Raw genomic sequence first — 56,676 nt, 5'->3', positions numbered from 1 at the left:
CTAGAGCGCAATGGCTTCGGCTGAACTCGCCTGGGTGATGGCGGTTGGTGCCGGTTCTCTCGCGGTAAGGTCGTATACAGAGTTCGATGAAAAACCTTGCCGGCGACGCTGGCGACCTTACCAATCAAGCGCCGGCACACGCAGCGATCCGACAAATGGGCGCGTGCCATGCAACGGCGTTCCAATTCGACGGAGTACAGCTTGCGGGCGATCAGGCTTCCGGCGCTTTCGATAGCGTCCAGCTTCGGCGCGAGTGCGGCGACGTGGGTGCTGCTTCAGCAGTTCGCGGTGCGTGGACTCGTGGCGATCAAGTTTCTTGCAATTGGGCGGATGCTGGGGCCGGCGGCGATCGGCAGCGTGAGCGTGGCGTTGCTGGCGGTCGCGATTGCCGAGGCGTTGTCCGATACGGGGCTCGCGCAGGCGGTCATTCAGGGCGAACACGCGCCCACGCGTTCGCAACTCGGCGCGGTCTGGACGACGCTCACCGCGCGTGGCGTGCTGATCTCGCTGCTGCTGGTGGCGCTCGCGCCGCTCTTGAGCAGCCAGTTCCATCTCGACGGTTCGCTCGTGCTGATCCAGCTCGCTGCGACGCTGCCGCTGTTGCGCGGACTCGCGTCGCCGACTTATTACCTCGTGCAACGCGACCGGCGCTTTCAGCATATTGCCGGTGTGGAAGTGGCGGCGGCTTTCGTCGACTGCTCGGTGGGACTTGCGCTCGCGTATGGCGGTGTCGGCGCGATGTCGGTGCTGATCGGGCTGGTGGCCGGTGAATCGCTGAAGAGTTCGCTCACGTGGCTCACGATGAAGCCGCGCCCGCCGCTGCGCCTCGTGTGGAGCGGCATCGGCCAGTACGTCGGCTTCAGCCGCTGGATCTGGGCCAGCAGCGTGATCAATCTGCTGCTCAACCAGTTCGACAAGGTGGTGGTCGGCAAGCTGCTCGGACCGGCGCAACTGGGCAGCTATCAGATGTCGTCGCGGCTCGCGCAGATGCTGCTCGCCGACGCGGCGATCGCAATGTCGCAATACCTTTTCCCGACTTTCGCCGCGCATCATCGGCGCAGTCCGCAGGCTGCCGCGCGGCTGATCAAGATCTATCTGCTTGCGGTCGCGGTAGGGCTCGCGGTGTTCGTCGAAGTGCTCAGGCTGGTCGCCGAGCCGCTGTTCTCGCTGATCCTCGGCGCGGCGTGGCTGCCCGCGGTGCCGCTCTTCAGGATTCTGGTGATCAATATGGCGATCGGCGCGCTGATTGCGGTACTCGTCGCTTATCTGCGCGCGGTCGGCGACGCGAAGGCGACCGTGCACGCGTCGCTGATCCAGGTGGTGGTGCTGGTGATCAGCGTGCCCGCCGCCGTTCACTGGTGGGGCGTGACGGGGATCGCATGGTCGATGACGTTGGGACTCGGCTGCGCCGCGGCGTGGATGCTGTTCCGGACGCTGACTGCGAGGGCCGCCCCGTGATGCGAGTCTTCCATCTGGTGCTGGCGCCGCGCCTGTCCGGCGCCGAGGTTCTCGCAAAAGATCTCGCGATCGATCAATGCGCGGACGGCATGGCCGTGTGCATGGCGTCGCTGATGCCTGTGCACGATGAATTCATGCCGCTGCAGCAGGAGTTGCAGCAGCATGGCGTCGAGTGTCTGTTCCCGTCGCGGCGGCGCCGTCCGGCCGGCAAATTGTGGAACCTGTTCGCGGCGGTCAGGCAGTTCCGGCCCGACGTGATCTTCGCGCACGCGACCATTCCGTCGTTCTATGCGCGCGCGTTGCCGGTGCGCGTGCCGGTCGTCTACGTGATGCATTCCGCGACCAACGACTTCGAGCGGCCGCTGTTCCGGCGCGTCGAGCACATTCTGTCGGGACGCGCGCGCGCGGTGATCGGCGTGTCGCAACAGGGCGTGACCGATTACGCGCGAGCGATCGGGCCGCATCCGTCGATGACCGTGGTGCCGAACGGCGTCGACCTCGCGCGCTTTGCGTTCACCGACGGCGTCGCGCGCAGCGGCGGCGCGCCGCAGGTCGTGCAGATCGGACGCTACGCGTTGGTGAAAAATCAGTTGCTCACGGTGCGCGCGTTCAGCAAGGTGCTCGCGCGCGTGAAGGATGCGCGTCTCACGTTGTATGGCGTGGTCGAGGATCCGGACTATCAGCGCGCGGTGATTGCGCTCGTCGACGAACTCGGGATCGCGGAGCGTGTGGTCGTGGCCGGCCCGCGCACCGATGTCGCGAGCGTGCTGTCGGAGTCGAACGTGTTCGTGATGCCGTCGCGCTCCGAAGCGCATAGCGTGGCGTTTCTCGAAGCGCTCGCTTCCGGTATTCCGATCGTCGCGAGCAGGATTCCGTCGTTTGCGTTTGCGAACGGATTTCCAGGCGTGCAACTCGTCGATACCGACGACGTTCAGAGCTATGCCGATGCGGTGCTCGTCGCGCTCGGTCAGGCGCGCGCGCAACGCTCGCTCGCCGGGCTCACGCTCAGCGATACGGCCGCGCGTTATCGGGCGATCGCGCAGCAGGTGTGCATGGCGGTGCCGGCGCGGTAGGTGGGCGGCGGTCTTGTTCCTGTTCGGTGCTGCCTGTGTTGCCTGTGCTGCCTGTGTTGCCGTTCAGTGGTGAGTCGCCGACGGATGCTCGTCCGGCGTCGCCGCCGCTGTTTCCGGTTCCTGCGTCCACGCGTTCGCGAGTTCCGATTCACGCACGGCTAGCGTAAGGAGCCGTTGCGCTTCCTTGCTGCTCGCGTCGATTTGCAGCGCATTGCCGGCGTTCTGCCACATGCAGGTCCAGCGTGCGATATAGCCGCAACCGCGCGCGACGCTCAACAACCCGTCGCGTTGCTGTTCTCGCTGCGCGAGCGTCGTGCGCAGATTGAGCGCGTCGCGATTGTCCGGTTGCGCGGCGATTGCGGCGAGCACTCGCGCTCTCGTCGCCGACAGATTGTTCTGCTGCAGGTTGGCGCGCGCGGCGCGCAGTTGCCGCGACGCATCGGCGCGCGCTTTGTCGGTGGGATTGTCGGCCGGGGTGGCGGGATTGTGCTTCGCTTCCTGTGCGCGGGATGCGGTGGATGTTGTCGATACCGTGGGCCTCACCGGCGCCGCGCGGCGTGCCGGCGGCGCGGTGGCCGCCGTTACCGTCGCGGTGGGTGTGGGTGCCTGCCGTGTGGGCGCGGACGATGGCGACGACGACAGCGACGGCGCCGGCCGTACCGGCGCGGGCCGCGCGGCGGGCGCAACCGGACGCACGGCCGCGAGCGGCCGCGCCGGTGCGGCCGGGGTCTGTTGCGCAACGACGAGCGGCGACTTCACCGGCTGGGTTTGTACTTTGCCGGACACGGCGATCGGCGTGCCGACGGCGGCGTCGTTGCTATGGATGAAGCCGAGATACACAGCCGACACGACCACCACCAGCGACGCGCCGAGCGCCACCGGCCGGCGCAGTTTCTGCGAACGCGGCAGTGTCTCGAGATCGAGCTCGGGTTCCGGCGTGACGTAGTAAGGATCGGTCAGCGCTCGCGACGACGAGCCCCAGATTTTTGGCGCGGGCAGCCGGGCGGCGAGGATCGGCGGCGTGTGACTCAGTGGCGTGTGACTCAGCGGGACTTTCAATTGCGAGCCCGGCGGATGACGCATGCCGAAGGTTTCAGCCGGCCGCGCGTGACACGCGGCACAGGGCGTGAAGCGGCCGACTAGCGGGGCACCGCAGTGCCTGCATCGGAAGGGATCATGCCGATCGGTATCGAAGTCGCTAAGCATCGCCGTGTCGCAAACGGGGCGTCGAATGCCGGCGCCACAATCAGGAAAAACACGCGCGGCAACGAGGCTTGCAACCGGGGTTACTGTGTGACGACGTAACCCCGCGCTTGCATGCACGCGCCATACGCGGCCCAGTACTGTGTCATTGGCGGCTCGGGAGCCGGCAGCGGAGGCAGCTTCACGTTCGACGCCGAGGTCGTCGGTGCATCGCTGGCCGCCACCGTTTCCGAGGCGCTGGTCGTTGCGGTGGTTGCTGTTGCCGCTGCTGTGGTCGCCGTGGAGCTAACCGCAGTGGCGGCGCTCGTCGTCGTGCCCGGCTTGCCCGCCGCTTTGCCAGCGGCGGCACCCGATGCGGCGCTCACCGTGGGCGCACTTGCGCCGGCGCCGGCCGTGGCGGCAGGCATGCTCGCGCTGCCCGGCGGGGTCGCTGAAAAGCTGCTGGGGGGCAAAGGCGGCCGTGACGGCGCGCCGGTCGACGAAGTCTTCAGCGCCGCCGGTTTGCGCGGCGGCAACTGCGATTCATGGACGATGTTGACCTTGGTCTGCTTGTTCGCGGCCGCATAACACAGGCCGGTGTCGACGCTTTGCTGATACGCGCTCTGGCTGCGGACCGGATAGGTCACGGGCTGCCACGCGACGGCGGCGCTGCTGAACACCCACAAGCTCAATGCTATATATGTTTTCAATCCCATCGCAGTCGCTCCCGCAGCGATGTTTAGCCATTTACAGGCAGGCAGTGGCACTTTCGCGGCAGGTTCTGCTGGCTGCTGACTCTGCCGCTGAAACGGCGGCTCATTTCCGCGAAGGCTGCCTCTTTAGCGTAACACCGCGCTTTGTCGATCGAATGCTTCGGATAGCGCACGAAAACGCCATCCTGCAGTCGAATCACGACACATCGTTCGGAAAGCTGATTAAAACTCGCAAAAGGCCAGGGGATTCCCTGGCCGAAGTGTTGCTATTGCGCGAGGGACGAGATCGATGGCTACGCTTCGCGAATACGCGCGACCGCCGCGATCGCGAGCTCGATGTGCGCGTCTTCGATATGCCGATGCGTGACCAGACGCAGCATGCCGGTGCCGCTCGCGCGTGTCTGCACGCCGTGCTGTTCGAGCGCGCGTGCCCAGGCGCTTGCATCGGTAGTGCGCTGTTCGCTTACCCGCAGGCGCACGATGTTGCTGCCCGACGGTTGCGGATCGACCAGTGTCGGGTCGAGGTCGGCGAGACCTTGCCAGAGACGCCGTGCGCGCCGGTGATCTTCCGCGAGCCGCTCGACCATCGTGTCCAGCGCCACCTTGCCCGCCGCAGCCATGATGCCGGCTTGCCGCAAGCCGCCGCCGACCATGCGCCGGAACGTGCGGGCCTGCGCGATGAACTCGCGCGAGCCGGCCAGTATCGATCCCATCGGCGCGCTCAGGCCTTTCGACAGGCAGAACGTGACGCTGTCGCAATAGGCGGCAACGCGCGCAAGGTGAGTGCCGAGCGAGACCGCGGCGTTGAACGCACGCGCGCCGTCCATGTGGACCGCGATGCCCGCGTGCGCCGCGAGTCCGCGAACGTCGGCGAGGTACGCGAGGGACGGCACGTAGCCGCCCGAATGATTGTGGGTGGTTTCGACGCACACCATTGCAGTCGGCTGGCCGTAGCGCGAAAAGCCGGGCCGTAGCGAATCCGCGAGAACGTTCAGATCCATTTCGCCACGCGTCGAGGGCACGGACACCGGATACAGATGCGCGATGCGCGCGAGCCCGCCGGCTTCGGACTTCGCCATATGCGCGTGCGCATCGAGCACGACCTCGCCGCCGCGCACGGCATGGCAGAGCGATGCAATCAGGTTGCCCATCGTGCCGGACACGACGAACAGCGCCTCCTCCTTGCCGGCGAGCGAGGCGCCCAGTGTTTCCAGCGCGTGCACGGTTGCGTCGCCCTCCAGCGTGTCGTCGCCGAGCGACGCTGCGCGCATCGCATCCCACATCTCGGCCGTGGGTTGGGTCACCGTGTCGCTGCGCAGATCGATCATGCGCCCCCCTGGCCGTGTGCGGCGTGGGCCGGAGTTGTCGCGCTCTCCACATTGGCGAGCGCCGTCGGTGTTTGCATTTCAGTTTGCATTTGCATCTGCTCCGGCGATTCATAAGGAATGCCGGCAAACTTCATCACCAGCTTGATCGCCACCGTGTTGCTGAATACGTTGATGGCGGTGCGGCCCATGTCGAGGAACGCGTCCACGCCGGCGATGATCGCCAGTGCCTCCACCGGTACGCCGATCGTCGTCAGCACCATCGCGATGGCCACGAGTCCGCCCGACGGTACATTGGCGCTGCCTTTGCTGGCGAGCGCGGTGACGATGATGATGGACACCATGGTCGGCAGCGTGAGCGGCACGTGGTACGCGTCCGCGAGAAAGCCGACGGCCAGCGCGAAGTACATGATCGAGCCGTCGCGATTGAACGCGTAGCCGAGCGGCAGCACGACCGACACAATGGCTTTGGGCACGCCCATGCCGATCAGCTTTTCCATGTGCAGCGGCAACGTCGCCTCGGACGAACGCGTCGCGAATGCAAGGATCACCGGTTCGCTGATTTCGCGCGTGACCTTGAGCGGCTTTTCGCCGACGGCCTTGAGCAGCACCCAGAACAGCACGAGCAGCACGCCGAGGCCCAGATACATCGTCCCCACGAGTTTCACGAGCGCGAGGATCGTGCCGCCGCCCTGAGTGGCGAACAGCCACGCGATGATCGCGAAGATGGCGATCGGCGACACCGCGATGATCCAGTCGGTCACCTTGAAGACGGCGCCCATCAGCGCGTCGAGCACGGCCACGAGCGGGCGGGCGCGTTCGCCGGTGGCGGCGAGCGCGAGGCCCAGCAACACGGCGAAGAACAGCACCGGCAACAGATTCGAACCGGCCATCGCGGCGACGATGTTCGACGGGATCATGTCGAGGAAGAAGTGAGTCCAGTCGACCGACGTGGCGACGACCTTCATCTTCGGATCGGCGCCGGCGAGATGCGCGCCGAGTCCCGGGTGGAACAGTTCGTTGATGCCGAGTCCGATCACCGCCGACACGATGGTGGCCGCGAAGAAGTACAGCAGGCTGATGGCCGACACGCGTCCGAGCGCGCGAGCGTTGTGGCCCATCTGATAGATGCCGAGCGCGATTGCGGTGAAGACGAGCGGCACGACGATCATCTTGATCGCCTGCACGAACGCGGTTCCGACCGGCATGAGTTTGCTGGCCGCGCCCGGCGCGACAAAACCGCAGACGATGCCGAGCATCAGACCTAGCAGCATCTGGACGGGCAGCGGGATGAGACGTTTCCTGGCAGTACGGGACATGGCTGGACCTTTCTTGGAGATCGTGGGCCGGCGCTCAGACTGCCGACACGGGGATGAGCGCCTTCAGGCGCACCTGCATTGCGTGATTCAGGTGATCCCAGACGGCGCGCTGCGCGTCGTCCGGTCGCCCTGCGGCAATCGCCTCGAAGATTGCGAGGTGCTCGCAAACCGCTTCGCGCGTGCGCTTGACGTCGTAATTGGGGATGCGTTGCAGCGCGAGTCCGCTCTGCACGCGCAACGCGTGGTACATGTCGAGCAGCCGCGCATTGCCGGCTGCGGCGAACATCGCTTCGTGAAACTGCCAGCCGATCTGCTGTGCTTCGTCGACATCGATATTCGCGTGAGGGGCGCTCATTGCGCGCAGCCGGTCGGCGCAATCGCGCAGGGCCGGGGGGACGCCGCGCTGCGCGGCGAGCCACGCCGCCATGCCTTCGAACGCGAGGCGCAACTCATGAATCTCGCGCAGATCGTCGACGCTCAGCTGCCTTACGAAGGTGCCGCGCATCGGCACGATTTCGAGCAGGCCGTCGTTCGCCAGCGTACGGATCGCCTCGCGTACCGGTGTGCGGCTCACGCCGAAACGCTCGGACAGCGCGCGTTCCGACAGCGCTTCGCCTGGCCCCAGCTCGCCCGACAGCAGCAGGTTCTTGATGGCCTTGTAGGTGGTCTCGCGATCGAGCGCGACGATGGGAGGTTTCTGGTTCATGACTGGTATACCAGCAAAAAACAATTTTGCTGTCAACTTTTCTGTCATGACGGACGAGGGCGAGCGGCTGAGGGTTTTCCCTTGAATTTCGCGGGAGTCACGAGAAGTTCAAAGTTGAATGAGGCTCGGCAGAGGGATTTTTACCGATCCCGCCGCCATCCCTTCTTGAATTTGTCACCACCCGTCCATATAATTAGCACTCGCTGCACGAGAGTGCTAACAACATCGCCGGTTGGCCTGGCCAGCCGGGTTTTCTCAGCGTTCTTCAGTCTCAATCAAGAGAGGAGTATGTATGAACCTTCGTCCTTTGCATGATCGCGTGATCGTCAAACGTCTGGATCAAGAAACCAAGACTGCGTCGGGCATCGTGATCCCCGAAGCCGCAGCAGAAAAGCCGGATCAAGGCGAAATTCTGGCAGTCGGCCCGGGCAAGCGTGACGACAAGGGTGCACAAATCGCGCTCGACGTGAAGGTGGGCGACCGCGTCCTGTTCGGCAAGTACGCAGGCCAGACCGTCAAGGTCGACGGCAACGAACTGCTCGTGATGCGCGAAGAAGACATCATGGCCGTGGTGCAGAAGTAAGCGAGCAAATCGCTACTTACCCGGTTATATCCCAAGTATTCAAGGAGTTAGAAGATGGCAGCTAAAGACGTCGTATTCGGTGATTCCGCCCGTGCCAAGATGGTTGAAGGCGTGAACATCCTCGCGAACGCTGTGAAGGTCACGCTGGGCCCGAAGGGTCGCAACGTGGTGCTGGAACGCAGCTTCGGCGGCCCGACGGTCACGAAGGATGGTGTTTCGGTCGCGAAAGAGATCGAACTGAAAGACAAGCTCCAGAACATGGGCGCGCAAATGGTCAAGGAAGTGGCTTCCAAGACCAGCGACAACGCAGGCGACGGCACCACGACCGCAACGGTTCTGGCTCAGTCGATCGTTCGCGAAGGCATGAAGTACGTCGCATCGGGCATGAACCCGATGGACCTGAAGCGCGGTATCGACAAGGCTGTGTTCGCAGCGATCGAAGAACTGCGCAAGATCAGCAAGCCGTGCACGACCAACAAGGAAATTGCTCAAGTCGGTTCGATCTCGGCAAACAGCGATTCGTCGATCGGCGATCGTATCGCTGAAGCGATGGACAAGGTCGGCAAGGAAGGCGTGATCACCGTTGAAGACGGCAAGTCGCTGCAAGACGAGCTGGACGTTGTCGAAGGTATGCAATTCGACCGCGGCTATCTGTCGCCGTACTTCATCAACAATCCGGACAAGCAAGTTGCCGTGCTCGACAACCCGTTCGTGCTGCTGCACGACAAGAAGGTTTCGAACATTCGCGACCTCCTGCCGGTACTGGAACAAGTCGCCAAGGCTGGCCGTCCGCTGCTGATCATCGCAGAAGACGTCGAAGGCGAAGCACTGGCAACGCTGGTGGTGAACAACATCCGCGGCATCCTGAAGACGGTTGCCGTCAAGGCTCCGGGCTTCGGCGATCGTCGTAAGGCCATGCTGGAAGACATCGCGATCCTGACCGGCGGTCAAGTCATCGCTGAAGAAACCGGCCTGACGCTCGAAAAGGCAACGCTGGCTGAACTGGGTCAAGCGAAGCGTATCGAAGTGGGCAAGGAAAACACGACGATCATCGACGGCGCTGGCGAAGCTGCAACGATCGAAGCACGTGTGAAGCAAGTGCGCACGCAAATCGAAGAAGCAACGTCGGACTACGACCGTGAAAAGCTGCAGGAACGCGTGGCCAAGCTGGCAGGCGGCGTTGCAGTGATCAAGGTCGGTGCTGCGACCGAAGTCGAAATGAAGGAAAAGAAGGCACGTGTCGAAGACGCACTGCACGCAACGCGCGCAGCTGTGGAAGAAGGCATCGTGGCTGGCGGCGGCGTCGCGCTGATCCGTGCACGTACGGCAATCGCCGGCCTGAAGGGCGCTAACGCCGATCAGGACGCAGGTATCAAGATCGTGCTGCGCGCGATGGAAGAGCCGCTGCGCCAGATCGTCACGAACGGTGGCGAAGAAGCCAGCGTCGTGGTGGCGGCTGTTGCTGCTGGCACGGGCAACTACGGCTACAACGCGGCAACCGGCGAGTACGTCGACCTGGTCGACGCAGGTGTCGTGGACCCGACGAAGGTGACGCGCACGGCGCTGCAAAACGCAGCTTCGGTCGCTGGCCTGCTGTTGACCACCGACGCAGCTGTGTGCGAACTGCCGAAGGAAGACGCTCCGCTGGGCGGCGGCGGAATGCCGGGCGGCATGGGCGGCATGGGCATGGACATGTAATTTCGATTGGGCCTCTCTCGCGGGAGGTCCGCTTCGAAACGCATGGGGAAGCGTGCCGCGAGGCATGCTTCCCAAAACGAAAAAACCCGCAGAAATGCGGGTTTTTTTATGGGCGCGAGGTGGGTTTCAGTGCCGTGCTTCGCCCGGTGTCGCATCCTTGCCGGCGGCCGGCGGCGTTTCGTCGTCGCTGCTGCGGGCCCAGAAAAAGCGGTCCGGCATATAAGCGCCCATACCCGGCCGAAACGCGTTGCGCACGGCCTGGTACAGATACTCCTGCGCTTCGCGCACGGCTTCTGCGGGTTCCTGACCGTTGGCCAGCAACGCGGCAATCGCGGAGCCCAGCGTATCGGTAATGCCCATGATCCGATGGCTGCCGCGGTCCCATGTGTCCTGGCGCAACTGGCCGTCTTCGCTGAACAGCGTGTTGACGAGCCGGTGCGTGCCGGTTTCCGTCGACAAAATGTATTCGCAGCCTTGCGACAGCAAATGCGAGATCGCCGCGTCGAGGCTCGGCGCTTCGGCGTCGCCGTCCGGTTGAGCCAGCGCCAGCAGCGTGGTCGCGTCGGCAACCAGCAGCGTGGTTTGCGGCGCGAGCAGATCGGCGATGGCTTCGCGCAATTCGTCGGCGGCGAGCACGTGTTCGTCGTCGAGGGTGAAATCGGGCGCGAGGATCAGTGGGATGTCGTCGTAATCGGCGACCACTTCGGCGATCGCGCTGACCACTTCGGCGCGCGTGCATGCGCCGACCTTGAACGCCGCGATCGGCATGTCTTCGAGCAGCATCCGCGCTTGCGTTGCGACCACTTCGGGGTCGAGTCCGGTGACTTCGTCGCAGCTTGCCGAGTCGCGCACGGTGTAGCCGGTGAGCACGGAAACGCCATGGCAGCCCATGCTGGCAAGGGTCATCAGGTCGGCTTGCAGGCCGGAGCCGCCGGTGGGATCGGAAAGGCCGAAGGTGAGGACGATCGGAGGCGTGTCGCTGGGCATGAAGATTGACAGAAAGGAGCTAAATTTAGGCGCAGAGAGTGCGCAATCGACTCAATTATGCGGCCTAAACCGTTACGGGGGCGTTTTTTCGCATCCTTCGGCGCATCGCCGCGAATGGCCGATGCTCCGCTCGCGTCGCCGGTACGAAGCGCTGGGCGTGCGCATTGCAGGCAAGCGGCGAGCGCGCTTCGTCACCGCTTCGCCACCATCAGGAAAACCGCGGCGAACCGGGGCCAACCGCCGCGGCACAAGGCCGCCGCATGCGACGATAGCCCGTTTCTGATTGCTAGGCATTGGGGCGGCAACACGGTACCATCATGGCTCCCGTTCCCACGGACTTTACGACGCGACACAAGAATGGAATATCAAAGCTGGATGTGCCTGATTTGCGGCTGGATTTACGACGAAGAAGCCGGTTTGCCGGACGAAGGCATTGCGCCGGGCACCCGCTGGGAGGACGTTCCCATTAACTGGACTTGCCCGGAGTGCGGTGCGCGCAAGGAAGACTTCGAGATGGTTCAGATCTGAAGTGCCGCAGCCGGCCGAGCGCGCCGTGTCGCAACGGTAGTCTGTCATTGTCCTGTCGCTGGAACGCACACGTTGGACGATCGGTCCGCGTGCAGCGTGAAGCGGCGGCCCGTCAGCTTCCTGTCGTCTGCCCATGACTCTTCGAACCGCTGCACCTGATTCCTTCGACGCATTGCCGAATCCGCGCGGCGGCGCTGTCCGCCCCGCGGAACTTGCGCTGGCGGAGGCGTTGCTGGCGTACGAGCAGCGCGGCGAATGCACGTCGGCGTTGCTGCGGGCGTCGCATGCATTGCGCGAAGCCGGCTGGCTGAGCGCGCAGCGTTTCGCCGACGCGCTGGTGCGGCTATCACCGCTGTCGATGCACCCAGCAGCCGATCCGGGCGCCGCCGACAGCGCACGGCCCGTTTTCGGCGCGGCCTTGCGTGATTTTCGCGCAGCCCTCGAGCGCCACAATCTGCGCGAACTGTCATGTTCGCCGGCGCTGTTCAATCACTACCGTTCGGTGTGCGCACATCTGTCCGAGCACACACCCGGTTCCAGCGTCGCTTTCGAAGACCTCGCGTTGACCGGGCGTGCGGTGCCGCCGGTGTCGCTGCCCGCGCAGTCCGCGGATCATCTCGCGCATTTGCGCGCGCGCTACGAGCGTGCGTTGTTGCCGGTGCTGCGTTCCCAGCCCGACACCGGCAGCAGCGCCGCACTGGCGCTGACCAACGCCGCGCTCGATGAACTCGATGCCGTGCTCGCCGAGCTCGTCGGCCCCGATCCCTACGATTTCTGGCGGCTCGCCAAAGCGTGCGCCAAGGCGCTGCGCGTCGGCGGCCGCGCCACGAGCGAAACCGACGCGCGGCGTTTTTACGCACGCTGCAACCTCACGCTCGCGGACCACGCGCGCGGCATCCAGCGCGCTCCGCGTTCGCTGGTGCGGGCGACGCTCGCGCTGCTGTGGCGCGACTACGCGCTGTTCGGCGCCGCGGCGGACGACGCCGAGCAGGTCGAAGTGCTGCGCGATTACGGTTTGACGGTCGATTGGCACGTGGCCGGCACCCAGGCGTCGGAAATGCTGTGGGAAGCGGGCGCCGCCGACGCGCAGGCCGTCACGGCCGCGCGCATCGTGATGACCCGCGAGTTGGGCGTGCTGACGGTGAACGCGCACGCGTACGAAGATTTCCTGCAAACGGCCGACGGCGCGATTGCGGCGCTGACCGAGCATGCGCGCATGGCCGATCAGCCGGAGAAGGCCGACCCGAGCGAGGCGTTGCAAGCGGGCGACGCCGCCTATCGTCTCGGCGCGGCGGCCTGTGCGCTGGGCTTGGGGCATGTTGCGCTGGTGGCCGATGCATTGGGGCTCGCGTGGCGTCGTCGCGCGCATGCCGGCGTATCGACGCCCGCGGTGCGCTCGCATGTGATCGTCGGCGCGCCGGCGGCGAGCACGCTCGAGCAGGCGGCCGAAGCGCTGCGCGCGACGTTGCACAAGGTCGCCGCGGGTGTCACGCCGCCCGGCGCCGGCGCCACCTTGGCCGCGTTGACGCGGGCGATCGAGGAGGGCGGCGCCTGAACGCGCGCCGCAGGCTTTCGGGTGATACCGCGACCAGATCGGCAACATTGCTGCAAACAGCGCGACAGCATCGCAGCGCCTTTTAAATATCGCCAGAACTTCACGGCAAGGCACGACCTATGCGTGTCGCAAAACACCGCTAACCTGCACGGTGGCCAACGCCGGAGTGCGTGATAGAGTGGAACTTGAATCGCCGTCGATGGCTCGCGGCACGCTTGAGCAGATATCGCGGCATCCTGCTCCCAAGCACGCTCAAAGCCCCGCCATCCCGCATCGTCTTTGCTAAAATCCGAACTATGTCCAAGAGTACCGATCGCATCAATCTGACCAACCAGTTCCTGATCGCCATGCCTAGCATGGCCGATCCCACGTTTTCAGGAACGGTGGTCTACCTTTGCGATCACAGTGAGCGCGGCGCGCTCGGCCTCGTGATCAACCGGCCGACCGATATCGACCTCGAAGCGCTCTTCAGTCGCATCGATCTCAAGCTGGAGATCGAACCCCTTCTGCATGTTCCCGTGTATTTCGGCGGTCCGGTGCAAACCGAGCGCGGCTTCGTGCTGCACGATCCGAAAGACGGCAATGCGTACACGTCGTCCATGTCCGTGCCGGGCGGCCTTGAAATGACCACGTCGAAAGACGTGCTCGAAGCGGTCGCGAGCGGCACCGGCCCCGAGCGCTTTCTGCTCACGCTCGGCCATGCCGGCTGGGGCGCCGGTCAGCTCGAAGAAGAAATCTCGAAGAACGGCTGGCTGACGGTCGAGGCCGACCCGAAGATCGTCTTCGACGTGCCTGCCGAAGAACGTCTCGAAGCGGCGCTCGCGCTGCTCGGCATTTCCCTGTCGATGCTGTCGGGCGAAGCAGGTCACGCATGAGTCTCGCGGGTGGACGTGAGGCGACGCTGCTTGCGTTCGACTATGGCGAAAAACGTATCGGTGTGGCGGTCGGCAATGCGCTCACACGCAGTGCGCGCCCGCTCGTGATCGTGCAGAACCGCAGCCGCGAATATCGCTTCGAGGAAGTCGGCAAGCTGATCGCCGAATGGAAGCCGGACGCGCTGATCGTCGGTTTGCCGATGCACCCGGACGGCACGCCGCACGAAATGACCCAACTCGCGAAGCGCTTCGGCAATCAGCTGAATGGCCGCTTCAATCTGCCGGTTACGTGGATCGACGAACGTTATTCGTCGGTCGAGGCGAAGGCGGAAATCCGCGCCGGCCACGGCCGCGCCGATATGCTCGACGCCGAAGCGGCCAGCATCATCCTCCAGCAATATCTAGACGGACTGTCCAACGATCATGAGTTCCATTGACGCCGAAGCGTTCTACCGCGCTTTGCTCGAACAGATTGTCGCGGTGTATGGCGAAACACTGGGCGGCGCGGAGGGCGCCGTGCTGGCGGGCATTCATAGCGGCGGCGCGTGGCTCGCCGAGCGCCTCGCGCGCGATCTGAAAGCACCGGGCTTCGGCGTGGTCAATGTCGCGCTGCATCGCGACGACTACGCGAAAAAGGGCCTGCACTCGCAGGCGAGCCCGACCTCGCTGCCGTTCGCGGTCGACAACCGTCGCATCGTGCTGGTGGACGACGTGCTGTACACCGGTCGCACGATCCGCGCGGCGCTGAACGAACTCTACGATTACGGCCGTCCGGCTTGCGTCGAACTGGCGGTGCTGGCCGATCGCGGCGGACGCGAACTGCCGGTGGCGGCGCGCTTCGTCGGCGGCGTGGTGGAGGTGCCGGCCGATACGACGCTCGTGCTGGCCCGCGAGGCGAGCGGCGCGAACGGCGAGCCTGAGTTCACGCGCTTCACTTTCCACACCGAAGCACGCGTCGATTAAACGCGGTTCCGCGCTATCAGCGCCCGAGCAAAAACGTCGACACGCCGCGGCTTCGCGCGCGGCGCCTGAATCGTCACACGCAGTCAGCATCGACATCGAACACGTTGAAGCCCGTATTTGAAGCAGGTACATCATGAACACCGCCACCCAGGTTCCGCAGGATTCCGCCGACAGCGCCACCGAGCGCTTTCGCTACGGCTTCCTGAAGGGCAATCCGCAGCTCACGAAAAACGGCGAGCTCAAACATCTGTTGTCGATCGAAGGCTTGCCGAAGGCGATCGTCAATCACATTCTCAATACCGCCGATCAGTTCGTCAGCGTGACCGATCGCGAGGTGAAGAAGGTGCCGCTGTTGCGCGGCAAGTCGGTGTTCAACCTGTTTTTCGAGAACTCGACCCGCACCCGCACCACCTTCGAGATCGCCGCGACGCGTTTGTCGGCGGACATTCTCAACCTGAACATCAATGCTTCGTCCACCAGCAAGGGCGAATCGCTGCTCGACACGATCAACAATCTGTCGGCGATGCATGCCGACATGTTCGTCGTGCGTCATGCATCGAGCGGCGCGCCGTATCTGATCGCCCAGCATTGCGCGCCGCACGTGCACGTGATCAATGCCGGCGACGGTCGTCATGCGCACCCCACGCAAGGTCTGCTCGACATGTACACGATCCGCCACTACAAGAAGGATTTCACGAATCTGCGCGTGGCGATCGTCGGCGACATTCTGCATTCGCGGGTTGCGCGCTCGGACATTCACGCGCTGACCACGCTCGGCGTGCCGGAAGTGCGCGCGATCGGTCCGCGCACGCTGCTGCCGGGCGGCCTCGAACAGATGGGCGTGCGCGTGTTCCACAATCTCGACGAAGGCCTGAAAGACGTCGACGTGATCATCATGCTGCGTCTGCAGAACGAGCGGATGAGCGGGGCGTTGCTGCCGTCGGCGCAGGAGTATTTCAAGAGCTGGGGCTTGACGCCGGAGCGCCTCGCGCTCGCGAAGCCCGACGCGATCGTGATGCATCCGGGCCCGATGAACCGCGGCGTGGAGATCGACTCGCAGGTGGCCGACGGTCCGCAATCCGTGATCCTGAATCAGGTGACGTTCGGCATTGCGGTGCGGATGGCGGTGATGGGGATTGTCGCGGGCAATCACGACTGATTTCGTCTGGCTTCAGACCTCGGAATAATTAAGGCAGCGCATGAAGATTCATATTCAAGGCGGCACGCTGATCGATCCGGCAGTGGGCACCGAACAGCAGCAGGACATGTTTATCGCCGCGGGCAAGATCGTCGCGCTCGGCCACGCGCCGGCCGACTTCCAGGCAGAGAAAACAATCGACGCCAAAGGCCTGACGATCGCACCGGGTCTCGTCGACCTGTCCGCGCGCTTGCGCGAACCGGGCTACGAACACAAGGCGACGCTCGAATCCGAAATGGCCGCGGCATTGGCCGGCGGCGTGACGAGCCTTGTGTGTCCGCCGGACACCGATCCGACGTTGGACGAACCGGGCCTCGTCGAGATGCTCAAGTTCCGCGCGCGCAATCTGAACCAGTCGCACGTGTATCCGCTCGGCGCGTTGACGGTCGGCCTCAAAGGGCAGGTCATCACCGAAATGGTCGAGCTCACGGAAGCGGGCTGCATCGGTTTTTCGCAGGCCGATGTGCCGGTGGTCGATACGCAGGTGTTGATGCGCGCGCTGCAATACGCGGCCACGTATGGCTACACCGTTTGGCTGCGTCCGCTGGATGCGTATCTCGGCCGTGGCGGCGTCGCCGCGAGCGGCGCGCTGGCTTCGCGGATGGGCCTCTCCGGCGTGCCGGTATCGGCTGAAACCATCGCGCTGCATACGATTTTCGAACTGGTTCGCGTGACCGGCGCGCGCGTGCATCTGTCGCATGTGTCGTCGGCGGCGGGCATCGCTTTGATGCGCGCGGCGAAAGCCGAGGGCCTGCCGGTGTCGTGCGACGTCACGATCAATCACGTGCATCTGATCGACCTCGACATCGGTTACTTCGACGCGCAGTTCCGCCTCGATCCGCCGTTGCGTCAACAGCGCGATCGTGAAGCGATCCGCGCGGGCCTCGTCGACGGCACGATCGACGCGATCTGCTCCGACCACACCCCGGTGGACGACGACGAAAAACTGCTGCCGTTCGCCGAAGCCACGCCGGGCGCGACGGGCCTCGAATTGTTCCTGTCGCTGACGGTGAAGTGGGCCGACGAAGCCGGCGTGCCGCTTGCGAAAGCGCTGAACCGTATCACCGCCGCGCCGGCCGACGTGCTGAAGCTCGCCGCAGCCGGCCGCGTCGGCGTGGGCAGCGTGGCCGACCTGTGCGTGTTCGATCGCCACGCGCATTGGCGCGTCGAACCGCGTGCGTTGAAGAGCCAGGGGCACAATACGCCGTTCCTCGGCTACGAACTGCCGGCACGCGTGCGGGCAACTATCGTGTCCGGTCACGTCGCTTTCGAACAGCGTTGATCCCGGCGTCATCTTAAGAAAGTCTCTGACTATGAAGCTCGCGTTACGCAAGGCCCGTCTGGTCGTGCATCTGCTGCACGGCATGTGGATCATCGCCACACGCTTTTCCAGGGTGGGCGAGGAAGGCCGCCAGACACTCAACCGTGAGTGGTCGCTGAAAATGCTGCGGCTGTGCGGCATGCAGCTCGTCGTGCATAACGACAGCGCGCGGCTCGATCGCGGCGCGCTGGTGGTGGCCAATCACATCTCGTGGAGCGACATCTACGTGATCAACGCGTGGCGGCCCACGCCGTTCGTGTCGAAGGCCGAGATCCGGCAATGGCCGGTGGTCGGCTGGCTCGCGCAGCAACTGGGCACGGTGTTCATCCAGCGCGAGAAGCGCAGCGACGCGAAGCGGATCATGCATGAATTGTCCGAGCGTCTGAGCGCGGGCGAATTGATGTGCGTGTTTCCTGAAGGGACGACGTCCAGTGGGCTTGCGTTGCTGCCGTTTCACGCGAATATGTTCCAGGCGGCGGTGTCGGCCTCGGCGCCGGTGCAGCCGCTGTGCATCATGTATGAAGACGCGCAGGGCCGGCAGTCCACCGCACCCGCGTATATCGACGATTTGACGCTCGCCGATTCGTTGAATGCGCTGTTGAAAAGCGGGCCGTTGACCGCGCATGTTTATGTCGGTGCGCCGCTTGCGCCCGGTGCGGATCGGCGCGCGCTGGCGGCAGAGGCGCAGGAGGTGATTGGGGCGGCGCTGCGGAAGATGCAGGGCGGTTTGGCCGGCACCGGTGCGGTGTTTGTCGGGCAGGGCGCAGACGCGGTGGACACGTCGGCGCTGGTCGAGCCGATCGATCAAGGCGGGCGCTCGGCTTAATGCGGGCGCGCGTTGTTCGCGGCTCGAGTAGCGCACCAAGTAGCGTAGCAGGGTGCTGCTAGCCGGTATCGGCTTCGGCGAGCGGCAACCCGACTGCTTGCTCAGTTGCCTCCGCCGCCCGCCGCGCGGCAACTTTCGCAATTCACCTGAAACAGCGTGCGTTCCGCCGGGTTCGGCGCGAGGTGCACCGCGGACAGTTTTTCTCCCCATACACAGCCCGAATCCAGGCCGATCAGGTTGTCGCGCAGAGTCAGGCCAAGCGCGGCCCAATGACCGAACACCACGGTGACGTCGGCCGTCTTGCGCGACGGCACGTCGAACCATGGCATTGCACCCGGCGGCGCCGAATTCAGGCCGCCGCTGCTGCTGAAATCCATCGCGCCGTCCGCATTGCAGAAACGTACGCGCGTCAATGCGCTGCAGGTCAGGCGCAAGCGTTCAATGCCTTTGAGGCTGGCCTTCCAGCGATTCGGCTCGTTGCCGTACAGACCCGCGAGGGTTTCCTTCCAGTTCGGCGCGCGCAGTGCGCGCTGCAATTCGTGAGCGAGTTCCAGCGTGGTCGCGACGTCCCACTGCGGCAACACGCCCGCATGGACCATCAGCATGCCGTTGTCGAAATGCGCGAGCGGCCGGTGGCGAACCCAGTCGAGCAGATCCTGAGCGTCCGGCGCTGCCAGAATGTCGTCGATCGTGTCGCCTTTTTTCGACTTGCGAATGCCCGCCGACACCGACAATAAATGCAGGTCATGATTGCCCAGCACCGGCACTGCCTGGTCGCCCAGCGCGATGATGTCGCGTAACGTGGCAAGCGATTCAGTGCCGCGGTTGATCAGGTCGCCCGCGAACCACAGCGGGGTGCCGGCAGGCGGCGCAGCTTTTTCCAGCAATTGCCGGAACGGCGTGCGACAGCCTTGCAGATCGCCGAAAGCCAGAGGAGGCAGGTGTGCGAAGGAATGAACGGTGGAAGCGGTGGAGGGTGTCATCAAAAGGGTCGTTGCAATTCGGTACAACCTGTTACGCATAAGACGTGCCGCGGTGGGCGGTGCAACATACTAGCGTGACATAATAGCCCGTTTGAACGGCCAATATCGGGCAAAGCGCTGTCGGCGCGTCGCCGGAACCCGCGGCGCTGCAATAGTGCGCGATATTGCGTCACAACAGATGACCCTCGTGAACGGAGAAAGCATGTCGACTTCTCATGCGAAGCAACCGATCCGCACGCTCGTCACTGGGGCGAGCGGGTTCACCGGCCGCTATCTGGTTGAGCGTCTGCTGGGGCGTGGCCATACCGTGATCGAGACGGTAGCCGGTCGCGACGAGGTCGAAACGCCGACGCGCGTGAGGCTCGACATCACGTCGCCTGACGCCTGCCGGCGCGTGATCGCCGCCGTGCGGCCCGATTACATCGTGCATCTGGCCGCGATCAGCTTCGTGGGTCACAACGATCCACTCGACTTCTATCGCGTCAACGTGCTCGGCACGCTGAATCTGCTGGAGGCCTGCGAAGCGGTCGGCCATACGCCGCGCAAGCTGCTGATCGCGAGTAGCGCGAACGTGTACGGCAACGTGACGAGCAGCGCCATCGACGAAACCTTCCCGGTCACGCCGGTCAATCACTACGCCGCCAGCAAAGCGGCGATGGAAACGATGGTGCGCACGTGGTTCGACCGCCTGCCGATCCTGATCGTGCGGCCGTTCAACTACACCGGGCGCGGCCAGACAAGCAATTTTCTCGTGCCGAAGATCGTCGAGCATTTCGCGCGGCGCGATGCGGCGATCGAGCTGGGTAATATCGACGTCGCGCGTGATTTTTCCGATGTGCGGTATGTGGCGAGTGCGTATGAGGCGCTGCTCGATTCCGATGCCGCGGCTGAAACGGTCAATGTGTGTACGGGCACCCCTTATACGCTGCGGGAGATTCTTTCGACCGCAAGCGAGCTGACCGGGCACGACATCGAGGTGCGGGTGAATCTGGCGTTCGTGCGTCAGACGGATGTGAAGATGCTGGCGGGGTCGCCTGCGAAGTTGCGGTCTTTGGTGCCGAAGGTCGAGGCTATTCCGTTTATGGATACGCTGCGGTGGATGTTGGCGGCGTAAGCGGCGACCTTTAAGGGGCGTCGTTTTCCAAAAATGCACGCATCAGCCCACAAAAATTACAGAAAGACGTGATTGCTTGGCGCTACACCTACATGAATTGCCCGTCATAACTAAAGACAGTCCAAGGTCGCAACCCGTGCGGTGCGTTCCTATTTGCGTGGCCGGCACGCAAAGTTGGTCAGGCTCTTAGCGCCCGCAAGCTCCATGTATCAAGTTGTATTCGGGCATTGTTTTGGAGGCGCGGTGTCATATAATCTTCGCTTCCAAAGGTCAATGGCGCGCCAACCGTGGCGCGGCCTGACTCGATTGCTAAAAAAAGACGCGAGTTCGCACCAGCTTATGCTGGTTCCTTCGCGGATCCGCCAAAAAGTGCGTCGGTCGTTGCAGCGAGCAGCGGTAGTGATGGGCAGGGGGCGCTGCTTATGCTGGAGCGCAAGAATACACCTTAAGGATTTGTATGATTCTCGTAACGGGCGGCGCGGGCTTCATTGGCGCGAATTTCGTCTTGAATTGGCTAAGTGTAAGCGATGAGCCCGTGCTTAACGTGGACAAACTCACGTATGCAGGTAATCTCGCCACGCTCAAGTCGCTTCAAGGAAGCGAGAAACATATATTTGCACGGGTCGACATTTGCGATCGTGCTGCGCTCGACCGGTTGTTCGCCGAGCATAAGCCGCGAGCCGTGGTTCACTTCGCTGCAGAGAGTCACGTGGATCGCTCGATCGACGGTCCGGCTGATTTTGTGCAGACAAACGTCGTCGGCACCTTCACCTTGCTTGAGGCAGTGCGCGCTTACTGGGGCGGTCTACCGGAAGTCGAAAAATCGGCCTTTCGCATGCTTGCCGTGTCCACTGACGAAGTATTCGGTTCGCTTGGTCCCGAGGATCCTCAGTTTTCCGAAACAACGCCATATGCGCCCAATAGCCCGTATTCGGCAACCAAAGCTGCATCGGACCACTTGGTGCGGGCCTACCATCACACGTACGCTTTGCCCACGCTGACCACCAACTGTTCCAATAACTACGGTCCGTATCATTTCCCTGAAAAGCTCATTCCGCTAATGATCACCAACGCACTTGCTGGCAAGTCGTTGCCGATCTACGGCGATGGGCAGAACGTGCGTGACTGGCTGTATGTGACGGACCACTGTTCGGCGATCCGCCGCGTGCTTGAAAGCGGCACGCCGGGGGAAACCTATAACGTCGGTGGTTGGAACGAGAAAGCCAACCTTGAGGTTGTGGACACACTGTGCGCTCTGCTCGACGAACTGAAGCCGAAGGCACGGGGGAGTTATCGTGAGCAGATCGCGTTCATCAATGATCGACCAGGCCACGACCGCCGTTATGCGATCGACGCGAGCAAGCTTGAACGCGAACTCGGCTGGCGGCCCGCGGAGACGTTCGAAAGCGGTTTGCGCAAGACAGTTCACTGGTACCTGGACAATCAGGCGTGGGTGAGCGAAGTCACCTCCGGCGACTACCGCAAGTGGGTAGGGCAGCACTATGCCTGACTTCGAGGCGCGCACGGGTCGCGAGACAGCCCCCATCCTTATTGTCGGTGCCAAAGGGCAATTGGGCGTGGAATTGTGCCGGAGCTTGGCGCAATTGGGTCCGATCGTCGCAATGGGGCGCGAGACGTGTGACTTGACCTCGCCGGAACAGATCAAGGACGCGGTACGCTCGGTCAGGCCGCGCTTGGTCGTCAACGCGAGTGGCTTCACAGCGGTGGACGCCGCGGAAACGTCGGCTGACCTCGCGCATGCTGTCAACGCGCGGGCGCCCGGTGTGCTCGCGGCCGAAGCGAAAGCACTTGGCGCCCTGATGATTCATTATTCGACAGACTACGTGTTCGATGGTACGAAGTCGGCTCCTTACGTGGAAGATGACGCCACGGCGCCGTTGTCTGTCTACGGCCGCTCGAAGCTCGACGGCGAGCACGCGGTACGGGGCGTGGACGTCGATCACTGGATATTCCGCACCAGTTGGGTGTTCGGCGTACAGGGAGGTAACTTCCTCAAGTCGATCGCACGTGCCGCGCGCAGCCGCCCGTCGCTTTCCGTGGTCGCTGACCAGATCGGCGCGCCGACCCCCGCATCGTTGCTTGCCGACGTTACGGCGCTCGCTGCTTACCGGTATCTTGACAATCGTGCGCCGATGGCTCGCGGCGTGTATCACCTCGCCGCGTCGGGCGAAACCAGTTGGCATGAGTTCGCGCGGCGGATAGTTGACACGCTCGCGGCCGCCGACGTTGCGCTGACAGTGACGTCCGACCAGGTGCTGCCTGTAACCGCCGCCAACTACGGCAGTGCGGCGCCGCGGCCGACTAATTCCCTGCTGGACACGTCGAAGCTGCGTGCGGCGTTGAATATCGAGCTTCCCGACTGGCGGGAAGGCGTGGATCGTGTGCTGGCGGAGTTCGTCGCAGGGCAACGGTTGCTCGGCTGAGTGCGCCTTTGCAGACTTCCTGAGAGACCCAATATGAAACGAAAAGGCATCATCTTGGCCGGTGGTTCCGGAACCCGTCTTTACCCCATCACGCGCTCGGTATCGAAGCAACTGCTGCCCATCTATGACAAGCCGATGATCTACTACCCCCTCAGCACGTTGATGCTGGCGGGTATTCGCGACATCCTGATCATTTCCACGCCACAGGACACGCCGCGCTTCGCCGAACTGCTTGGTGACGGTACCCGTTGGGGGTTGAACCTGGAGTACGCCGTTCAGCCCTCGCCAGACGGTCTGGCGCAGGCTTTTATCATTGGTCGCGAGTTCCTCGGCAATGATCCGTCGGCGCTGATTCTCGGCGACAACATTTTCTATGGGCACGACTTGGCGAAGCAGCTTGTGAGTGCAGATGCACGCGCCGATTGCGCGACCGTTTTTGCATATCATGTGCACGATCCGGAGCGCTACGGTGTGGTCGAGTTCGATCAGCAGTTCCGGGCGGTGTCCATTGAAGAAAAGCCCGCCCGGCCGCGTTCGAACTATGCGGTGACCGGCCTTTACTTCTACGACAATCAGGTTTGTGACATCGCCGCGGATATCAAGCCGTCCGCGCGCGGCGAACTCGAGATTACCGATATCAATTCACGCTATCTGGCTGACCATAAACTGAACGTCGAGATCATGGGGCGTGGCTACGCGTGGCTCGATACGGGCACGCATGATTCGCTAATCGAGGCGTCCACGTTCATTGCTACGTTGCAGAAGCGGCAGGGTCTCGTGGTCGCGTGTCCCGAGGAGATTGCGTATCGCCAGCGTTGGATCGACGAAGAGCAAGTGCTCGCGCTGGCCGAACCGCTTTCCAAGAACGCGTATGGTCAGTACCTGCTCAGCCTTACGAAGGACCAAGTCGCATGGCCATCCAGGTAACCGCAACAGCGCTGCCCGAAGTCAAGCTCGTCGAGCCAAGGGTGTTCGGCGACACGCGTGGCTTTTTCTATGAAAGCTTCAACGCGCGCGATTTCGCCGAGCATCTCGGAAGAGACGTAGTGTTCGTGCAGGACAATCACTCTCGCTCCGCGAAAGGCGTATTGCGCGGACTGCACTACCAGATCGAGCACGCGCAGGGCAAGCTTGTGCGGGTCATTGAAGGCGAGGTGTTCGATGTCGCCGTGGACATTCGCAAGAGTTCGATGAATTTTGGCAAGTGGGTCGGCATGATTCTATCCGCGGAAAATCACCGGCAACTGTGGGTGCCCCCCGGGTTCGCGCACGGTTTCGTCGTGCTGTCGCAGTCGGCGCAGTTTCTGTACAAGACGACGGATTACTGGTTTCCGGAGCATGAACGCAGCATCGTGTGGAACGATCCGGATATCGGCATCGATTGGCCGATCGACTTCGAGCCGATGCTTGCAGCGAAGGATATGGCGGGCTCGCGACTGGTTCATGCGGAGTGCTTTGCATGAACGTTTGCGTGACTTGTGTCGACGGTCAGGCCGGTTTCGGACTTGGGCGCGGTATTCGAGAGTTTTACGGCGCGGCGTCCGTGTATCTCCACACGGTCGATCTTGCCACCCGGCAACGCGTCAGCCCTGCATTGATAACCGGTGAAGATGTATTCGAGTGAGGCGCCGATGGTGAACCGAAATCGCGTACAGACGCTTTTCGTCGAGCAACTGTCGAACAGGAGTCAGAAGCTTGAGCTTCATACGTTGCAGTACGAACGTAGTGACGGCTCTAGTCAGGTCCTCGAGCGAGAGATCTACACCGTCGACGATGGTGCGGCGGGACTGCTCTGCGATCTGACTCGACGTATGGTAGTCCTTGTTAAACAGTTCCGTCTCCCCGTGTATTTGCGTGGCGAGTCGGGGTGGACGCTTGAGGCTCCCGCCGGCTTTCTTGATTGCGCGTCTCCCGAGGAGCGTGTGAAACTGGAGATTGCCGAGGAAGCCGGATATCGCGTATCCGACGTGAAGAAGGTCTTCGAAGCGCTAATGATTCCGGGCAGCGTTACGCACGTCGTTCACTGTTTCATTGCACCGTATACGCCTGCCGACCGGGTTAATCGCGGCGGCGGACTGGTTGAAGAGGGAGAAGACATTGAGGTTGTCGAATTACTGATCGACGATGCGGTTCGGATGATCGCAACCGGAGAAATCGTCGACGGGAAAACGATCATGTTGCTTCTGCATGCCGCGCTATGTGTGTTTCGAGGATCGTGACAGGGTACGCCATCCTGCGCACAGGAGGGAATGATTCCGTTGGCTCCGCAGCAATCAACTACAGAGGTCGTGGCCGACTTTTGTGCCGGATTTCCTGCAAGCTATTCGAGAATGGGGTAGGCGTAAACTCAACGTGACCGCGGTGCGAGGACATAGGGTGAGCACTCCTTATCTCGCAAAGTGCCATACGGAGTGGTGTATAGTTAACGGTACATGCGCTCGAAAGTTTAATGTCTTGTGAAGTTGTAAAGTCTTGTGAAAATAATACCGCACGATAGGAAAGCATACGGAATGGCAGAAAAAATGGCCGCCTAACGGCGGTCCTCTTCGCCGCCGTCGCCACAGCGTTGCTACGATGCAGGGCCGTTTTTTGGCCCTAACGTGTTACGTGTGGGAGTGCGAATCGAGCATGAATCTAGGGAGCTACATGAAAGCGGTGATTTTGGCGGGTGGGCTTGGCACTCGAATCAGTGAGGAAACTGTCGCGCGGCCCAAACCTATGATCGAGATAGGCGGCAAGCCTATCCTGTGGCATATCATGAAGTCGTATTCGCATCATGGGATCAACGATTTCATTATCTGCTGTGGGTACCGTGGCTACGTTATCAAGGAGTACTTCGCGAATTATTTTCTGCATATGTCTGATGTAACCTTCGACATGCAGACAAATTCAATGGAAGTTCTCCATCGCAATGCGGAGCCATGGCGTGTAACCTTGGTCGACACTGGCGAGCTGACTATGACCGGTGGCCGACTCAAGCGCGTTTATCCTTATTTGAAGGATGAAGACACATTCTGCTTCACCTACGGCGATGGCGTCAGTGATGTAAATATCACGGAGCTGATTCGGTTCCATCGAGAGCAAAACGTCAAGGCCACGCTCACGGCTGTTCTGCCGCCGGGACGTTTTGGTGCTCTGGACCTCGCTGACCACCGCGTCAAGAGTTTCAAGGAAAAACCTGCCGGGGACGGCGCGATGATCAACGGCGGCTTTTTCGTCCTGTCTCCTTCGGTCATCGAATACATCGAAGACGATTCAACAGTGTGGGAAGCCACTCCGCTCGAAGGTCTTGCGGCGGACGGACAGCTGGCCGCTTACCAACATACCGGCTTCTGGCAGCCAATGGATACCTTGCGAGACAAGAATCATCTCGAAGAACTCTGGGCAAGTGGCCAGGCCAACTGGAAAACGTGGTCATGAATCCTGCATTCTGGGAAGGGAAGCGCGTTTTCGTTACGGGGCACACCGGTTTCAAAGGCAGTTGGTTATGCCTTTGGCTACAGAGTCTCGGGGCGCATGTTACCGGCTACGCACTACAACCGCCGACATCGCCGAGTCTCTTCGTCGAAGCGGACGTCGGAGCCGGCATGAAGTCGGTGATCGGCGATGTGCGTGATCTGTCGGCGTTGAGCAGCGCGATGCGCGAGGCGGATCCACAGGTTGTCATACACATGGCGGCACAGCCGCTGGTCAGGTATTCGTACGACGACCCGGTCGGCACCTATGCCACGAACGTGATGGGTACGGTGAACTTGCTCGAGGCAGTGCGGGGCAGCGCAAACGTGCGATGCGTCGTCAATGTCACGACGGACAAATGCTACGAAAACCGCGAATGGATGTGGGGCTATCGCGAGATCGATGCGCTCGGCGGCTTCGACCCGTATAGCAACAGCAAAGCATGCTCGGAGCTCGTTACCGACGGGTACCGGTCGTCATTTTTTGCTGCGTCGTCTGGCCCCGCAATAGCGTCGGCAAGAGCGGGCAATGTAATTGGCGGCGGTGACTGGGCTCGCGACCGGCTGGTGCCCGATGCCGTGACCGCCTTTCTTGCTGGTCACGCGGTACAGTTGCGCAACCCATCGTCCACGCGGCCCTGGCAGCATGTGCTCGAACCGCTTAGAGGTTATCTCAGCCTGGCGGAGCGTCTCTTCACCGAAGGCCAGGCGTTTGCCGCCGGGTGGAACTTCGGACCTAACGACGAAGACGTGCGCCCGGTGAGCTGGATCGTCGAGCGGCTTGCCGTGCACTGGGGCAACGATGCAAAATGGTCGGTCAGCGAGGGGAACCATCCTCACGAGGCAGGCATTCTCAAGCTGGACATCTCTAAAGCGCGTAGCCGGCTTGGGTGGCATCCGCATCTGAGACTCGACGATGCGCTAAAGCTCATCGTAGACTGGGCACAGCGGCGTAGAGAGGGCGAAGACGTACGGGAGTTGACGCTGTCGCAAATCACGCAATACCAGAAAGGCGCCATTTTGCTCCCCGTGCCTGGCGAGGTTATCAGGCGGAGCTAGTCAAAAGGTCCTGCCGCGCTAGTTGTGATGCGTGTTCCAGCCATTGCGACGCATAGCGTTATCTTTGTTTGTTGGCTCTTAGTTTAAAACCAAACTTATGCAAAACCCCAGAACACAAGCTATTCGCGAACAAATCGCCAGTCTCGTTAGCGAATATGCGTCGATCGCCCTTCGTCCGGAACCTTTCCTTCCCGGTCTGTCTGTCGTCCCGCCGTCGGGCAAGCTGATCGACGAGTCGGAACTCAAGGCGATGGTAGAAGCGTCCCTCGATGGTTGGCTGACTACCGGGCGCTTCAACGACGAGTTTGAAAAGAGACTGGCCAAATACATTGGCGTCGAGCATCTGATTACGGTCAATTCCGGCTCGTCCGCGAACCTCGTTGCCTTTTCGGCGTTGACCTCGCCGGCGCTCGGCGAGCGCGCAATTCGCCCGGGCGACGAAGTCATCGGCGTGGCCGCCGGCTTCCCGACTACGGTCAATCCGATTCTCCAGTTTGGCGCGGTGCCGGTGCTCGTCGACGTCGAACTTGGCACATACAATGTCGACGTCAGCTTGCTTGAAGCGGCAATCAGCCCCAAGACAAAAGCGATCATGCTGGCGCACACACTCGGCAACGCATACAACCTGGATGCTGTGGTCGCGTTGTGCAAGAAACACAACCTGTGGCTCGTAGAAGACTGCTGCGATGCGTTGGGAACAACTTACAACGGCCGCATGGTCGGTACATTCGGCGACATCGCGACCGTTAGCTTCTACCCCGCACACCACATCACGATGGGCGAAGGCGGCGCGGTCTTTACGAATAATCACGAACTGAAGCGGATTGCAGAAAGCTTCCGTGACTGGGGCCGTGACTGCTACTGTCCTCCCGGCAAGGACAACACCTGCGGCAAGCGGTTTGGCTGGAAGTTGGGCGAATTGCCCGAAGGCTACGACCACAAGTACACGTATAGCCACTTGGGCTATAACCTGAAGATCACCGATATGCAGGCTGCGTGCGGACTGGCGCAGTTGGAGAAGGTTGATGCCTTCGTCAAGGCGCGACGCGACAATTTCGCGTTCCTGCACGAGCGGCTTTCGTCCTGCGAAGAATTCCTGATCTTGCCCGAACCTACCCCGGGCTCCAATCCGTCGTGGTTTGGATTCCCGATCACGCTTCGGGAAAATGCACCCGTCTCGCGCGTCGATCTGTTGACGTACCTGGATCAGAACAAGATCGGTACGCGACTTTTGTTCGCTGGAAACCTGACGCGTCAGCCGTACATGCTGGGTCGCAACTTCCGCGTTGCAAGCGAGTTGAAGAATACCGACACCATCATGACCAGCACGTTCTGGATCGGCGTACAGCCGGCTTTGACGCGTGAAATGCTTGAATTCACCGCGAGCAAGATCGAGGCTTTTCTTGGCGTGAACTTTTGAGGACTGAGAAGTGACGAAAATTTCGATGGATATTTACCGCAAGTCGGTTGTAGCTAACTTTAGCTTCCTCAAATCGGCGGTCAATGCGCAGCAAGCGTTCTTGCGCGCCGTTGCAATCGGCGATCAAGGGTTCCTGGTTCCGGTTTCCGAGGTTCATCTCGAAGACGAATCGTTGCTGCAGCGCCTGACCGAATGGCGCAATACGAACGTTGAGGTGTATCCGACCCAGTTCCATGCGACGCTCGAAAGTACGCGTGCCTGGATGAAGGACCGGCTTTTGGCTGTCGAAGACCGCATGCTCTTCCTTGTGACTGACACCAAGGGCAAAGTGTTCGGTCATATCGGCTTCAATGGCTGCTACAACGACGAAGCGTTCTTTGAGGTCGACAACGTTGTGCGTGGCGAACAGGACGGCGAGAAGGGCCTGTTCTCTGCGGCACTGCGCACGCTGGTCGAATGGGCTCGCACGACCACGGTAGTCGAAGGCTTCTTCCTGCGCGTTATGGATGACAACCCTCAAGCCATCGAGTTTTACAAGCGCAATGGTTTCGTCGAGACGAAGCGCATTCCGCTGAAGCGTTCGGTGAAGGGCGAAACGACGTCATATTCGGAAGTCGCTGCTGGCGAAGCGGCAGACAAGCATTTCGTACGCATGGACTGGTCGCCTGCGGTAGATGAGATCGGCAAGTCGCTGATCCTGACGGCCGGCCCTTCCATTTCGGCGCGCGAAACGAACTACGCGTTCGATGCTGCGGCGAAGGGATGGAACAAGGAGTGGTCGAAATACCTGACTCGCTTTGAGAAGCAGTTCGCGGAGTACGTCGGCGTCAAGTATGCCCTCGCAACGTCCAGTTGCACCGGCGCGCTTCAGATCGCGTTGATGGCTCTCGATATCGGTCCTGGCGACGAGGTTATTGTGCCGGACCAGACTTGGGTGGCTACCGCGAACGCAGTGCGTTACACGGGTGCTACGCCTGTTTTCGCCGATATCGAACTGGACACGTGGAATCTCGATGCATCTTCGGTTGAGTCGCTGATTACCGAGAAAACCAAGGCAATCATGCCTGTGCATATGTACGGGCATCCGGCACGCATGTCGGCGATTACTGCGGTCGCGAAGAAGCACGGACTCCCGATCGTTGAAGATGCGGCGCCCGCAATCGGCGCCGAATGGCAGGGCAAGCGCTGTGGTACGTTCGGCCAGTTCGCCGGTTTTAGCTTCCAGGGTGCGAAGCTGATGGTGACGGGCGAAGGCGGCATGTTGGTCACGGACGACGACGCGCTGTATCAGAAAGCCCTCAAGATTTGGGACCAGGGCCGCAATCCGTCACGTACGTTCTGGATCGATGCCGACGGCGTCAAGTTCAAGATGTCGAACATTCAGGCCGCCCTCGGCTTGGGGCAACTCGAGCGCGTCGATGAACTGATCGAAATGAAGCGCCGTATTTTCAACTGGTATCAAGAAGGCCTCGAAGGCGTGCCGCACATCCGGCTGAATCAGGAAATCGAAGGGGCACGTAGCATCTATTGGATGAGTAGCCTGTTCCTGGACGAGTCGGCACCGCTTTCGCGAGACGAGTTGATGAAGCGTCTGAAAGAGCGCAACGTCGACAGTCGGCCTGTGTTCCCCGCTATCAGTCAGTATCCGATCTGGACGACCCAGCAGCAGCCACAGCCTACGGCCATGCGCGTAGGTCTTCAAGCGATCAACCTGCCTAGCGGTGTTTGCCTGAAGCGCGACGAAGTCATGTACGTCGCTTCGCAAATTCGAGGTCTACTGGGCGCTTGATGTCGATGACAAACCACACCCAAAGCTTTGCACGGAATGTCCGGTGCAACGCACTGCGCATGGTCCATCGCGCGAAGGCCTCCCACATCGGGAGCGCCTTATCCATAGCGGACATCGTGTCGGTGCTCTACGGAAAGGTGATGCATGTCGATCCGAAGAATCCCACGCTCAAGGACCGCGACCGTTTCATCCTCAGCAAAGGGCACGCATGCGTGGCGGTTTATGCAGCGCTTGCCGAGGCTGGATTCATCGCTCAGTCCGAGCTTGAGACATATGGCGCGGATTTCTCCTGGCTGATGAACCACATCAGCCACAAGGTGGCGGGTGTGGAGTTGTCGACGGGCGCATTGGGGCACGGCCTGCCGTTCGGCGTTGGCAAGGCGCTGGCTGCCAAAACGCGCAAGGCCGACTGGCGCGTATTTGTCGTCCTCAGCGACGGTGAGATGGATGAAGGCTCGAACTGGGAAGCCATGATGTTTGCCGCACATCACAAGCTCGACAATCTTGTCGCTGTGATCGACTACAACAAGCTGCAAAGTCTCGATACGGTATCGCGGACATTGAATCTCGAACCGCTGACCGACAAGCTCAGGGCGTTCGGTTGGGATGTCGTGTCCGTCGACGGGCACGATCACGATGCGCTGGCTTCGGCACTCGATGCTCGCACTCCCGGTCACCCGCGAATGATTGTGGCTGATACGGTCAAGGGGAAAGGCGTGAGTTTCATGGAGAACGAAGTGCAATGGCATTACCGCTCGCCGAGTGATGAGCAACTGGCCGCGGCTCTGCGCGAACTGGAGGCCGCCAATGCGTAATGCCTTTATCGACGAACTCATCGCTCAGGCAGAGCAGCACGAGGACATCGTTCTCGTCGTGGGCGACTTGGGCTATGGCGTCGTCGAGCCATTTGCGAAGCGATTTCCCGAGCGCTTCTTTAATGCAGGTGTGGCCGAACAGAACATGACGGGTCTGGCTGCTGGGTTGGCGTCAGAGGGTTACCACGTCTTCACTTATTCAATCGCAAATTTCCCGACTTTCCGCTGTGCGGAGCAGATTCGCAATGACATTGACTATCACGGGTTGCCCGTGACGGTGGTGGCGGTCGGCGGCGGCCTTGCGTACGGGAACCTGGGTTATTCCCATCATGCAGTCCAGGACTACGGGCTCATGCGCATGTTTCCTAACATGTTGATTGCGGCGCCAGGCGATCCGATGGAAGTTCGTGCGTGTGTTCGTTATCTGTGCGCTAACCCTGGGCCGTCATACTTGCGACTGGGTAAGGCCGGTGAGCCAAGCTTTCACGATGGCGTTCCGGAAATCGCACCGGGTAAATGGCTGACGGTCAAATCAGGCAATGCCGCGCACAAAACTTTGCTGTCGACGGGGGCTGCGCTCGAATTCGCAATGAGCTTGGCGACCGACTCATCGTATGTGGACTACGCAGTCCACTCGCTGCCGCTTTGGGGCATGGGACAGAAGGCCACGCAGGAAGGGCAGGTAGAGGCTTGGCAGGCGGTTGTGACCCTCGAAGATCACTTGGAGGATGCGGGGTTCGGCTCCTGGCTGCGTGAGGCGGTCACTGCCAATCCGCAACTCATGCTCAATATCAAAACCTGGGCGCTGAATTCATCGGTTTGCGGGAAGGTGGCCAAGCAGGCAACACTCAATGCATTGGGTGGCCTCACGCCAGGCGCAGCCACATAAATTTAATAATATGTCCGAAACAAGCAATCTCCGTCCGTCACAGGTTGAGGCACCCACGCTTCCGCAAGTTCCCGCAGATCCGGTTGTTGCCATCTCCATTCTGGTTCCTACGTACAACCGTGCAAAATATGTCAAGGAACTGCTGGATCGGTTCAAGGCAGAATTGCGCAAGTTACCCTCGGGCGAGATAGAGGTTATCGTCGTCGACAACGCGTCGACCGATTCGACGACGGAAGTCGCGCGCAAATTCGAGCATCTGGAGTGGTTCCGGTTCATCCGGAATGCGAGCAATGTCGGCGCTTCGAAAAATCTCTTCATCGCGCTTCCTGCGTGCAGGGGCAAGTACGTCTGGTGGATGGGTGACGACGATTGGCCCGAACCTGGCGTGATTGGGGCGGTCTTGAACACGATCCGATGGAATCCGGGGGTCGGCACGATCTTCTTGAACCGCCGTCTGCTTGATGCGCATAGTGGAAAGATCACCGTGTCGGAGTTCATTCCCGATCTGGCAGACAACTATAGCCCGACGCTGATGGACCTCATGCAGACGACAGGCCCGATGACGTTGTTCGGGTCGATCTCCGCGTTCCTTTTTCGGAGCAAGCCGGAGATCGCCGAGAATCATCAGAGGCATGTCGAACTCATGACCTCCTTTCCGCATGTGGGCTCGTTGCTGGAAAATTTCTACGACCAACCCGCGGTGACGCTCGGCAATCAATTCGTCGTCTGTACGATCGAGAATCATCGTCCCGATACATTCGATTACTCGAAGTTCATGCAGCGCTCCCCGCACTACGGCCTGTCAGTGGGCTACGCGCGACTGCTGTACATGTTGACCGACAAAGACAACTTTCCGCTTTACCGGTTGCGGACGGCGCATGAACTTTCCCCGTTTCAGAAAACCTCGTTGCAGATTCCGCAGTTCATTGCCTATCACCTTCGATGCGGCGCGCACATAGGCGATCCGATCAACATCTACGAGTTGCGTCTTATCAAAGAGACGTTCGAATTGTTTCGCACTGATACGGCGCGGCGCGAATACTCTCGACTCGAGATGAGTTTGCGCGCAACGTGGTTCATGCATCGTGTTTTCGCGTTCACCGACCGGTCGCGATCGATGGGGGGGGTCCTCAACTCCGCTGCCCGGCTCGTGCGTATTTCGAGACGAATCAGAGGATTGAAGCGCGCGGTGTGGTCGAAGATTAGGGGGCGCCGCTGATGTCCTGCGGTTGCCGGGCCCTGTTTCCGGGGCTTGGTTCGTTACACGGCTCGACTGGGTAGCAAACCGGCGGCTCGCGGTATCGATTCTTTATCTGTGCTTTTGCATCGAACCGCGCCCCCAACGTTACATCAAGCTTACGCAAATAAGCTGCGGTGCAGCTTGAACGCTGCTTTGAGGCGACGAGCATCCGTGAAATCGGATATCACACACCCCGACCTCGGATAGCGTAATAGGCATGCCAACGTCGACGGAGCCACGTTTTGTCCCAAAAAAACTGGGCTGACGTCAGCGAGCGGTAACGCAGCTGTGTTCCGTTGATATAATCCTTGTCTTGATAAACATGGCGGGTGAACCGCGTCCTTGTGCCGAGGCGATCGAGTAGCATCGGGCTCACTATCGCATCCCACTGCTCTATAGGGCAAAGCAGCACGCACTGTCACACGTGTGTCGCGTCAAGAGCCGCCTTGCACCAGAATCGATTGGTCTTCGGAGTCGCGTTTGAATTTGTGCATATGTGTGCCGACGTTTAACCGCGTTCGCTGTCTTGAGCAGTTGCTGCAGTCCATCCGGTTAAACGCTCCGCAGTGCGACGTCCTTGTACTGGACAATGCGTCAGACGACGGCACCGAACACTTCATGCGATCGCTGGCTCACGCCGGTCGGGTGCGCTACGACAGAAATACGGTGAACCGCGGAGCGATTGCGAACCTGTTGGACGTTGTTGCAAAAGCGCAGAGCGAATGGGTGCTGATCATGAGCGACGACGACGTCCTCAGGATGGATCTGGACTTCATCGACTCCATCGACTCAGACAATGTCGACGCGATCCTGCTGGGGCGATGCGATGGTGACGCCGAACTCAATTTCCTTCGCGACTGGCCGTATATCGACGCGAGCGCGACAGGGCACGCGCGTGGCGCCGCCTATACGTTCCGTACGCTAGCGGAACTGTTCGACGCGGGGCGCTGTCTTGGGGCTGCATTCACGCTGATCTCGGGCGTCGTAGTTAGACGCGAAGCGTGGCTGCGGTCTGAGGCCGAGTTGCGAAGTGGTCCCTGCGCGCAGGAATATGCGCGCTCGCTCTTCCCGCACTCGTGGATCATTATCAATCTGATGAAGCACGGTAGTGCTGTGGTCGTGAAAGACCAACCCGTCGTGATGGCGCGGCATGGGAACGACCGTGTGTGTGACAATAATGTGCTGGGGCGAGCGCTGCTGGACATTCGCGAATTCGAATCCGTCGCTTCCACGCTGCTCCAGAGCGACCGTCGCGCAGCGGCCGGATTGCTTGGCCTTGTCGGTCGGCACATCCAGAATCATGTTTTTCCGCGCGCCTTTGCCGCCATTTATCAACGCGCGCGTTACGGTGCCACGGAATGGGCCTTGTTTTCGCAACGGGCTGTCCGTTACCTTACGTTCGCTCAACGTACCTTTCCATCGCTTATCCCCTATCCGGTTCTGAAACAGGTGTACCGCTTTTACCGGCGCTTCGTAGCATGAGGGCGGTGTCCGATGTGAAGCCGACCGTTAGCGTGGTGATCGTTAACTATAACGGTGGGCAACTGCTCAACGAGTGCGTGCAGTCGCTGCGAGGTCAGACGTATCCGATCGAACGCATTCTCATTGTGGACAACGCTAGCACCGACGGTTCGTTAGCGGTCGTCGAGATGTTCCCGGGCGTGGAGAAGATGCCGCTTGGCTACAACTCTGGTTTTGCGGAAGGCAATAATGTGGCGTTCGAGCGTTGCGACACGGACTTCGTCGCATTGCTCAATCCCGACGCGATTGCCGACCCGCACTGGTTGGAGGAGCTCATCGCCACCGCAGCGCAGCATCCGGAGGCGGGGTCGTTCGGGTGCCGCCAGATGCAACCTGGCACCGATGGATTGCTGGACGGGACGGGCGACGTGTACCACGCGAGCGGTCTTGTCTGGCGGCGCGGCTATAACAGGCCGATGCGCGCCCGCGATCTTGAAGCTGCGCCGATTTTCTCGGCGTGTGGAGGCGCGGTGCTCTACAGGACGTTAGCCATCAAGGCGGCTGGCGGTTTCGACTCGCGGTTCTTTTGCTACGTCGAAGACGTCGATCTCGGCTTCCGGCTCCGACTGGCCGGTTGGCAATGTCGTTATGTGCCATCCGCGCTGGTCTATCACGTCGGCGGTGTATCGTCAGGTGGACCGCAGAGCGAGTTTTCGCTGTATCACGGGCATCGCAACCTAGTCTGGACCTTTGTCAAGAATATGCCCGGCTTTTTGTTCTGGCTGTTTTTGCCATCGCATATAGCCCTGAACGTCGCGACGGTGGTGATATTTGCCGCCAGGGGTTACGGACGAATCCTGCTAAAAGCGAAGTACGATGCAGTGCGCGGACTGTCCGACATGATCCGTGCGCGCAAAGACTTGCAGGCGAATCGCAAAGTAGGAGCGCTATCCATCTTGAAGGCACTCGACTATTCACCGATACCCAACTTCCGCGAGCTTCGCCGTAAGTTAAATGCAGTCGTGCAACCCGTTTGTCGCCGCTTAAACAGGCGATAGGTGCCCTTGCCGTTCCGCACCAAAGCAGGCTCGACCGTCACCGCAGCAGCGCAAAGGCGAGCGCGGACGAAGCGCTTGTCCAGTGAAGATTAACGAGAGAGATCTTTCTGTATGTCAACAAATGTACGACGACCCGGCTCGATGGGTTCTTTCCCCAACGCTTTTTCGGATATGGCATCGAGCATCGCGGCCTGGCGCTTATGGACGCTCCTGGGGTGGCTCGAAATCCGCCAGCGGTATGCCCGTTCCCGGCTTGGACCCTTCTGGCTCACGATAAGTATGGGCGTAATGATTGGCTCTATTGGAGTCGTGTACGGCACGCTCTTCAAGCAGGACATTCGCGAGTACCTGCCGTTCCTCGCCATCAGCCTGATCATGTGGAACTATTTCTCGCTGACGGTCACTGAAGGCAGCACCGCTTATATCTACAGCGCGCCTTTCATCCGGCAAACTGCGACCCCCAAACTGATTTTTATCTTTCAGGTCGCGTGGCGTAATGCCATTATTCTTGGGCATAACTTCCTGATTATCCTGGTGTTGCTGATTGCTTTCGGCACTCACTCGTGGCTGGCGATGATCTGGTTCATACCGGCTTTTGTGATCTACGCCGCGAATGCTATCTGGATAGCTGCGCTGGTCGGCTTATTGTCCGCAAGGTTTCGTGATTTGCCGCAAATGATTTCTGCAGTCATGCAGATTGCCTTTTACGTCACGCCGATCATCTACAAGCCGTCGTCTTTGACCAAGTTTCCGTTGATCGTGGAGATGAATCCGCTGACCTATATGATCGATCTGGTGCGTGGTCCGCTTACTGGCGTCGCGCCGAATCTCAATACCTGGATCATCTGTTGCACGATGGCGGTGCTCGGCTGGCTCCTCGCCCTTTTTATGACAGGCCGCTTTATCAAGCGCGTTGCGTTTTGGGTATAACAAAGCGAAGCAATATGACCTTTATTAAACTTACCAATGCAACGCTCGACCTACCGATATACGACGTTCAGGGCCGTTCGCTCAAGAAGCAGGTTTTGCGCTACGGGCGCCGCAACCGGATCGCTGAAGGTAATCACGGCGTCGTAGTCGTTCGTGCAATCGACAACGTCACGATCGAACTTTCGCCGGGTGATCACGTCGGTCTGATCGGACACAACGGTGCCGGCAAATCGTCGCTGCTGCGAGTGATGGCTGGCATCTACACGCCTACGGCTGGCGAAATCAGCGTGTCGGGCAAGGTTGTTCCGTTGCTCGACATTGGTCTCGGTATGGACGAGAACTCGACCGGACGTCAAAACATTCGGCTGCGCGGGCTGCTGCTCGGCATGAGCGATGCGGAAATCAAGAAAAAGCAGCAAGAAATCGCTGACTTCTCGGAGCTGGGCGATTACCTTGATTTGCCGCTTAGAACTTATTCCAGCGGCATGCGCGTGCGACTCGCGTTCGCCGTTTCGACCGCCGTCGACGCCGATATTCTCTTGCTGGACGAAGTGATGGGCGTTGGCGATGCATCGTTCAGGCACAAGGCGACGGATCGGCTGCACGGACTGCGGAGTCGTGCGCAGATTGTCGTGCTTGCAATGCATGCCAATGAAGAGATTCGACGCACCTGCAACAAAGCGCTGTGGCTCGAACGCGGTGGTGTCCGTGCGTTTGGTCCTGTGGACGACGTACTTGCTGAATATGAGCACGCGTCGCCATAAACTGGAGCGCAGCGCGATATGACCTCGCCGATTAATTTTCGGGCCTGAAAACGGACTGTCGATGCTGTTTGAGGGGGCGTGCGTATATGACCGCTCTAAGGGAACCGTTCGTCTTGTGGCGCTTCTGTCGTGCATGGCTTAGCTCTTACCCTGCTAGGGGGCGACTAGCCGAACGGTTCCGGCGACCGCATACCCGCGCTGCTGCGGCTTTTCCGTGTATGGACGGAAATGACAATCGCCGAAGCGGTGAACTTTGATCAAACTCCGGGTTTTGTTGCGGAAAACAGAAAATGTCGCCTGTCCGGCGTGCTCTTCGATATCTATGAAAACTACAAGCGCGCCACATTCCGAATCTGCTTCATTTGACGGCTTATCCGTCTCGGTGGTGGTATTCCGTCCCGACGTCGATCAACTGGTCGCTACCCTCGCGAGCCTCGGCACTTCCTGCGCGACGCTGCGGCAGCAGCGACCAGACCTGCCGCTTGCGTTGTTTCTCATCGACAATGGCGGTCTGCCGGAAAATCTGGCGGTAATCGGGTTGTTGCGGGCGCAAGGAGTCGTCGTAAGGGTCGTCGCCGGTCATGGAAACATCGGTTACGGACGCGGGCACAATCTGGCGATCACTCGCAGCAACAGCCGCTACCACCTGGTCCTGAATCCCGATATCGAGCTCGCCCCTGAAGCACTTGCTCAAGCTCTCAATTTTTTCGACGCACATTCGGAAGTTGGCCTGATAACGCCGTGGATTGGCGATGACGACGGACACCAGCAGTTTCTCTGTCGCCGCTACCCATCGCTTTGGGACCTTTTCGTGCGCGGCTTTCTGCCAGCCCGGCTACGAAAGTTGTTCGCCCATCGTCTCGCCCGCTATGAAATGCGCGACCGCGTCAACGCGAGAGATACCGTGTGGGATCCGCCGATTGTAAGCGGCTGCTTCATGTTTTTTCGTACAGTCGCGCTCAAGCAGCTGGACGGATTTGATCCGAGATATTTCCTGTACTTCGAAGACTACGACCTGAGTCTTCGCGCGCATGATGTCACCCGCGTCGTGTACGTGCCTTCCGTTCGCGTGCTGCACCATGGCGGCGGGGCGGCACGCAAAGGAAGGGCGCACATTCGCATGTTCATCGCATCGGCTTACAAATTCTTCAACCGCTTCGGCTGGAAGTGGCTATGAGTCATGTGCTTGTCAGCGGGGCAAATGGATTTGTCGGTCGCGCGCTATGTCCGGCGCTGCTCGCTGCCGGGCATGCTGTGACAGGGGTGGTTCGGCGTGCCGGGCACATTTCCGGGGGCGTGAGCGAATGGGTCGACGCCAGCATCGATTTCGCGGGTATCGATGCGCAATGGCCGTCCTCGCTTAAGGTTGATTGTGTGGTGCATCTGGCTGCACGGGTCCATGTGATGCGCGATGACGCTGCCGATCCCGACGCGGCCTTCCACGCGACCAATGTCGAAGGTACGTTACGGCTGGCCCGTGCCGCGCGGAATCATGGTGCAAGGCGCTTTGTTTTTGTCAGCAGCGTTAAGGCGCAGGCCGAAGAGGACAATGGCCGGCCGCTGCGGGAAGACGACGAGCCTGCGCCCGAAGATGCATATGGGCGCTCGAAGCTTGCCGCCGAGCGCGCGCTGTCGGCTTACAGCGACGAGTCGGGGCTGGACGTTGTCATCGTGCGACCGCCTCTGGTGTATGGACCCGAAGTGCGTGCGAACTTCCTGCGGTTGATGGAAGGCGTTGCGCACCGGGTGCCGCTGCCTTTAGGGATGGTCGATTCGCGGCGCAGCATGGTGTACGTCGGTAACCTCGTCGACGCTCTGATGCACTGCGCACTCGATCCCCTTGCGGCCCGTCAAACGTTCAATGTCGCCGACAGCGAGGTGTTGAGCGTGACGGAACTCGTCCGCGCTCTAATGAGACATTTGCAAAAATCCAGTCTGCTGCTGCCGGTGCCGCCTGCCTGGCTACGTATTGCTGGCCTTCTGACCGGCCGCCGCGCACAAGTCGAGCGGCTGGTAGGCAGCCTTGAACTCGACACCACGCGCATTCACACCGTACTCGGCTGGCAACCTCCTTTTAGCACCGAGAAAGGTTTAGCCGAGACCACACGCTGGTATCGATCCACGCATTGAGGGCGCGCATGTTAACGTACCTTTCGACCATCCCCATTTGGGTTGCCGTAACGTTCGTCGCGCTCGGCGCCGCGTGCGTATGCGCCGCTATTTTGTGGGTGCTTCTCCAAACCGGCGTGGCGTGGCGACTCGCGACGGACATCCCTAACGACCGCTCACTACACGTCGTTCCGACGCCGCGCGTCGGAGGCTGGGGCATTGTGCCGGTGGCCGTGGCGGCGACCTTGCTGTTGGCGGACAGCCTTTGGTATGCCGCTCTCGGGACGGTCTTCCTTTCCGCCATTTCACAAATCGACGACCGGCGCGGATTGCCCGCGAGAGTCAGGTTCACCGCGCATCTGATTGCCGTGATCGGATTAGTTGTACTTTTCCCCGCCAATGCCCCTTGGTGGGTCTTGGTAATTCTTGCCTTTTTGATGATCTGGCTTGTTAATCTTTACAATTTCATGGACGGTGCAGACGGTCTGGCGGGCGGTATGGCGCTGTTCGGTTTCGCCGGTTACGCGGCCGGTGCGCTGATTAGCGATCATCCATTGTCGGAACTCGTTTGGTCGGCGACGGCGATCTCGGGTGCTGCGCTCGGCTTCCTGTTGTTTAATTTCCACCCAGCACGCATCTTTCTCGGTGACGCTGGATCGATTTCGCTCGGGTTTCTGGCTGGGGCGCTTGGTTACTGGGGGTGGCGCGGAGGAGTCTGGCCGGTCTGGTTCCCGATTTTCGTGTTTGCGCCGTTCATTTGCGATGCTTCGATCACGCTGGCACGCCGGCTGCTCCGCGGCGAAAAATTTTGGCAAGCGCACCGCGAGCATTACTATCAACGTATGGTGCGCTCAGGCATCGGGCACGCCAGGACAGCTTTGATTTGGTATGCACTAATGGTCGCTGGGATAATATTTGCTGTCGGTGCACTGGGCCGCTCAGCGATTTTGCAATCGTGCGTGTTAGCCGTTTGGATCGCCGTTCTTTCTGTAGCAGGGGCTTTGGTTGATTTACGCTGGCGTCGTTTCCAATCAACATCGTCCGATAACTGAGGTTTAACGTTGATGCTAAGAAGCAAGGCTACCTGGCTGTCTTTCTGCGCTTTCCTTTTCGATCTGTGCGCGGTGGCTGCGTCCTGGCTTGTCGCCTATCTCATCCGCTTCAATGGTTCAGTTCCGGACAATTTTCGAACCGGCGCATTGCATTCGCTTGTCTGGGTGCTCCCGGCCTACTGCGTCATGTTTCGCATTTTCGGCCTGTACCGCGGTATGTGGGTCTTCGCCAGCTTGCCGGACCTGGTACGCATTTCGAAAGCGGTTGCCGCTGGTGCGCTGGTCGCGATGGTGGTCTCGGTACTGGTGCAGCCTAATCCCATCGTGCCGCGTTCCGTTCTGGTGGTGTCGCCGCTATTTCTGTTCCTTGCCATGGGTGGCTCACGAGCGTTGTATCGCGCGACCAAAGAGTTCTATCTCTACGGTGGCCTCGTCGCGCAAGGCAAGCCTGTCGTCGTGCTCGGAGCCGGCAACGCCGGAGCAAGCCTTGCGCGTGAACTGTCGCGATCAAGCGAATGGCGTCTGGTTGGCCTGCTCGATGACGATGTATCCAAGCACGGACGGGAAATCTACGGCTACAAGGTCTTAGGCGCAATCAGCGAATTGCCGCAAATGGCTGAAGAGTTGAAAACCGAATACGCGATCATTGCGATTCCGTCCGCCGCGGTGGAGGCCCAGCGACGTGTCGCTACGCTATGCGTGCGGGCCGGCGTGCGCGCTCTGGTGCTTCCTGCGCTGACCGCTGTAACGCAAGGCCAAGGGTTCTTGTCGCGAGTACGGCAGATTGACCTCGAGGATTTGCTGGGTCGTGATCCTGTCAACATCGATACACCGCATGTTGAAGCATTGTTGCGCGGCCGGGTTGTGATGGTCACCGGCGCTGGCGGGTCGATCGGATCTGAACTTTGCCGGCAGATTCTGCGCTTCGGGCCTGCTCAGTTGATCGCCTACGATCTTTCAGAATTCGCGATCTATCGATTGACGGAAGAGCTTACCGAACGGTTCCCTGATGTATCGATGATCCCTGTGATCGGCGATGCACGAGACTCGCTGCTACTCGATCATGTCATGTCTCGACACACGCCGCATATCGTGTTTCATGCTGCAGCGTATAAGCACGTTCCGTTGATGGAAGAGCAGAACGCCTGGCAGGCGGTGCGCAATAACGTGTTGGGCACTTATCGAGTAGGTCGCGCCGCAATTTCCCACGATGTGAAGCACTTCGTACTTATCTCGACCGACAAGGCAGTCAATCCGACCAATGTCATGGGCGCTAGCAAACGACTGGCAGAAATGGCATGTCAGGCTTTGCAGCAAACGAGTGCCCGTACCCAGTTCGAAACGGTTCGATTCGGCAACGTGCTCGGTAGCGCCGGCAGCGTGATCCCGAAGTTCCAGCAGCAGATTGCGAAGGGGGGACCGGTCACTGTGACGCATCCGGAGATCACGCGCTTCTTCATGACGATTCCCGAGGCTTCGCAACTTGTTCTCCAGGCGTCGAGCATGGGGCACGGTGGCGAGATTTTCATTCTGGACATGGGGGAGCCGGTGAAGATCGTCGATCTGGCGCGTGATCTGATTCGTCTTTACGGATTTAGCGAAGAGCAGATCAAGATCGTCTTCACGGGGCTGCGTCCGGGCGAGAAGCTCTATGAAGAGCTGCTTGCCTGCGATGAAACGACGACGCGCACACCGCATCCGAAACTCCGTACAGCGCGCGCGCGCGAAGTATCGGACGATCTGCTGGATAAGCTATTGCCGTGGCTGATGCAACATCGTGTGTTGAGCGACGACGAAGTGCGGCGGGACTTGCGCCGCTGGGTGCCGGAATATCAGCCGGCGAGCGCGCCTGGATTGCGCAGCGTCGAGCCGATTACTCGGGCATCCTGACAAGGTACGTAAGACAGTTTCAATGGGCTGGCCGCGCATAAGTCAGCGCAAACACGACCAAAGCTGCCACTTGTTCCAAGACGCGTACACGGCCCCAAAATCTAACTCCCGGCTTGCGGGAGTGTCTCCCAGCAGCAAAGCATCACGCCTTCCGCTAGGCCGGTACGGCCACGTTCAAGCCGTCGGCCCCTAAGCTTGCGCTCGCGATGGTTGATCTGACGTAGACGACGCCGACGTGGCCTGTGGTTCCGGCGATACCATTACACCGCTTTCTCCCTGCGTCAGCATCTTCTCCGCGATGAGCTTGCCCTTCTTCCGGAAGGGTTCTTCGATATAACAGTAGTTCAGTTCTGCAGCAGTGACCGTCAGCAAAAGCGCGGTTATTACGTAACGTATGGTGTACGTCGAATTGAATACCGTGCCGGGCGGTTCGATAGCGGCCCATATTTCGCGCGTGAAAAAATAGGCCGGAACATGAACGAGATAAATGGCGTAGGAGCGTGTGCCGATCCAGCTAAGAGCTTTGCGTGCAGGGGACGGCCTGATCAGGTATCCCTTGTCGTATGAAGCCAGCCAGACGGCAATGGCGCCGATCACACCTGCCAACCCCGTGTAGAACGGGACGATCTGGTACCGCGTATTCGCTACGGACACGGCTAGCAGCAGGGGCGGCACGAGGAAGCGGAAGAGGGTCGAAGTCAAGTGTGGATCGAGGACTCTGTATCCAGGCGATCTTGAGAACATCGCTAGCAGAACACCAAGTGCGAATGCGTCCGTGCGGATGAAATAGGGCAGACCAACCCATGCTTCCCGATGAAGAAAGACTTGGGCCAACACGACGGCGACGAGGAACAACCTGAGATGTTTGCCGAATAGCAGGATGACGAAGGGGAGCACCAAATAAAACTGCTCTTCGAGGGAAAGTGTCCAATACGGCGTATAAAGGCCGCAAACGCCACTGCCTACTGTACAAGCGTAGTAGTGCAGGTTGGCTACATGCAATACCGCCGCGGCGACGTCGCTAATACTTGGGGCGGTGAAGTAATAGATTTTCGTGTGAACGGCGAAAATGCCGAAGACGAGCGGCAGTGCAAGCCAGAGCCACGCGGATGGCGAGATGCGATAAAACCGCTTGATCCAGAAAGCGCCGGCTTCACGCCAGAAATCAATTCCTTGCTTATCGTTCAGACGCGAAAGCAGCGGCCCGGCGATCACGTAACCGGAAATGACAAAAAAGAGATCAACGCCGATCCACAGACCCTCTCCGATGTTCTGCCACTTCTCGGGCTGCCAGTTAAACAGGGCCCGCAAGTGGTGCCCCATTACAAGCAGGATTGCGATTGCCCGCAGTACCTGAATTTCCTCGTTGTAGCGACGCGGCATGGTCTGGATGTTTCGTATGGAGCTTCGATTATCTCACGGGTAAATTTGGCATCTGGGCAGCTTCGACGCTTTGTTTTCTGGTTGCGTCCATATTTGAGTTGTCGCTCGCTGCGCAATGAACGCAGTCTGCCCGTCCTCCGTGACAGATAACCAAGGGTGTCACAGCCGCGTGCGGCCTGGGGCGGACCCAGATTTAAGCGTGTTGATACGAGGAAGGCGGATCTGCGGTCACCGCCTCCCCTTCCTCACCACCATCCACTTCGGCGCCCTAAACCGCACAATACTCACATAAAGCCACACATAAGTCAGCGCAAACACCACCACAAAACAGAACAGATGCAGCGTATGCCGCCAGAACAACGTCGCCGGCACAACCGCAATCAAACACAGCAGCCACAGATAAGGCGAGGTCAACGAATTGCGCCGCGTCAGCTCGCTCGCCGTTCTCGCGCCCACCGCCCAGCGCATCAGCCGCTTATAAACCAGCATATGCAGATGCACGCCATCGGGAATGCCGGGCGACATCCCGCGAATGAATTTCTTCCGGTAAATCGAAAAGCAGGTCTCGAAGATCGGATACATGAACAGCAGCACCGGGTACCACGCTGACACTTCGCGATTGCGCATCACCAGCATGATCGACAGTTCGGCCAGCATGAAGCCGATGAAATACGCGCCGCCGTCGCCGAGAAAAATCAGCCCCGCCGGGAAATTCCAGATGAAGAAACCGAGCACCGCGCCCATCATCATGAACGACGCCGATAGCACGATCGGATCGGACACCTGGAACGCCACGTATGCGAGCGACGCGAACATCATGAACGCGACCATCGAAGCGAGGCCGTTGAAGCCGTCGATGATATTGATCGCGTTGGCGAGCGCCGCCACCGCCAGCACCGTGACCGCACAGGAAATCACCGCGTAGGAGAGCAGAAAATCCAGAGGCGGCACGCTGATGCGCGTCACAGCGATATTCAGCACGAAGTAGGCTAGCGCCGCGGCCGCCATCGTGCAGACGAGGCGCGCGAGCGGCGACACGCGTTTGGTCAGATCTTCCACGAGGCCCGAGCCGAACGCCGGCATGCCGCACGCGATCAGCCCCAGGATGCCGCCCGAGACGGCCGGATACGCGTAATACAACTGCGCCGCAGACACGATCAAACCGATCAGAATCCCCGCCCCGCCGATGCGCGGCACCGGGCGCGCGTGGAATTTCTGCACGCCGGCCAGATCGGTGTCGGTGGAGAATTTTTCATGCAGATGCGCATAGCGCACGATCAACAGCGTGATCAGCAGTGAAACGAGAAAGCCGAGCGCAAAACTAAGCATGAAAGTGGGCCTGAGCGAAGACGCCGAATTATACAAACGAAACGCACGGCGCCCGGAAAAGCACCAGCCGTGCGTGAGCGCGCGGCCGATCCCAGATAGTGATCGCGTGGCGGCCCGCTGACCCACGCCTGTCATGGATTTCACCTATATAGCGCCGGGCCGCCGAGGTCGTTAACCTAGTTGCGGCGAAGTGTAAATCGCCTACGAATAAAGACGCATGCTGTTTTTTTTACCGCCCTCGCCGCCGCACGACGTGTCGTTCCGGAGATCCAATGCTAAACAACATCACCATTCGTGGCGGTCTCACGCTGGTCATCAGTGTATTCGTCGCCTTCCTGCTGACCGTGATCGGGGTCGGCTATGGGGCGCTCAAACTGGCGAACAGCAGTCTCGACGAGACGCAGCGCACGGCCGCTGCGCTATCGCATCTGAAGGCGAGTTCGGAAAAGCTGCTGCAGGTGCAACTGGGGCTCGGTTCCTATCAGACGCTCTTCAGCGTCGGCAAGCAGACCGACGACTTGCTGCCGGCCGCGCACAAGGTGCTGGTCGCATCGAATAAGGATTTCAGCAGCTACATGGCCGGCCCGTTCGCGAGCGAGGACGAAAAGAAGCTCGCGCAAGCCGTCGAGCAGGCGCGCTCGGCGCTCGTCGATAAGGCGATCGAACCGGAGTTCAAGGCGCTCACCGACTTCGACTTCAACACCTTCCGCAACATCCAGGGCGAAACCGCGAACAACTTTTACGCGGCCTATTCGAAGGCCATCGACGCGCTCGAACAGGTGCAGACCGCCAATCAGCATCAGCAGGCGGAGACCGGCGCGCAACGCTTCCGGCTCGCGACGCTGCTGTTCGCGGCGATCGGCGCGATTGCGATCGCGATCGGCGTGGCGGCGCGGATCGGTTTGTCGGTGGCATTGATCAAGCCGGTCAATGCGACCGTGAAGCACTTCGAGCGCATCGCCGCCGGCGATCTGACGATCGCGATCGCCAGCCGGTCGCGCAACGAGATGGGGCAATTGCTGGGCGCGTTGACGAAGATGCGCGACGGCCTCGTGGACACGGTCGCGCAGGTGCGCGGCAGCACCACGGCGATCACGCAGGGCGCGAATGAAATCGCGTCGGGCAATGCGGATCTGTCGTCGCGCACCGAGCAGCAGGCGGCGGCGTTGCAGCAGACCGCCGCGAGCATGGAGCAACTGTCGGCGACGGTGAAGCAGAACGCGGACAACGCGAAGCAGGCGAACCGTCTCGCGCAGGGCGCGCTGGATACGGTGACCCGCGGCGGCGCGGTGGTCTCGCGCGTGACGCAGACGATGGACGGCATCACCGAATCGTCGCGCAAGGTCGCCGAGATCATCGGCATGATCGAGGGCATCGCGTTTCAGACCAATATCCTCGCGTTGAACGCTGCGGTGGAGGCGGCGCGAGCGGGCGAGCAGGGGCGCGGCTTTGCGGTGGTCGCGTCGGAAGTGCGCAGTCTCGCGCAACGTTCGGGCTCGGCGGCGAAGGAAATCAAGGAACTGATCGGCGAATCCGCGGCGAAGGTCGAGCAGGGCGCGTCGCTGGTATCCGACGCGCAGAAGACGATTCACGAAGCGATGGGCGCGGTGCAACGTGTGACGGGCGTGATGAACGAGATCGAGGCTTCCGCGCACGAGCAGAGCGACGGCATCGAACAGGTCAATCATGCGATCGCGCAGATCGATCAGGTGACGCAGCACAACGCGGCGCTGGTCGAGGAAGCGGCCGCGGCGGCGAAGTCGCTCGAACAGCAGGCGCAGGTGTTGCGCGACGCGGTGTCCGTGTTCCGGGTCAATGGGAATGAGGTGACGGCGACGGCTGCTCGGCCAGGCAATCCGGCGACGGCCGGTCGCGCACGCGGCGCGGCGATTGCAAGCGCGCTGGCTTGAAACCCCGGCATGAATTAATTCGCTGCCTCGCGCGTGGTCGGTAGTTGAGCGCCATAAAGATCAAGTAAGATTCGACCTCGCGCCTGGTGCAAGTCAGCGTTCGACCGTGCCGGCGTGGATAACGATCAAAAAAGACCACAAAAACGCTACGGGAAGACCACTGATGCGTGTCGTCTACTTCTGCACAGCGCCTGCGTTGGGGAAACACGCGGGCGGGGTGAAGGTCATCTACGACCATTGCCGTGCGCTCAACGAAACGGGAATCGACGCCGTCGTTCTGCATGAACGGCGGGGCTATGAGTATCCGTGGGCCGAGCACGCGGTGCCGACTATCGCGGCCAGCGAACTGCGTGCGACGGACCATCTGGTGCTGCCTGAAATCAAGGCGGCCGCGTGTGCCCGCCTGCTCGTCGATGCCGGCGTGCAGTACTCGATCTTCGTGCAGAACGGCTACTACGTCAGCGATTGCGGCGGCCGCCACACGAGTGCCGACGCGTCGTTCGCGTATGCCAATGCCACGGCGATCCTGTCGATCTCGTCGGATACGACTGACCTGATCATGCTGCACTATCCTGAGCTGGCGGCGCGCGTCGTGGGCGTGCAGTGCTCGATCGACGCGAACGAATTCGCGATCGGCCGGGACAAGCGCAATGTGATCACCTATATGCCGCGCAAGAACGGCCGGCATGCGGCGGCCGTCGCGTTTGCGCTGGAACGGCGGCTGCCGGCCGGCTGGCGGTTGCAGGCCATCGACGGAATGAGCGAACGGGAAGTCGCGCATGCGTTGCGGACTTCGCGGATTTTCATGTCGTTTTCCGATCTCGAAGGACTCGGCTTGCCGCCGATCGAGGCCGCGCTATGCGGCAACTATGTGATCGGTTACCACGGCGGCGGCGGACGTGATTACTGGCGTGCGCCGAATTTCGAAGCCGTCGAGGCGGGCGACATCGGTGCGTTCGTCAAGCGGGTTATCGCGCGCGCCGAGTCGCTAGGGGCGTCGGACGAAGACACGCTCGACGCATTGCTGCCGGGCATCGACTCATTGAGCGTCCGCTATTCCCGTGCCAACGAACGGCTGGCGCTGCAGCGTTTCAGAGACGTGTTGCGGGCCGGCGATGCGCAGCCTGAAGCCGCGCCTGAAGTCAGAACCGGAAAGACACGGCTGCGAAGTCTCGCGAAGTTGCAGCGTCGGCCGAAACTGAGCTGGCGGTTCGCTGCCGCGCGCTCCCAGTGGTTAGCAGGGTTCGGACGGCGCGGCGCGGCGAGGTAGACGATCGCTTAAAAACGGTCGAAGAAACGGGTCTTCCTGTCAACTCGCGCGATTTTCGTCGTCGCGTCGATATACACGTCGACCCGACTGTACGGCGGTGTGATACTCACGCCGTCGCGGCTTGCGAAAGGTACGCTGATTTCGATCCACGCATCAGGCGCCGGAAACATCGCCGTATGGAACTTCTCGACCTGGCCGGGTTTGAGCTGGGCTCGCGTGATCTGATTGCTTTCGTTGTAGAAGTACGCGACCGGATGCTGTGCGTCGGCCGCATAGTGCAGCACGATAACCGGCCGGCAGAAGAACCAGGCGACGAGCGCGAGCGTGCAGAGGGCGGCGGTCCATTTAAATAATCGACGAAGCATTGTCAGTGGCTCACCTGGTGCATTGATGCGGACGCTTGGCGGCGTCCTCGCCGGCGCCCCACGGCATCGGCACGGCGGCGATTCTGTCGAGCAGAAGCTCTGTCGTCAAGGCATCCGGCTTTGCCGCCGCATAAAGATCGATGCCAAGCTGGATCGAAATATGGTCGGGTACATCGTCCGCGCTGGCTGGCCACGAGCCGTTTTGCTGATGGTTCTGGATCGTAGGCCAGCGGACGTGGGAGAGATCGCGGCCCGCATCGCTTGCGGCCTGGGCCAAACCCGCGCCCTTGATCAGTTCACCTGCGCTGAATCCGATTGCCACGCCGACGTAGCCGTAATGAATGTTCGACCAGATGTCGTAAAAGTAGTCGTCCTGCCCGTACTTTTGCCAGCCGTGATTGAAGATGCCCTTGGCCTTTAGCGTCTTCTGGATGATCGGCTTGTGGTCCCACGGCCGGTTGGGCGCGACTCGCTCGGCCCACATCTGGTAAGCGGCCGTTTTTTGTCCCACCGCGACGCCATAGTAATCCGGCATGCCACCGAGTTTCGCGTACCAGGGCAACGCGTTCCATTTTGCCGTTTCGGCGGCTGGATCGAAGTCGTTGGCACTCTTGATCTTCTTGCCTTCGGCCGTAAATGGATTCTTTTTCATTTCGCCGACCATAAACTCCGCGATCGGAATCGCGTCGTTCGGATCGCCGCAGAGCCGTACCTCCTTCGGCTCGGCGTCTTCGATCGGTGTGGTGTGAAGCGCGGCGACGAGCCGCATCGGTTTGCCGTTCTGCCCGTAAATCGTCACTCGCTATCCTCCACGTAAATGCGCACGGGTTCACGCTCGAGGGTTTGCGTCAGCAAGTGGGTGCGGCCCTGCGCGTCGGTTACGCCGTGCTCGAGTGCGCCCGACTGGCGTTCGATCGCGTACGCGGTGTTCGCAAGCGGGGAACCGCTGCCGACGCCGCACAGCACGTAGCGATCGTCGAATTGGCCCGGTTGCCATTTGCCCTCGGCGTCCTGTAAGAAAGCAGGGGCCGCGCCGGTGCCTTCCGCGCCGATGCCATGCGTGTCGTTCAATGTCGAGATCAGCGGGCAACCGGCGGAGGTCGTGTCGCCATGAACGACCTTGCGCTGGCCGCTGGGCAATGTCGCGTTGTGGGCGCCCGCAACCACGTGGCAGCGCTTCGGGCACGACATCACGGCACCGTCGAACGCAAGGTGCTGGCCGTGACTGCTAAAGGTCGGATCGCCCTCGGTCACGGTGGCGCCGCACGCGGCGTGGTCGCCCTCCCGAATCCATCCGCGGACTTTCATCGCGCGATTTCTCCCCGGACAGACAGTCGTCGCATGATTGACCGACTCACTTGGCCGGACAGGCGTCGAAATACATCTCGACGCTACGCAGCGACAACGGATGTTCGTCCTTCACGAAAGTGACGGACAGGTCGGTCAGTCGCTGGCCTATCGCGCACGCACCGGATGGCACGGCATAAGTGACTTCCTGGACACATTCGTTGGTGGGAAAGCGCTTTGAAGTGCGCAGATTATCAACCGATGGTTTGCCGCCTTTCAATTGCCCCTTCATGTAAGTGAAGTCGGGCTTGTCGAACGCGAAGTTTGAGAACAGTTCCTTGTGATCGTTCATGACTCCGACCAACCAGTCGATCTTGTCGGTGGTCGGCTTGCCGTTTTGCTCCAGGTCACGGCCAGAAGCGGCATTGGTGAGCAAGCGGAATTTGCTCTTATCTGCGTATTGCCTGAATGCGTTGGCATCCGGAAAGTGAGCGAAGAAATTTTGCTGCACCGCTTGCAGATCGGTTTGCGTGAGACAGCTCTCCTGAGGAGCGGCCAGCGCAAGATTGCTCACGCAAGCCAGTACGAGCGTAAAAGCCGCGGCGATTGATTTGCGTGCTGCGTTAACGTGTTCCATGACCTTTGGGATCTTTGATGTGATGTAGCTTGTTGAGTTCTTCGGCGCTGGCTTCGGGAAGTTGCGCGCCTTTCTTTATTTCTTCCTGTGCAAACGGGAGATAAGTGAGCGGCACGTAGAAGCCGTGCATAGCCGATTTCGCGAAATCGGTGAAATCGATCGTGCCGCCGAAGGTTCCATGACCACCTTGATTGCCGCCGAGCACCACGAGCTTTTTCTTCTTTGAGTCGTAGCCGTAGACGAACATCACGTGCCCGAGGTTGCCGAGGACCGCGATACATCCGTACACCGGCTCCTTGATCTGCGGGAAATTCGGGTCTGCGGCGAATGCTCGCGCGCGATGCCGATCGTCGCGTTTCGTGACCATGTGGCGCCCGTCCTGCAGCATGACCCAGTTGACGAACGCCGCACACCACGCGTTGTTGCTGCCGCTCAGGGACTTGATCCAGTTTTTTTCGTCGACGAGATCGTGATAGTTCATGGTCTTCGTGATGACCGTTTCGTCCGCGCCACCCCAACGCTCACCTTCCTTGATGGCGATGTTCATCCACGAGGCGCGGGGCTGGTCGGGCGGTACGAGCGCGATAGGACGGCCTTGGCCTTCCTGTGTGCGAGTGAGCGTGATCGGCGCGCTCTGGGGGGCTGCGGGTGAAGGCGATACTGCCGCGGCAGAAGCGGGCGAAGGTGCTGGAGCAGGTGCAGCAGGTGCAGTGGACGATGACGCAGCCACGGTCGCCGCGGCTGGCGCCGATGAAGTCGCGCGCGCAGCCGATTGGACGGCAGCCGACGTGGAGGCCGAGGCTGGGATCGGCGCGGGTGTAGAAGCCGGTTTCGCCACGGCCGGATGCGCGGCAGCGCTGCTGCCCGATGCAGCCGACGCGCTCGCCGTACTCTGCGATACAGTATGCGCAGCCGCATTGCCGGAATGCGCTACGCCGTCGCCAGTCCCGCCCTCGTAAATGAACAGCTTCTTGCCGACGACGATTAAATCGCTGTGCAGTTTGTTGTCTGCCTTCAATTTCGCCACGCTCGTCTTGAAGCGCGTAGCGATTTTCGACAACGTATCGTGTGGCTCGATCCGGTACTCGAATGCTGCGCGTTTGGCCTTCGTCACCTCGCCGCGTGGCACGTGAGGCGCCGTCGATGCATGAGCGACAAACAGGTCTCGTACCAGCAGAAACGATTTCGAAGCGTCCGCCACGCCGATGCTCGACACTTTTTTCCACTCGTCACGCGTATCCGCCATCAACACGTCGATCGTACCGCCGGTGTGTGGAATCGTCGGCAGCGTTCCGGTTGCGTCGGTGGTCAGCCTCGATTCCTTGCCGTTCTGGCGGACGATGACCGGCTGGTTCGGAATCGGCCGGGCACCGTCGGACAACGCAATTTTCGCGGTCTTCACCCACTTTTCCGAGCGTGTCTGCACATTGCCGTGATAACCCTCGAGGGTCTCGATGCTGTCCATCACCTGTTCAAGTTGCGCGTCTGTGAGCGTGCCGAGTTGGGTGTTCGCGGGAATGCCGGTGCGGTTCACGACAGAGCGGATGTACTTGTCCGGATCGTTGTGATCGCTACTCGGCGCGAACTTCGGAATGGCTTGAGCAATCGTTCTCTGGGCATACGATTCGGGGTCGCGCAGCAGACTCTTGAGCTCGGCGCGGCCGGTGTCGTAGTCGGGAAAGATCAGGAACTGCTTGCCGTCGCGCATGGTGGCGCGGCCGATGTTCGTGGTGATGACGCGCCTGCTGGGCGGGCGCATGTTGCCCGGATTGTTGAAGCGCCATGCGGGATTGCCGCCGCTGCGCAGCAGATGGTCGCCATTGTCCGCGACGAACTCGGCGGTGACTATGTCGAGGTGATAGGTCGCGCTCACGAACTTCGGCATGCTCTCCCCCTATTGCAGGCTATTGGCGTTTTCGCTCAGCGCTTTTTCTACGGTGTAGCGCTTTGCCTTTGCGTATCGAACGGTTCTGGTGAGCTGAAATGAGTAAGCCCAGTCGCCGTCGTAGCCCGACACCAGCTTGTAGACGCGCACGCTGACCGGTGCGGTGGCGGACGGGTCCGTTCCGGTATCCTTCTCGCCGATCAGCAACCAGGTGTCCTGTCTGGTGACGATGGTTGCGTCTTGCACTGCATCGTCGCCCGCACTGGATTCGGTAATCGTCAGCTTGAATTTCGACGTGTCCTTGCCGTCGACTACCGGCACCTGATACAGCGTCTTGTCGCGCGCGTTCTCCAGGTAGAACGTGTAGTTCAGGTAGGTTTGAACCGCGTTGTCCGTCATGACGCCCGACATCAGCGTCAGCTTGCCGTCCTTGACGTCCCACTGGTGGATGCCGGACTTGTAGGGGCCGGCTGCGGCCATCGCCGAATACGCGCACAGCGCAAGGGCGAGCCATGTTTTCACGCGATAAGTCATTGTTCTATTCCTCAAGCGACGCGATCTTTCTTAACGTCTCCGCCGACAGCAGAGCTTTCACGTCGTCGGTACGGAAGAAGGTGCCGGAGTCGTGGTCGAGCACGTCGAAATACGCGCCGCTCAATTGTGTTTCGTTCAGCGTGTAGTCGTCCGCCTCCTGCGCGGTCGGCGCGGTCGGCGTCTCGATCTCGTGGGTTTTCCAGTCGTCGTTGCCGATCTCGAGCCTCAGCGCCTTCGGTGCGTCGGTCATCACGCGCGGCAGGCGGCCGCTCTCCGGCATGTTGCCCTGCGCAAGCACGTTGTGGTCTTCGTCGACGATCTTGTATGGCTGGTTGAGCCATTTCGCATCGGCGAACAGTTCGTCGGAACCAATCGACGCGAAGCGCGCGCTGTACTGGGTGACCAGATCGCCCACCGGCAACTGCGGAAGCGGGTAGCTGCCGCTCACCGGACCGGCGAATGATTGCTCGGCACCCTTGATGTCGATCTTGCCCGGCGCATGGATCTCGATGTTGCCGTTCTCGATCTTGATGTACGCGCCGCCAGAAGCCAGCAGAATGCCTTTTGCCGCCGCCGCTTCCATTTTATCGGCGGCGGACACAAGCTTGAGGGTCTTCTGAGCGGTGACTTCGATGTTGTCTTCGTGCGCGCGGATTTCGACTTTGCCCTTGCCGGCGAACAGCTTCATGCCCGCGTTCTGCACGAACAGGCTGACTTTTTCGGTCACGCTCATGAGCAGCGACTTGCCGGTCGCGATGTGCGTGTTCTGTCCGCTGATCAGGTTGACGTGCTGATCAGTCGATATCTGTGTGGATGCCTGGGTGGACAACGCAATGCCAGTCGGACTGGCCAGCACCATGACCGGTTCCTTGAACGCGTTCGCGTTGCCGGTGCCTCCGCCGGCAGTGCGCCCTCCCGAAGCCGTGCTGGCCACACTGTTCTGCGTGGCGTCGGTAAAGCGTTTGAGCGAGTCGTGGCCGTCTTTCAAACTCGCGGCCTGATGCGTTTCGCTAACTTGCGACAGGGCCTCGATCACGCTCTCCGAATTGACCAGTTGGCTCTGCGCATCGCGCACGTCGAGCGGCTGGCTGGCGGCGCCGGTGTTCGGATGTGTCGATACGTACAGGCCCTTGGCGGCGCGCACCGCCCCATACGTATCGGCTTTGAGATCGAAGCCGCTGCCGAGGTACGCGCCGCGCGCGTTGCCGTCGTGCGCGATCAGGTACCCGAGATGCAGATGCGAGTTTGCGATGCTGCTGTACAGATGCACGCGGTTCTGGCCCGTCGAGTCGTCCATCACCATCTGGTTGTAGCCGGTGCCACCGTACTCTTTCGACCGGTAACCCGACAGGAGCCCGTTCGAATGCCATTGCGGTTTCGCCGTGCCGTTATAAAGGCGCGAGACGACCACCGGCCGGTCGCAATCGCCGCCGATATGGTCGATCAGCACCTCCTCGCCGACCCGCGGCATATGCACGCCGCCGTAACCGTCGCCGGTGTCGGCTTGAGCCGCGCGCACCCAGCAGGATGCACGTTCGTCGCCTTCGTTCAGCCGGTCCCAGATGAACTGAACCTTGATCCGGTTCAACTCGTCGGTGTAGACCTCTTCGCCCTTCGGACCGACTACGAGCGCCGACTCGAGGTGCATCTGCGGCTTCTCGTGTTCGAGCGGGCTCCGATACGCAACGGTGGTCCGCTGCGCCTCGATCGCCACCCGATAGAAGCCCTCCGACCCGTCCGCATGCGGCACACGTAGGTCGGCGCCGGTGTGACTGGCGCGCGCGCCGGCGAGCGTGTTCTGCAGGCTATGCGGGAAGATCGCGCTCTCGCTCGCAACCGGCAGATTGTTTTCGATCGTCCAGTCGGTCTCGATGACGGCGAATTCGCGCTGATTCGCGGCATCGCGATCGTGGTCAGGATGGCCGTCGAGCGTAAAACGCCGCCCGGCATCGGCTGCACGCATGCCGCCTACGCCATGAAAGCGCTTCGCGCGCGACTCCCATTCTTCCATGCGAATTCTGGATAGATGGTCGCCGCGTTCCTGGGCGGAATACGTGTACGCGCCGGTGTATTCGTAGACCTCGGATTGATCCGGCAACGCGCCCTGATGGGGCATGGTGGGGATGGTCGTGCCCTTGGGATTGAAGCGGGTGGAGGGATTCTTGTAGTCGAAGGTGCGCGTGCTCAGGGTCGCGCTCTGCAGCGTGCGTGTGCCCGACCATTGGGTCAGCGCGTCTGTCTCGCTGCCGGTGCCCGCCCGATAGAATTTCACGATTTGCGGGGACAGCGCCGCGAAGGTTCGCAGTTGATCGGTAATGACAAGCGTGTGAGAGCGGCCGTCCGAAGCCTGTTGCCAGAAGCCGTAAAGCCCTTCCGATTCAAGGAGCCGGTGCACGAAGTTCCAGTCGTCTTCGTCCTGCCGGCAATAGGAACGTGATGGCAGCGGTGTCGACAACGCGAACTGGAACAGGCCTTGGGCCTGCGGATGAGTGTTGAACACGTCGGTGACGATTTCGTCGACACTCTTGTCCTGCCAGATGCGCTGGTCGCGGCGAAACCTCAGGAAGTGCAGCCACGAGGAAAAGCCGAGCTGGTAGCTGGTCAGTCCGCTGTCCGACCCTAGTCGCCGCGCGGTGTGGACGTAGCCGTTATGCGGAAGGTACGACTTGTCGGCCTGCTGGATCCAGAGCGTGACGGGCTGCGCGATAAGCGTCTTGAGCTCGATGCCGCCAGAGGTCGAAACAACATCGACCGTGAACTCGAAATGACGGCCGATACGCGAATGCCCGACGACCCGCTGCGGCACGAGCACATTTGCGCCCAGCGGCGAGTCCAGCTTGAGCAGGCGATCCTGTTGAATTAATCCGCCCGCGACAATTCTTATCAGTTCTCGTGCGCTCATTCCCGACGCCTTTCTTAATAGCGACTTATTTTCGATGCGGACCGCATCTGGATTGCGGACGAGATTCTACATAATTTTGTTCACGGAATGAAAGCTACTTATCTGTTGGTAAGTAGAGAAATTTCACGAAATCGCCAATTTAAAATGAATCAACCTGCGCGAGGTAAGGTCGGGTTATTTGGCCTGGCAATACTTTCCGAAGTGTGATCGCGAGACAATGTCATTATTTCCGAAAATATTCTCACTGCCCTGATTTCCGATACAGAAGGACGTCAATCATGCTTGTGGCCGCACTTAGTGCCGCTGAGGGGCTTATTGCAGAGCGGGATTGATGTGGTTTTATTGAAGAGGGGTACGGTATTTTTCGGTGTTTATCTATTGTGCAAGCGTGC

The 56,676-nt window shown here is 60.7% G+C and carries 51 protein-coding genes; 35 read left to right on the top strand and 16 right to left on the bottom strand.

Going from position 1 to position 56,676, the window contains the following annotated elements:
* The first annotated feature begins 201 nt into the window (after nucleotides 1-201).
* Together PQQ51_RS11195 and PQQ51_RS11190 are read left to right on the top strand one after the other, a co-directional pair.
* Entirely contained in the window at nucleotides 202-1,458 is a 1,257-nt protein-coding gene (locus PQQ51_RS11195; protein WP_408496936.1) for an oligosaccharide flippase family protein, read from the top strand.
* Nucleotides 1,458-2,531 carry a glycosyltransferase gene (locus tag PQQ51_RS11190; protein WP_408496935.1) on the top strand — a complete coding sequence of 358 codons (1,074 nt, stop codon included), beginning with the start codon at nucleotides 1,458-1,460 and terminating at the stop codon, nucleotides 2,529-2,531. Before PQQ51_RS11195 ends, PQQ51_RS11190 begins: the two co-directional genes overlap by 1 nt.
* Before the next feature lie 63 nt (nucleotides 2,532-2,594).
* Here PQQ51_RS11190 and PQQ51_RS11185 read toward each other — a convergent pair whose 3' ends face one another.
* The 5 genes from PQQ51_RS11185 to PQQ51_RS11165 all read right to left on the bottom strand — a co-directional run bounded on the left by PQQ51_RS11185 (nucleotide 2,595) and on the right by PQQ51_RS11165 (nucleotide 7,776).
* The gene (locus tag PQQ51_RS11185; protein ID WP_408496837.1) at nucleotides 2,595-3,614 is read right to left on the bottom strand and encodes a hypothetical protein; all 1,020 of its coding nucleotides are present in this window, start codon (nucleotides 3,612-3,614) and stop codon (nucleotides 2,595-2,597) included.
* Nucleotides 3,615-3,817: 203 nt separating this feature from the next.
* The gene (locus PQQ51_RS11180; RefSeq protein ID WP_408496836.1) at nucleotides 3,818-4,429 is read right to left on the bottom strand and encodes a hypothetical protein; all 612 of its coding nucleotides are present in this window, start codon (nucleotides 4,427-4,429) and stop codon (nucleotides 3,818-3,820) included.
* 290 nt (nucleotides 4,430-4,719) lie between these two features.
* Nucleotides 4,720-5,754: a threonine aldolase family protein gene (locus PQQ51_RS11175; protein WP_408496835.1), complete on the bottom strand. Its 1,035-nt coding sequence runs from the start codon at nucleotides 5,752-5,754 to the stop codon at nucleotides 4,720-4,722.
* On the bottom strand, nucleotides 5,751-7,070 hold the full coding sequence (locus PQQ51_RS11170; protein WP_408496834.1) for a dicarboxylate/amino acid:cation symporter: 1,320 nt from the start codon (nucleotides 7,068-7,070) through the stop codon (nucleotides 5,751-5,753). The genes PQQ51_RS11175 and PQQ51_RS11170 overlap by 4 nt, the downstream gene beginning before the upstream one ends.
* 34 nt (nucleotides 7,071-7,104) lie before the next feature.
* Nucleotides 7,105-7,776, bottom strand: a complete 672-nt coding sequence (locus PQQ51_RS11165) for a GntR family transcriptional regulator (protein ID WP_408496833.1) — start codon at nucleotides 7,774-7,776, stop codon at nucleotides 7,105-7,107.
* A gap of 292 nt (nucleotides 7,777-8,068) precedes the next feature.
* Here PQQ51_RS11165 and groES point away from each other — a divergent pair, with 292 nt between their 5' ends.
* Together groES and groL are read left to right on the top strand one after the other, a co-directional pair.
* The gene (groES, locus tag PQQ51_RS11160) at nucleotides 8,069-8,359 is read left to right on the top strand and encodes a co-chaperone GroES (protein WP_007178996.1); all 291 of its coding nucleotides are present in this window, start codon (nucleotides 8,069-8,071) and stop codon (nucleotides 8,357-8,359) included.
* Nucleotides 8,360-8,413: 54 nt separating this feature from the next.
* On the top strand, nucleotides 8,414-10,057 hold the full coding sequence (groL, locus tag PQQ51_RS11155) for a chaperonin GroEL (RefSeq protein WP_408496832.1): 1,644 nt from the start codon (nucleotides 8,414-8,416) through the stop codon (nucleotides 10,055-10,057).
* 126 nt (nucleotides 10,058-10,183) lie between these two features.
* Here the strand turns inward: groL and PQQ51_RS11150 are convergent, their stop codons facing one another.
* Nucleotides 10,184-11,044, bottom strand: coding sequence for a hydroxymethylpyrimidine/phosphomethylpyrimidine kinase (locus tag PQQ51_RS11150; protein ID WP_408496831.1), 861 nt, complete (start codon nucleotides 11,042-11,044; stop codon nucleotides 10,184-10,186).
* A 357-nt stretch (nucleotides 11,045-11,401) separates the two neighbouring features.
* On the opposite strand from PQQ51_RS11150, the gene PQQ51_RS11145 reads away from it, so the two are divergent.
* The 8 genes from PQQ51_RS11145 to PQQ51_RS11110 all read left to right on the top strand — a co-directional run bounded on the left by PQQ51_RS11145 (nucleotide 11,402) and on the right by PQQ51_RS11110 (nucleotide 18,310).
* Nucleotides 11,402-11,572, top strand: coding sequence for a rubredoxin (locus PQQ51_RS11145; protein WP_006047743.1), 171 nt, complete (start codon nucleotides 11,402-11,404; stop codon nucleotides 11,570-11,572).
* A 133-nt stretch (nucleotides 11,573-11,705) separates the two neighbouring features.
* On the top strand, nucleotides 11,706-13,127 hold the full coding sequence (locus PQQ51_RS11140; RefSeq protein WP_408496830.1) for a FimL-related protein: 1,422 nt from the start codon (nucleotides 11,706-11,708) through the stop codon (nucleotides 13,125-13,127).
* Nucleotides 13,128-13,423: 296 nt separating this feature from the next.
* Nucleotides 13,424-14,002, top strand: coding sequence for a YqgE/AlgH family protein (locus tag PQQ51_RS11135; protein ID WP_054041678.1), 579 nt, complete (start codon nucleotides 13,424-13,426; stop codon nucleotides 14,000-14,002).
* Nucleotides 13,999-14,439, top strand: coding sequence for a Holliday junction resolvase RuvX (ruvX, locus tag PQQ51_RS11130; RefSeq protein WP_408496829.1), 441 nt, complete (start codon nucleotides 13,999-14,001; stop codon nucleotides 14,437-14,439). The genes PQQ51_RS11135 and ruvX overlap by 4 nt, the downstream gene beginning before the upstream one ends.
* Nucleotides 14,426-14,965 carry a bifunctional pyr operon transcriptional regulator/uracil phosphoribosyltransferase PyrR gene (gene pyrR, locus PQQ51_RS11125; RefSeq protein ID WP_408496828.1) on the top strand — a complete coding sequence of 180 codons (540 nt, stop codon included), beginning with the start codon at nucleotides 14,426-14,428 and terminating at the stop codon, nucleotides 14,963-14,965. Before ruvX ends, pyrR begins: the two co-directional genes overlap by 14 nt.
* A 133-nt stretch (nucleotides 14,966-15,098) precedes the next feature.
* The gene (locus PQQ51_RS11120) at nucleotides 15,099-16,124 is read left to right on the top strand and encodes an aspartate carbamoyltransferase catalytic subunit (protein WP_408496827.1); all 1,026 of its coding nucleotides are present in this window, start codon (nucleotides 15,099-15,101) and stop codon (nucleotides 16,122-16,124) included.
* 40 nt (nucleotides 16,125-16,164) lie between these two features.
* Entirely contained in the window at nucleotides 16,165-17,445 is a 1,281-nt protein-coding gene (locus tag PQQ51_RS11115) for a dihydroorotase (RefSeq protein WP_408496826.1), read from the top strand.
* 31 nt (nucleotides 17,446-17,476) lie between these two features.
* A complete protein-coding gene (locus PQQ51_RS11110; protein WP_408496825.1) occupies nucleotides 17,477-18,310 on the top strand; it encodes a lysophospholipid acyltransferase family protein in 834 nt (277 codons plus the stop codon).
* A 101-nt stretch (nucleotides 18,311-18,411) separates the two neighbouring features.
* On the opposite strand, the gene PQQ51_RS11105 is transcribed toward PQQ51_RS11110, so the two are convergent.
* Nucleotides 18,412-19,293, bottom strand: coding sequence for a symmetrical bis(5'-nucleosyl)-tetraphosphatase (locus PQQ51_RS11105; RefSeq protein WP_408496824.1), 882 nt, complete (start codon nucleotides 19,291-19,293; stop codon nucleotides 18,412-18,414).
* A gap of 202 nt (nucleotides 19,294-19,495) precedes the next feature.
* Here PQQ51_RS11105 and PQQ51_RS11100 point away from each other — a divergent pair, with 202 nt between their 5' ends.
* The 21 genes from PQQ51_RS11100 (at nucleotide 19,496) to PQQ51_RS11000 (ending at nucleotide 42,782) form a co-directional block, all read left to right on the top strand.
* A complete protein-coding gene (locus PQQ51_RS11100) occupies nucleotides 19,496-20,407 on the top strand; it encodes a GDP-mannose 4,6-dehydratase (RefSeq protein WP_408496823.1) in 912 nt (303 codons plus the stop codon).
* A gap of 457 nt (nucleotides 20,408-20,864) precedes the next feature.
* On the top strand, nucleotides 20,865-21,917 hold the full coding sequence (gene rfbB / locus PQQ51_RS11095; protein ID WP_408496822.1) for a dTDP-glucose 4,6-dehydratase: 1,053 nt from the start codon (nucleotides 20,865-20,867) through the stop codon (nucleotides 21,915-21,917).
* Nucleotides 21,910-22,851, top strand: a complete 942-nt coding sequence (rfbD, locus tag PQQ51_RS11090) for a dTDP-4-dehydrorhamnose reductase (protein WP_408496821.1) — start codon at nucleotides 21,910-21,912, stop codon at nucleotides 22,849-22,851. The genes rfbB and rfbD overlap by 8 nt, the downstream gene beginning before the upstream one ends.
* A 33-nt stretch (nucleotides 22,852-22,884) precedes the next feature.
* Entirely contained in the window at nucleotides 22,885-23,778 is an 894-nt protein-coding gene (gene rfbA / locus PQQ51_RS11085; protein WP_408496820.1) for a glucose-1-phosphate thymidylyltransferase RfbA, read from the top strand.
* The gene (gene rfbC / locus PQQ51_RS11080) at nucleotides 23,763-24,314 is read left to right on the top strand and encodes a dTDP-4-dehydrorhamnose 3,5-epimerase (protein WP_408496819.1); all 552 of its coding nucleotides are present in this window, start codon (nucleotides 23,763-23,765) and stop codon (nucleotides 24,312-24,314) included. The genes rfbA and rfbC overlap by 16 nt, the downstream gene beginning before the upstream one ends.
* A gap of 147 nt (nucleotides 24,315-24,461) precedes the next feature.
* Nucleotides 24,462-25,070 (top strand): NUDIX hydrolase, encoded by a 609-nt coding sequence (locus tag PQQ51_RS11075; RefSeq protein WP_408496934.1) that lies wholly within the window; start codon nucleotides 24,462-24,464, stop codon nucleotides 25,068-25,070.
* 427 nt (nucleotides 25,071-25,497) lie between these two features.
* A complete protein-coding gene (gene rfbF / locus PQQ51_RS11070) occupies nucleotides 25,498-26,271 on the top strand; it encodes a glucose-1-phosphate cytidylyltransferase (protein WP_408496818.1) in 774 nt (257 codons plus the stop codon).
* Nucleotides 26,268-27,365, top strand: a complete 1,098-nt coding sequence (gene rfbG / locus PQQ51_RS11065) for a CDP-glucose 4,6-dehydratase (RefSeq protein ID WP_408496817.1) — start codon at nucleotides 26,268-26,270, stop codon at nucleotides 27,363-27,365. Before rfbF ends, rfbG begins: the two co-directional genes overlap by 4 nt.
* 97 nt (nucleotides 27,366-27,462) lie before the next feature.
* On the top strand, nucleotides 27,463-28,785 hold the full coding sequence (gene rfbH / locus PQQ51_RS11060; RefSeq protein ID WP_408496816.1) for a lipopolysaccharide biosynthesis protein RfbH: 1,323 nt from the start codon (nucleotides 27,463-27,465) through the stop codon (nucleotides 28,783-28,785).
* A gap of 25 nt (nucleotides 28,786-28,810) precedes the next feature.
* On the top strand, nucleotides 28,811-30,574 hold the full coding sequence (locus PQQ51_RS11055) for a bifunctional GNAT family N-acetyltransferase/PLP-dependent aspartate aminotransferase family protein (RefSeq protein WP_408496933.1): 1,764 nt from the start codon (nucleotides 28,811-28,813) through the stop codon (nucleotides 30,572-30,574).
* A 5-nt stretch (nucleotides 30,575-30,579) separates the two neighbouring features.
* Nucleotides 30,580-31,389, top strand: a complete 810-nt coding sequence (locus PQQ51_RS11050) for a transketolase (protein WP_408496815.1) — start codon at nucleotides 30,580-30,582, stop codon at nucleotides 31,387-31,389.
* Nucleotides 31,382-32,278, top strand: a complete 897-nt coding sequence (locus PQQ51_RS11045) for a transketolase family protein (RefSeq protein ID WP_408496814.1) — start codon at nucleotides 31,382-31,384, stop codon at nucleotides 32,276-32,278. Before PQQ51_RS11050 ends, PQQ51_RS11045 begins: the two co-directional genes overlap by 8 nt.
* Nucleotides 32,241-33,497, top strand: coding sequence for a glycosyltransferase family 2 protein (locus tag PQQ51_RS11040; protein WP_408496813.1), 1,257 nt, complete (start codon nucleotides 32,241-32,243; stop codon nucleotides 33,495-33,497). The genes PQQ51_RS11045 and PQQ51_RS11040 overlap by 38 nt, the downstream gene beginning before the upstream one ends.
* A gap of 447 nt (nucleotides 33,498-33,944) precedes the next feature.
* Entirely contained in the window at nucleotides 33,945-35,000 is a 1,056-nt protein-coding gene (locus tag PQQ51_RS11035; RefSeq protein ID WP_408496812.1) for a glycosyltransferase family 2 protein, read from the top strand.
* A gap of 5 nt (nucleotides 35,001-35,005) precedes the next feature.
* The gene (locus PQQ51_RS11030; RefSeq protein WP_408496811.1) at nucleotides 35,006-36,037 is read left to right on the top strand and encodes a glycosyltransferase family 2 protein; all 1,032 of its coding nucleotides are present in this window, start codon (nucleotides 35,006-35,008) and stop codon (nucleotides 36,035-36,037) included.
* A 141-nt stretch (nucleotides 36,038-36,178) separates the two neighbouring features.
* On the top strand, nucleotides 36,179-36,967 hold the full coding sequence (locus PQQ51_RS11025; RefSeq protein WP_408496810.1) for an ABC transporter permease: 789 nt from the start codon (nucleotides 36,179-36,181) through the stop codon (nucleotides 36,965-36,967).
* Between the two features lie 14 nt (nucleotides 36,968-36,981).
* Nucleotides 36,982-37,731 (top strand): ABC transporter ATP-binding protein, encoded by a 750-nt coding sequence (locus PQQ51_RS11020; RefSeq protein WP_408496809.1) that lies wholly within the window; start codon nucleotides 36,982-36,984, stop codon nucleotides 37,729-37,731.
* A gap of 322 nt (nucleotides 37,732-38,053) precedes the next feature.
* Nucleotides 38,054-38,908, top strand: a complete 855-nt coding sequence (locus PQQ51_RS11015) for a glycosyltransferase family 2 protein (protein ID WP_408496808.1) — start codon at nucleotides 38,054-38,056, stop codon at nucleotides 38,906-38,908.
* Nucleotides 38,905-39,861, top strand: coding sequence for a UDP-glucose 4-epimerase family protein (locus PQQ51_RS11010; RefSeq protein ID WP_408496807.1), 957 nt, complete (start codon nucleotides 38,905-38,907; stop codon nucleotides 39,859-39,861). The genes PQQ51_RS11015 and PQQ51_RS11010 overlap by 4 nt, the downstream gene beginning before the upstream one ends.
* A gap of 8 nt (nucleotides 39,862-39,869) precedes the next feature.
* Entirely contained in the window at nucleotides 39,870-40,892 is a 1,023-nt protein-coding gene (locus tag PQQ51_RS11005; RefSeq protein WP_408496806.1) for an MraY family glycosyltransferase, read from the top strand.
* A gap of 12 nt (nucleotides 40,893-40,904) precedes the next feature.
* Entirely contained in the window at nucleotides 40,905-42,782 is a 1,878-nt protein-coding gene (locus PQQ51_RS11000) for a polysaccharide biosynthesis protein (protein WP_408496805.1), read from the top strand.
* Nucleotides 42,783-42,971: 189 nt separating this feature from the next.
* On the opposite strand, the gene PQQ51_RS10995 is transcribed toward PQQ51_RS11000, so the two are convergent.
* Nucleotides 42,972-44,165 (bottom strand): acyltransferase family protein, encoded by a 1,194-nt coding sequence (locus tag PQQ51_RS10995; RefSeq protein WP_408496804.1) that lies wholly within the window; start codon nucleotides 44,163-44,165, stop codon nucleotides 42,972-42,974.
* Nucleotides 44,166-44,393: 228 nt separating this feature from the next.
* Entirely contained in the window at nucleotides 44,394-45,494 is a 1,101-nt protein-coding gene (locus PQQ51_RS10990; protein WP_408496803.1) for an MraY family glycosyltransferase, read from the bottom strand.
* Nucleotides 45,495-45,766: 272 nt separating this feature from the next.
* Here PQQ51_RS10990 and PQQ51_RS10985 point away from each other — a divergent pair, with 272 nt between their 5' ends.
* Together PQQ51_RS10985 and PQQ51_RS10980 are read left to right on the top strand one after the other, a co-directional pair.
* Nucleotides 45,767-47,404 carry a methyl-accepting chemotaxis protein gene (locus PQQ51_RS10985; RefSeq protein ID WP_408496802.1) on the top strand — a complete coding sequence of 546 codons (1,638 nt, stop codon included), beginning with the start codon at nucleotides 45,767-45,769 and terminating at the stop codon, nucleotides 47,402-47,404.
* 163 nt (nucleotides 47,405-47,567) lie between these two features.
* A complete protein-coding gene (locus PQQ51_RS10980; protein ID WP_408496801.1) occupies nucleotides 47,568-48,674 on the top strand; it encodes a glycosyltransferase family protein in 1,107 nt (368 codons plus the stop codon).
* Nucleotides 48,675-48,682: 8 nt separating this feature from the next.
* Here the strand turns inward: PQQ51_RS10980 and PQQ51_RS10975 are convergent, their stop codons facing one another.
* From PQQ51_RS10975 to tssI, 7 genes are read right to left on the bottom strand one after another with little or no spacing between them, the layout of a single operon-like run.
* Complete coding sequence (locus PQQ51_RS10975) at nucleotides 48,683-49,039, bottom strand: hypothetical protein (RefSeq protein ID WP_408496800.1); 357 nt, start codon at nucleotides 49,037-49,039, stop codon at nucleotides 48,683-48,685.
* A 10-nt stretch (nucleotides 49,040-49,049) separates the two neighbouring features.
* Nucleotides 49,050-49,808, bottom strand: coding sequence for a polymorphic toxin type 44 domain-containing protein (locus PQQ51_RS10970; protein ID WP_408496799.1), 759 nt, complete (start codon nucleotides 49,806-49,808; stop codon nucleotides 49,050-49,052).
* A gap of 26 nt (nucleotides 49,809-49,834) precedes the next feature.
* Nucleotides 49,835-50,347 carry a PAAR domain-containing protein gene (locus PQQ51_RS10965; RefSeq protein ID WP_408496798.1) on the bottom strand — a complete coding sequence of 171 codons (513 nt, stop codon included), beginning with the start codon at nucleotides 50,345-50,347 and terminating at the stop codon, nucleotides 49,835-49,837.
* Nucleotides 50,348-50,393: 46 nt separating this feature from the next.
* Complete coding sequence (locus tag PQQ51_RS10960) at nucleotides 50,394-50,963, bottom strand: hypothetical protein (protein WP_408496797.1); 570 nt, start codon at nucleotides 50,961-50,963, stop codon at nucleotides 50,394-50,396.
* Nucleotides 50,950-52,848: a LysM peptidoglycan-binding domain-containing protein gene (locus PQQ51_RS10955; RefSeq protein WP_408496796.1), complete on the bottom strand. Its 1,899-nt coding sequence runs from the start codon at nucleotides 52,846-52,848 to the stop codon at nucleotides 50,950-50,952. Before PQQ51_RS10955 ends, PQQ51_RS10960 begins: the two co-directional genes overlap by 14 nt.
* A 9-nt stretch (nucleotides 52,849-52,857) precedes the next feature.
* A complete protein-coding gene (locus PQQ51_RS10950; protein ID WP_408496795.1) occupies nucleotides 52,858-53,382 on the bottom strand; it encodes a hypothetical protein in 525 nt (174 codons plus the stop codon).
* Nucleotides 53,383-53,386: 4 nt separating this feature from the next.
* Complete coding sequence (gene tssI / locus PQQ51_RS10945; protein ID WP_408496794.1) at nucleotides 53,387-56,284, bottom strand: type VI secretion system Vgr family protein; 2,898 nt, start codon at nucleotides 56,282-56,284, stop codon at nucleotides 53,387-53,389.
* Nucleotides 56,285-56,676: the final 392 nt, after the last annotated feature.

Origin of the sequence: Paraburkholderia xenovorans (genome assembly GCF_046030735.1) — a bacterium.
GTDB classification, from domain to species: Bacteria; Pseudomonadota; Gammaproteobacteria; order Burkholderiales; family Burkholderiaceae; genus Paraburkholderia; species Paraburkholderia xenovorans_A.
The sequence above is the reverse complement of the archived record's forward strand: the minus strand, read 5'-3'. Positions and strand labels throughout refer to the sequence as shown.

What these genes read in the sequence shown, in the direction of transcription:
- PQQ51_RS11190 (WP_408496935.1), top strand. Translation starts at nt 1,458, where the DNA reads ATGCGAGTCTTCCATCTGGTGCTGGCGCCGCGCCTGTCCGGCGCCGAG.
- PQQ51_RS11185 (WP_408496837.1), bottom strand. Translation starts at nt 3,614, where the DNA reads ATGCGTCATCCGCCGGGCTCGCAATTGAAAGTCCCGCTGAGTCACACG.
- PQQ51_RS11180 (WP_408496836.1), bottom strand. Translation starts at nt 4,429, where the DNA reads ATGGGATTGAAAACATATATAGCATTGAGCTTGTGGGTGTTCAGCAGC.
- PQQ51_RS11175 (WP_408496835.1), bottom strand. Translation starts at nt 5,754, where the DNA reads ATGATCGATCTGCGCAGCGACACGGTGACCCAACCCACGGCCGAGATG.
- PQQ51_RS11170 (WP_408496834.1), bottom strand. Translation starts at nt 7,070, where the DNA reads ATGTCCCGTACTGCCAGGAAACGTCTCATCCCGCTGCCCGTCCAGATG.
- PQQ51_RS11165 (WP_408496833.1), bottom strand. Translation starts at nt 7,776, where the DNA reads ATGAACCAGAAACCTCCCATCGTCGCGCTCGATCGCGAGACCACCTAC.
- groES (WP_007178996.1), top strand. Translation starts at nt 8,069, where the DNA reads ATGAACCTTCGTCCTTTGCATGATCGCGTGATCGTCAAACGTCTGGAT.
- groL (WP_408496832.1), top strand. Translation starts at nt 8,414, where the DNA reads ATGGCAGCTAAAGACGTCGTATTCGGTGATTCCGCCCGTGCCAAGATG.
- PQQ51_RS11150 (WP_408496831.1), bottom strand. Translation starts at nt 11,044, where the DNA reads ATGCCCAGCGACACGCCTCCGATCGTCCTCACCTTCGGCCTTTCCGAT.
- PQQ51_RS11145 (WP_006047743.1), top strand. Translation starts at nt 11,402, where the DNA reads ATGGAATATCAAAGCTGGATGTGCCTGATTTGCGGCTGGATTTACGAC.
- PQQ51_RS11140 (WP_408496830.1), top strand. Translation starts at nt 11,706, where the DNA reads ATGACTCTTCGAACCGCTGCACCTGATTCCTTCGACGCATTGCCGAAT.
- PQQ51_RS11135 (WP_054041678.1), top strand. Translation starts at nt 13,424, where the DNA reads ATGTCCAAGAGTACCGATCGCATCAATCTGACCAACCAGTTCCTGATC.
- ruvX (WP_408496829.1), top strand. Translation starts at nt 13,999, where the DNA reads ATGAGTCTCGCGGGTGGACGTGAGGCGACGCTGCTTGCGTTCGACTAT.
- pyrR (WP_408496828.1), top strand. Translation starts at nt 14,426, where the DNA reads ATGAGTTCCATTGACGCCGAAGCGTTCTACCGCGCTTTGCTCGAACAG.
- PQQ51_RS11120 (WP_408496827.1), top strand. Translation starts at nt 15,099, where the DNA reads ATGAACACCGCCACCCAGGTTCCGCAGGATTCCGCCGACAGCGCCACC.
- PQQ51_RS11115 (WP_408496826.1), top strand. Translation starts at nt 16,165, where the DNA reads ATGAAGATTCATATTCAAGGCGGCACGCTGATCGATCCGGCAGTGGGC.
- PQQ51_RS11110 (WP_408496825.1), top strand. Translation starts at nt 17,477, where the DNA reads ATGAAGCTCGCGTTACGCAAGGCCCGTCTGGTCGTGCATCTGCTGCAC.
- PQQ51_RS11105 (WP_408496824.1), bottom strand. Translation starts at nt 19,293, where the DNA reads ATGACACCCTCCACCGCTTCCACCGTTCATTCCTTCGCACACCTGCCT.
- PQQ51_RS11100 (WP_408496823.1), top strand. Translation starts at nt 19,496, where the DNA reads ATGTCGACTTCTCATGCGAAGCAACCGATCCGCACGCTCGTCACTGGG.
- rfbB (WP_408496822.1), top strand. Translation starts at nt 20,865, where the DNA reads ATGATTCTCGTAACGGGCGGCGCGGGCTTCATTGGCGCGAATTTCGTC.
- rfbD (WP_408496821.1), top strand. Translation starts at nt 21,910, where the DNA reads ATGCCTGACTTCGAGGCGCGCACGGGTCGCGAGACAGCCCCCATCCTT.
- rfbA (WP_408496820.1), top strand. Translation starts at nt 22,885, where the DNA reads ATGAAACGAAAAGGCATCATCTTGGCCGGTGGTTCCGGAACCCGTCTT.
- rfbC (WP_408496819.1), top strand. Translation starts at nt 23,763, where the DNA reads ATGGCCATCCAGGTAACCGCAACAGCGCTGCCCGAAGTCAAGCTCGTC.
- PQQ51_RS11075 (WP_408496934.1), top strand. Translation starts at nt 24,462, where the DNA reads ATGTATTCGAGTGAGGCGCCGATGGTGAACCGAAATCGCGTACAGACG.
- rfbF (WP_408496818.1), top strand. Translation starts at nt 25,498, where the DNA reads ATGAAAGCGGTGATTTTGGCGGGTGGGCTTGGCACTCGAATCAGTGAG.
- rfbG (WP_408496817.1), top strand. Translation starts at nt 26,268, where the DNA reads ATGAATCCTGCATTCTGGGAAGGGAAGCGCGTTTTCGTTACGGGGCAC.
- rfbH (WP_408496816.1), top strand. Translation starts at nt 27,463, where the DNA reads ATGCAAAACCCCAGAACACAAGCTATTCGCGAACAAATCGCCAGTCTC.
- PQQ51_RS11055 (WP_408496933.1), top strand. Translation starts at nt 28,811, where the DNA reads ATGGATATTTACCGCAAGTCGGTTGTAGCTAACTTTAGCTTCCTCAAA.
- PQQ51_RS11050 (WP_408496815.1), top strand. Translation starts at nt 30,580, where the DNA reads ATGACAAACCACACCCAAAGCTTTGCACGGAATGTCCGGTGCAACGCA.
- PQQ51_RS11045 (WP_408496814.1), top strand. Translation starts at nt 31,382, where the DNA reads ATGCGTAATGCCTTTATCGACGAACTCATCGCTCAGGCAGAGCAGCAC.
- PQQ51_RS11040 (WP_408496813.1), top strand. Translation starts at nt 32,241, where the DNA reads ATGCATTGGGTGGCCTCACGCCAGGCGCAGCCACATAAATTTAATAAT.
- PQQ51_RS11025 (WP_408496810.1), top strand. Translation starts at nt 36,179, where the DNA reads ATGGGTTCTTTCCCCAACGCTTTTTCGGATATGGCATCGAGCATCGCG.
- PQQ51_RS11020 (WP_408496809.1), top strand. Translation starts at nt 36,982, where the DNA reads ATGACCTTTATTAAACTTACCAATGCAACGCTCGACCTACCGATATAC.
- PQQ51_RS11015 (WP_408496808.1), top strand. Translation starts at nt 38,054, where the DNA reads ATGAAAACTACAAGCGCGCCACATTCCGAATCTGCTTCATTTGACGGC.
- PQQ51_RS11010 (WP_408496807.1), top strand. Translation starts at nt 38,905, where the DNA reads ATGAGTCATGTGCTTGTCAGCGGGGCAAATGGATTTGTCGGTCGCGCG.
- PQQ51_RS11005 (WP_408496806.1), top strand. Translation starts at nt 39,870, where the DNA reads ATGTTAACGTACCTTTCGACCATCCCCATTTGGGTTGCCGTAACGTTC.
- PQQ51_RS11000 (WP_408496805.1), top strand. Translation starts at nt 40,905, where the DNA reads ATGCTAAGAAGCAAGGCTACCTGGCTGTCTTTCTGCGCTTTCCTTTTC.
- PQQ51_RS10995 (WP_408496804.1), bottom strand. Translation starts at nt 44,165, where the DNA reads ATGCCGCGTCGCTACAACGAGGAAATTCAGGTACTGCGGGCAATCGCA.
- PQQ51_RS10990 (WP_408496803.1), bottom strand. Translation starts at nt 45,494, where the DNA reads ATGCTTAGTTTTGCGCTCGGCTTTCTCGTTTCACTGCTGATCACGCTG.
- PQQ51_RS10985 (WP_408496802.1), top strand. Translation starts at nt 45,767, where the DNA reads ATGCTAAACAACATCACCATTCGTGGCGGTCTCACGCTGGTCATCAGT.
- PQQ51_RS10980 (WP_408496801.1), top strand. Translation starts at nt 47,568, where the DNA reads ATGCGTGTCGTCTACTTCTGCACAGCGCCTGCGTTGGGGAAACACGCG.
- PQQ51_RS10975 (WP_408496800.1), bottom strand. Translation starts at nt 49,039, where the DNA reads ATGCTTCGTCGATTATTTAAATGGACCGCCGCCCTCTGCACGCTCGCG.
- PQQ51_RS10970 (WP_408496799.1), bottom strand. Translation starts at nt 49,808, where the DNA reads ATGCGGCTCGTCGCCGCGCTTCACACCACACCGATCGAAGACGCCGAG.
- PQQ51_RS10965 (WP_408496798.1), bottom strand. Translation starts at nt 50,347, where the DNA reads ATGAAAGTCCGCGGATGGATTCGGGAGGGCGACCACGCCGCGTGCGGC.
- PQQ51_RS10960 (WP_408496797.1), bottom strand. Translation starts at nt 50,963, where the DNA reads ATGGAACACGTTAACGCAGCACGCAAATCAATCGCCGCGGCTTTTACG.
- PQQ51_RS10955 (WP_408496796.1), bottom strand. Translation starts at nt 52,848, where the DNA reads ATGCCGAAGTTCGTGAGCGCGACCTATCACCTCGACATAGTCACCGCC.
- PQQ51_RS10950 (WP_408496795.1), bottom strand. Translation starts at nt 53,382, where the DNA reads ATGACTTATCGCGTGAAAACATGGCTCGCCCTTGCGCTGTGCGCGTAT.
- tssI (WP_408496794.1), bottom strand. Translation starts at nt 56,284, where the DNA reads ATGAGCGCACGAGAACTGATAAGAATTGTCGCGGGCGGATTAATTCAA.